Source organism: Arthrobacter sp. NPDC058097 (assembly GCF_042884885.1).
Classification (GTDB): domain Bacteria; phylum Actinomycetota; class Actinomycetes; order Actinomycetales; family Micrococcaceae; genus Arthrobacter.
In genome coordinates, this window is sequence record NZ_JBHVSZ010000008.1 from 228,810 (window position 1) to 284,483 (window position 55,674).

The 55,674-nt window shown below is 67.2% G+C and carries 53 protein-coding genes, 1 tRNA gene and 2 riboswitches (1 of these 56 cut by a window edge); of the genes, 20 read left to right on the top strand and 34 right to left on the bottom strand.

The window, feature by feature from the left end:
• Window positions 1–14: 14 nt before the first annotated feature.
• Window positions 15–251, bottom strand: a complete 237-nt coding sequence (locus tag ACFVTE_RS15520; RefSeq protein ID WP_387101790.1) for a hypothetical protein — start codon at window positions 249–251, stop codon at window positions 15–17.
• 246 nt (window positions 252–497) lie between these two features.
• Here ACFVTE_RS15520 and ACFVTE_RS15525 point away from each other — a divergent pair, with 246 nt between their 5' ends.
• Window positions 498–1,694, top strand: coding sequence for a VIT1/CCC1 transporter family protein (locus tag ACFVTE_RS15525; RefSeq protein WP_387101792.1), 1,197 nt, complete (start codon window positions 498–500; stop codon window positions 1,692–1,694).
• Between the two features lie 141 nt (window positions 1,695–1,835).
• Window positions 1,836–2,840: a matrixin family metalloprotease gene (locus ACFVTE_RS15530; RefSeq protein WP_387101794.1), complete on the top strand. Its 1,005-nt coding sequence runs from the start codon at window positions 1,836–1,838 to the stop codon at window positions 2,838–2,840.
• 1 nt (window position 2,841) lies between these two features.
• On the opposite strand, the gene ACFVTE_RS15535 is transcribed toward ACFVTE_RS15530, so the two are convergent.
• The 5 genes from ACFVTE_RS15535 to ACFVTE_RS15555 form a co-directional block, all read right to left on the bottom strand.
• The gene (locus ACFVTE_RS15535) at window positions 2,842–3,975 is read right to left on the bottom strand and encodes an LOG family protein (RefSeq protein WP_387101796.1); all 1,134 of its coding nucleotides are present in this window, start codon (window positions 3,973–3,975) and stop codon (window positions 2,842–2,844) included.
• Window positions 3,976–4,129: 154 nt separating this feature from the next.
• A complete protein-coding gene (locus ACFVTE_RS15540) occupies window positions 4,130–4,906 on the bottom strand; it encodes an SDR family NAD(P)-dependent oxidoreductase (protein WP_387101797.1) in 777 nt (258 codons plus the stop codon).
• A 36-nt stretch (window positions 4,907–4,942) separates the two neighbouring features.
• Window positions 4,943–6,310, bottom strand: coding sequence for an MFS transporter (locus ACFVTE_RS15545; protein ID WP_387101799.1), 1,368 nt, complete (start codon window positions 6,308–6,310; stop codon window positions 4,943–4,945).
• Window positions 6,311–6,623: 313 nt separating this feature from the next.
• The gene (locus ACFVTE_RS15550; protein WP_387101912.1) at window positions 6,624–7,331 is read right to left on the bottom strand and encodes a FadR/GntR family transcriptional regulator; all 708 of its coding nucleotides are present in this window, start codon (window positions 7,329–7,331) and stop codon (window positions 6,624–6,626) included.
• 82 nt (window positions 7,332–7,413) lie between these two features.
• Window positions 7,414–7,881, bottom strand: a complete 468-nt coding sequence (locus ACFVTE_RS15555) for an SRPBCC family protein (RefSeq protein WP_387101801.1) — start codon at window positions 7,879–7,881, stop codon at window positions 7,414–7,416.
• Between the two features lie 71 nt (window positions 7,882–7,952).
• On the opposite strand from ACFVTE_RS15555, the gene ACFVTE_RS15560 reads away from it, so the two are divergent.
• The 3 genes from ACFVTE_RS15560 (at window position 7,953) to iolB (ending at window position 10,905) form a co-directional block, all read left to right on the top strand.
• Window positions 7,953–8,945, top strand: a complete 993-nt coding sequence (locus ACFVTE_RS15560; RefSeq protein WP_387101803.1) for a gamma-glutamyl-gamma-aminobutyrate hydrolase family protein — start codon at window positions 7,953–7,955, stop codon at window positions 8,943–8,945.
• Between the two features lie 187 nt (window positions 8,946–9,132).
• A complete protein-coding gene (locus tag ACFVTE_RS15565; protein WP_387101805.1) occupies window positions 9,133–9,873 on the top strand; it encodes a GntR family transcriptional regulator in 741 nt (246 codons plus the stop codon).
• A gap of 129 nt (window positions 9,874–10,002) precedes the next feature.
• Entirely contained in the window at window positions 10,003–10,905 is a 903-nt protein-coding gene (gene iolB / locus ACFVTE_RS15570; protein WP_387101807.1) for a 5-deoxy-glucuronate isomerase, read from the top strand.
• Window positions 10,906–10,966: 61 nt separating this feature from the next.
• Here iolB and ACFVTE_RS15575 read toward each other — a convergent pair whose 3' ends face one another.
• The gene (locus tag ACFVTE_RS15575) at window positions 10,967–12,241 is read right to left on the bottom strand and encodes an MFS transporter (RefSeq protein ID WP_387101808.1); all 1,275 of its coding nucleotides are present in this window, start codon (window positions 12,239–12,241) and stop codon (window positions 10,967–10,969) included.
• Between the two features lie 169 nt (window positions 12,242–12,410).
• Here ACFVTE_RS15575 and ACFVTE_RS15580 point away from each other — a divergent pair, with 169 nt between their 5' ends.
• Window positions 12,411–12,860, top strand: coding sequence for a MarR family winged helix-turn-helix transcriptional regulator (locus ACFVTE_RS15580; RefSeq protein WP_236807221.1), 450 nt, complete (start codon window positions 12,411–12,413; stop codon window positions 12,858–12,860).
• Between the two features lie 118 nt (window positions 12,861–12,978).
• On the opposite strand, the gene ACFVTE_RS15585 is transcribed toward ACFVTE_RS15580, so the two are convergent.
• The 15 genes from ACFVTE_RS15585 to ACFVTE_RS15655 all read right to left on the bottom strand — a co-directional run bounded on the left by ACFVTE_RS15585 (window position 12,979) and on the right by ACFVTE_RS15655 (window position 31,027).
• Window positions 12,979–14,439, bottom strand: coding sequence for a sugar porter family MFS transporter (locus ACFVTE_RS15585; RefSeq protein ID WP_387101810.1), 1,461 nt, complete (start codon window positions 14,437–14,439; stop codon window positions 12,979–12,981).
• Entirely contained in the window at window positions 14,436–15,311 is an 876-nt protein-coding gene (locus tag ACFVTE_RS15590) for a sugar phosphate isomerase/epimerase family protein (RefSeq protein WP_387101811.1), read from the bottom strand. Before ACFVTE_RS15590 ends, ACFVTE_RS15585 begins: the two co-directional genes overlap by 4 nt.
• Before the next feature lie 114 nt (window positions 15,312–15,425).
• Window positions 15,426–16,439, bottom strand: coding sequence for a Gfo/Idh/MocA family protein (locus tag ACFVTE_RS15595; protein ID WP_387101812.1), 1,014 nt, complete (start codon window positions 16,437–16,439; stop codon window positions 15,426–15,428).
• A gap of 37 nt (window positions 16,440–16,476) precedes the next feature.
• Window positions 16,477–17,388 (bottom strand): sugar phosphate isomerase/epimerase family protein, encoded by a 912-nt coding sequence (locus ACFVTE_RS15600; protein ID WP_387101813.1) that lies wholly within the window; start codon window positions 17,386–17,388, stop codon window positions 16,477–16,479.
• 133 nt (window positions 17,389–17,521) lie between these two features.
• Entirely contained in the window at window positions 17,522–19,033 is a 1,512-nt protein-coding gene (locus ACFVTE_RS15605) for a CoA-acylating methylmalonate-semialdehyde dehydrogenase (protein ID WP_387101814.1), read from the bottom strand.
• A 46-nt stretch (window positions 19,034–19,079) separates the two neighbouring features.
• Complete coding sequence (gene iolD, locus ACFVTE_RS15610; RefSeq protein ID WP_387101815.1) at window positions 19,080–21,029, bottom strand: 3D-(3,5/4)-trihydroxycyclohexane-1,2-dione acylhydrolase (decyclizing); 1,950 nt, start codon at window positions 21,027–21,029, stop codon at window positions 19,080–19,082.
• Between the two features lie 4 nt (window positions 21,030–21,033).
• Window positions 21,034–21,984, bottom strand: a complete 951-nt coding sequence (locus ACFVTE_RS15615) for a deoxyribose-phosphate aldolase (protein WP_387101816.1) — start codon at window positions 21,982–21,984, stop codon at window positions 21,034–21,036.
• Window positions 21,981–22,997: a 5-dehydro-2-deoxygluconokinase gene (iolC, locus tag ACFVTE_RS15620; protein WP_387101817.1), complete on the bottom strand. Its 1,017-nt coding sequence runs from the start codon at window positions 22,995–22,997 to the stop codon at window positions 21,981–21,983. The genes ACFVTE_RS15615 and iolC overlap by 4 nt, the downstream gene beginning before the upstream one ends.
• A gap of 224 nt (window positions 22,998–23,221) precedes the next feature.
• The gene (locus ACFVTE_RS15625) at window positions 23,222–23,626 is read right to left on the bottom strand and encodes a tautomerase family protein (RefSeq protein WP_387101818.1); all 405 of its coding nucleotides are present in this window, start codon (window positions 23,624–23,626) and stop codon (window positions 23,222–23,224) included.
• A 221-nt stretch (window positions 23,627–23,847) separates the two neighbouring features.
• Entirely contained in the window at window positions 23,848–24,321 is a 474-nt protein-coding gene (locus tag ACFVTE_RS15630; RefSeq protein WP_387101819.1) for an SRPBCC family protein, read from the bottom strand.
• 142 nt (window positions 24,322–24,463) lie between these two features.
• A complete protein-coding gene (gene sucD, locus ACFVTE_RS15635) occupies window positions 24,464–25,366 on the bottom strand; it encodes a succinate--CoA ligase subunit alpha (protein ID WP_003804619.1) in 903 nt (300 codons plus the stop codon).
• Window positions 25,367–25,396: 30 nt separating this feature from the next.
• Entirely contained in the window at window positions 25,397–26,563 is a 1,167-nt protein-coding gene (gene sucC / locus ACFVTE_RS15640) for an ADP-forming succinate--CoA ligase subunit beta (RefSeq protein WP_387101821.1), read from the bottom strand.
• A gap of 222 nt (window positions 26,564–26,785) precedes the next feature.
• The gene (locus ACFVTE_RS15645) at window positions 26,786–27,508 is read right to left on the bottom strand and encodes a hypothetical protein (RefSeq protein WP_387101822.1); all 723 of its coding nucleotides are present in this window, start codon (window positions 27,506–27,508) and stop codon (window positions 26,786–26,788) included.
• 2 nt (window positions 27,509–27,510) lie between these two features.
• The gene (pcrA, locus tag ACFVTE_RS15650; RefSeq protein ID WP_387101823.1) at window positions 27,511–30,066 is read right to left on the bottom strand and encodes a DNA helicase PcrA; all 2,556 of its coding nucleotides are present in this window, start codon (window positions 30,064–30,066) and stop codon (window positions 27,511–27,513) included.
• A gap of 112 nt (window positions 30,067–30,178) precedes the next feature.
• Window positions 30,179–31,027, bottom strand: a complete 849-nt coding sequence (locus ACFVTE_RS15655) for an inositol monophosphatase family protein (protein WP_387101825.1) — start codon at window positions 31,025–31,027, stop codon at window positions 30,179–30,181.
• Between the two features lie 72 nt (window positions 31,028–31,099).
• Here ACFVTE_RS15655 and ACFVTE_RS15660 point away from each other — a divergent pair, with 72 nt between their 5' ends.
• The 6 genes from ACFVTE_RS15660 to ACFVTE_RS15685 all read left to right on the top strand — a co-directional run bounded on the left by ACFVTE_RS15660 (window position 31,100) and on the right by ACFVTE_RS15685 (window position 33,671).
• Window positions 31,100–31,759: a hypothetical protein gene (locus ACFVTE_RS15660; protein WP_387101827.1), complete on the top strand. Its 660-nt coding sequence runs from the start codon at window positions 31,100–31,102 to the stop codon at window positions 31,757–31,759.
• 184 nt (window positions 31,760–31,943) lie between these two features.
• Entirely contained in the window at window positions 31,944–32,078 is a 135-nt protein-coding gene (locus ACFVTE_RS15665) for a hypothetical protein (RefSeq protein ID WP_387101828.1), read from the top strand.
• A 39-nt stretch (window positions 32,079–32,117) separates the two neighbouring features.
• Entirely contained in the window at window positions 32,118–32,345 is a 228-nt protein-coding gene (locus tag ACFVTE_RS15670; protein ID WP_387101829.1) for a hypothetical protein, read from the top strand.
• Window positions 32,346–32,641: 296 nt separating this feature from the next.
• Window positions 32,642–32,714 (top strand) — tRNA-Arg (locus tag ACFVTE_RS15675).
• 1 nt (window position 32,715) lies between these two features.
• Entirely contained in the window at window positions 32,716–33,270 is a 555-nt protein-coding gene (locus tag ACFVTE_RS15680) for a DUF6314 family protein (RefSeq protein ID WP_387101830.1), read from the top strand.
• Window positions 33,267–33,671, top strand: coding sequence for an NUDIX domain-containing protein (locus ACFVTE_RS15685; RefSeq protein WP_387101831.1), 405 nt, complete (start codon window positions 33,267–33,269; stop codon window positions 33,669–33,671). Before ACFVTE_RS15680 ends, ACFVTE_RS15685 begins: the two co-directional genes overlap by 4 nt.
• Window positions 33,672–33,681: 10 nt before the next feature.
• Here the strand turns inward: ACFVTE_RS15685 and ACFVTE_RS15690 are convergent, their stop codons facing one another.
• Together ACFVTE_RS15690 and ACFVTE_RS15695 are read right to left on the bottom strand one after the other, a co-directional pair.
• Window positions 33,682–35,595 carry an ABC transporter ATP-binding protein gene (locus tag ACFVTE_RS15690; RefSeq protein WP_387101832.1) on the bottom strand — a complete coding sequence of 638 codons (1,914 nt, stop codon included), beginning with the start codon at window positions 35,593–35,595 and terminating at the stop codon, window positions 33,682–33,684.
• Window positions 35,592–37,256: an ABC-F family ATP-binding cassette domain-containing protein gene (locus ACFVTE_RS15695; RefSeq protein WP_387101834.1), complete on the bottom strand. Its 1,665-nt coding sequence runs from the start codon at window positions 37,254–37,256 to the stop codon at window positions 35,592–35,594. The genes ACFVTE_RS15690 and ACFVTE_RS15695 overlap by 4 nt, the downstream gene beginning before the upstream one ends.
• Window positions 37,257–37,451: 195 nt before the next feature.
• On the opposite strand from ACFVTE_RS15695, the gene ACFVTE_RS15700 reads away from it, so the two are divergent.
• The 7 genes from ACFVTE_RS15700 to ACFVTE_RS15730 all read left to right on the top strand — a co-directional run bounded on the left by ACFVTE_RS15700 (window position 37,452) and on the right by ACFVTE_RS15730 (window position 43,061).
• Window positions 37,452–38,198, top strand: coding sequence for a hypothetical protein (locus ACFVTE_RS15700; protein ID WP_387101835.1), 747 nt, complete (start codon window positions 37,452–37,454; stop codon window positions 38,196–38,198).
• The gene (locus tag ACFVTE_RS15705; RefSeq protein WP_387101837.1) at window positions 38,195–38,929 is read left to right on the top strand and encodes a hypothetical protein; all 735 of its coding nucleotides are present in this window, start codon (window positions 38,195–38,197) and stop codon (window positions 38,927–38,929) included. The genes ACFVTE_RS15700 and ACFVTE_RS15705 overlap by 4 nt, the downstream gene beginning before the upstream one ends.
• 51 nt (window positions 38,930–38,980) lie before the next feature.
• The gene (locus tag ACFVTE_RS15710) at window positions 38,981–39,715 is read left to right on the top strand and encodes a hypothetical protein (RefSeq protein ID WP_387101839.1); all 735 of its coding nucleotides are present in this window, start codon (window positions 38,981–38,983) and stop codon (window positions 39,713–39,715) included.
• Window positions 39,712–40,449, top strand: a complete 738-nt coding sequence (locus ACFVTE_RS15715) for a hypothetical protein (RefSeq protein WP_387101841.1) — start codon at window positions 39,712–39,714, stop codon at window positions 40,447–40,449. The genes ACFVTE_RS15710 and ACFVTE_RS15715 overlap by 4 nt, the downstream gene beginning before the upstream one ends.
• A gap of 289 nt (window positions 40,450–40,738) precedes the next feature.
• Entirely contained in the window at window positions 40,739–41,572 is an 834-nt protein-coding gene (locus ACFVTE_RS15720) for an amino acid ABC transporter substrate-binding protein (protein WP_387101842.1), read from the top strand.
• Window positions 41,573–42,238, top strand: coding sequence for an amino acid ABC transporter permease (locus ACFVTE_RS15725; RefSeq protein WP_387101844.1), 666 nt, complete (start codon window positions 41,573–41,575; stop codon window positions 42,236–42,238).
• A complete protein-coding gene (locus ACFVTE_RS15730) occupies window positions 42,225–43,061 on the top strand; it encodes an amino acid ABC transporter ATP-binding protein (RefSeq protein WP_387101846.1) in 837 nt (278 codons plus the stop codon). The genes ACFVTE_RS15725 and ACFVTE_RS15730 overlap by 14 nt, the downstream gene beginning before the upstream one ends.
• A 93-nt stretch (window positions 43,062–43,154) precedes the next feature.
• Here the strand turns inward: ACFVTE_RS15730 and ACFVTE_RS15735 are convergent, their stop codons facing one another.
• The 10 genes from ACFVTE_RS15735 to ACFVTE_RS15780 form a co-directional block, all read right to left on the bottom strand.
• On the bottom strand, window positions 43,155–46,217 hold the full coding sequence (locus tag ACFVTE_RS15735) for an alpha-mannosidase (protein WP_387101847.1): 3,063 nt from the start codon (window positions 46,215–46,217) through the stop codon (window positions 43,155–43,157).
• Between the two features lie 174 nt (window positions 46,218–46,391).
• Window positions 46,392–47,264, bottom strand: a complete 873-nt coding sequence (gene fdhD, locus ACFVTE_RS15740; protein WP_387101849.1) for a formate dehydrogenase accessory sulfurtransferase FdhD — start codon at window positions 47,262–47,264, stop codon at window positions 46,392–46,394.
• A 63-nt stretch (window positions 47,265–47,327) separates the two neighbouring features.
• Window positions 47,328–48,866, bottom strand: a complete 1,539-nt coding sequence (locus ACFVTE_RS15745) for a molybdopterin molybdotransferase MoeA (RefSeq protein WP_387101851.1) — start codon at window positions 48,864–48,866, stop codon at window positions 47,328–47,330.
• Window positions 48,863–49,225 carry a DUF6457 domain-containing protein gene (locus tag ACFVTE_RS15750; RefSeq protein ID WP_387101853.1) on the bottom strand — a complete coding sequence of 121 codons (363 nt, stop codon included), beginning with the start codon at window positions 49,223–49,225 and terminating at the stop codon, window positions 48,863–48,865. The genes ACFVTE_RS15745 and ACFVTE_RS15750 overlap by 4 nt, the downstream gene beginning before the upstream one ends.
• A gap of 34 nt (window positions 49,226–49,259) precedes the next feature.
• On the bottom strand, window positions 49,260–49,853 hold the full coding sequence (locus ACFVTE_RS15755) for a molybdenum cofactor guanylyltransferase (protein WP_387101854.1): 594 nt from the start codon (window positions 49,851–49,853) through the stop codon (window positions 49,260–49,262).
• Between the two features lie 35 nt (window positions 49,854–49,888).
• A complete protein-coding gene (locus ACFVTE_RS15760; protein WP_003804664.1) occupies window positions 49,889–50,389 on the bottom strand; it encodes an HNH endonuclease in 501 nt (166 codons plus the stop codon).
• A 221-nt stretch (window positions 50,390–50,610) separates the two neighbouring features.
• A complete protein-coding gene (locus ACFVTE_RS15765) occupies window positions 50,611–51,402 on the bottom strand; it encodes an NlpC/P60 family protein (protein ID WP_387101855.1) in 792 nt (263 codons plus the stop codon).
• A 102-nt stretch (window positions 51,403–51,504) separates the two neighbouring features.
• A complete protein-coding gene (locus ACFVTE_RS15770; protein ID WP_387101856.1) occupies window positions 51,505–52,215 on the bottom strand; it encodes a C40 family peptidase in 711 nt (236 codons plus the stop codon).
• Window positions 52,216–52,267: 52 nt separating this feature from the next.
• Window positions 52,268–52,461, bottom strand: a riboswitch (cyclic di-AMP (ydaO/yuaA leader).
• A 112-nt stretch (window positions 52,462–52,573) separates the two neighbouring features.
• Window positions 52,574–53,398 carry a M23 family metallopeptidase gene (locus tag ACFVTE_RS15775; RefSeq protein ID WP_387101913.1) on the bottom strand — a complete coding sequence of 275 codons (825 nt, stop codon included), beginning with the start codon at window positions 53,396–53,398 and terminating at the stop codon, window positions 52,574–52,576.
• Window positions 53,399–53,409: 11 nt separating this feature from the next.
• Window positions 53,410–53,652, bottom strand: a riboswitch (cyclic di-AMP (ydaO/yuaA leader).
• A 210-nt stretch (window positions 53,653–53,862) separates the two neighbouring features.
• Complete coding sequence (locus ACFVTE_RS15780) at window positions 53,863–54,558, bottom strand: metal-dependent transcriptional regulator (protein ID WP_387101858.1); 696 nt, start codon at window positions 54,556–54,558, stop codon at window positions 53,863–53,865.
• Between the two features lie 344 nt (window positions 54,559–54,902).
• Between ACFVTE_RS15780 and serC the strand changes: the two genes are divergently transcribed.
• Window positions 54,903–55,674 carry the 5' portion of a phosphoserine transaminase gene (serC, locus tag ACFVTE_RS15785; protein ID WP_387101859.1) on the top strand. The gene runs 359 nt beyond the window's last position, so 772 of the gene's 1,131 nt are visible here — the first part of the coding sequence; the start codon lies at window positions 54,903–54,905; its stop codon lies beyond the right edge, outside the window.

A 55,674-nucleotide genomic window follows, 5' to 3' on the forward strand; every position in this document is an offset into this window, starting at 1 on the left:
GAACGGTTCACGCCTTACGTTTCGTAGCTTTCGTCCGCACGGAACTCGTCGTCCGCGTCCAGCGGAACTGTCCGTTCGTCGTCGTCCACCACCTCGGGGTTGGCGGGAACAACCCGCTCTTCGGAGTCAAGGAATTCGTCTTCCGTGTCCCAGTCCTCGTCCACGGGCGCGTCCTCGGCAAAGTCGTAGGCGGGATCGGACTCGATGGTGTTGCGGGTGTCCGGCTCGGGGCGCGATCCGTTGGTGTTCATCAGGCAGACCTCCGTGTGGTTGGACTTCCGTACCCGCCGTCGGCGAGGCACATTTTCATCAGATCACCGCGGGTGCGGGTGGTCAAGGGCGTTCGGACGGGCCGGCGGCATTGGCTCCGGCGGGCGGTCTTATTGAGGTTTCCCTAAACTTTGGGCTAAGGGTTACCGGCCGAAAATCCGCGGAATTACGGGGTAAAGTGGGCGGTGCAATGGGGCCGCATCAGTCCCATCTACCCAGGAGTTCCCGTGTCTCAGCACGCAAAATCTGACCCCCACACCAGCGGCAACGCGTCCGCCTCTTCCGCCGCAACCAATGGCCCCACTGACGGCGCCGCGGTTTCCACCCCACCGGCCTCCCGGCCGGAACCCAGCGCCGCCGACATCAAGCGCTGGCGCCAGTACCTGGCCGACGAAAGGGCCGAGGCCGCCGTCTACCGCGTGCTCGCGCAGAACCGTACCGGCGAAGAGCGCGCTATCCTCCTGGCCCTCGCCGAAGCCGAAGGCCGCCACGAGGCGCACTGGCTGAAGCTGCTGGGTGAGCACGCCGGCAAGCCCCGGCACGCTTCCCTGCGCAGCCGTTTTCTGGGCTTCCTCGCCCGCCACTTCGGGTCCGTGTTCGTGCTCGCGCTGGCGCAGCGGGCCGAGGGCCGCTCCCCCTACACCAGGGAACCGTCGGCCACCCCGGCCATGGCGGCCGACGAGCAGATCCACGAGGAGGTGGTCCGCGGCCTGGCAACCCGGGGCCGCAACCGGCTGGCCGGTACGTTCCGGGCCGCCGTCTTCGGCGCCAATGACGGCCTGGTCAGCAACCTCTCGCTGGTCATGGGCATGGCCGCCACGGGCGTTGGCAGCGGCGTTGTCCTGCTCAGCGGCATCTCCGGACTCCTGGCGGGCGCGTTCTCCATGGGCGCCGGCGAATTCGTTTCGGTCCGTTCCCAGCGCGAGCTGCTGGACGCCACCCGGCCCACCCAGGTGACTCTGGTGGCGGCACCGCAGCTGGACATCGAGCACAACGAGCTCCTGCTGGTCTACCTGGCCCGCGGCATGTCCCGCGAGGCGGCCGAACACCGCGTGGCCGAGCGCATGGGCCTCTTCACATGCGACTGCGATCCAAGCCTTTCGCTCCATCCCGAGCTCCCCGAGAGCGAGGACGAGCACGAAGCCGTGGGCACCGCCTGGGGCGCCGCGCTCTCCAGCTTCTGCTTCTTCGCCTCCGGGGCGATCGTGCCCATCATTCCCTTCCTTTTCGGCATGACCGGAATCGGCGCCCTCATCGTGGCCGCCGTCCTGGTGGGCGTCGCCCTGCTGGCCACCGGCGGCACCGTCGGCCTGCTGTCCGGCACCTCGCCGCTGACCCGCGGCCTGCGGCAGCTCGCCATCGGCCTTGGTGCGGCCGGAGTGACCTACCTTCTGGGCATGGCGTTTGGCTCTGTGATCGCCTGATCGGGCTGACTGGCTGGCTGGCTGGTTGGCTAAGCCGGTTTCATGCGCTCGTTAGCGGAACTGTAAAGTGTGTCTGTTTGCCTGATGCCTGTTTTCCCTTGTGGGGGTGCCGCGGCAGAGGAATGCCGTGAAAGGGGAGCAGTGGAGGGTCAGGAGCCCGGGTCGAGTCAACGCCGGCACCGGCACGGGCCGCGCCACTCGGGTCCGGCCACCGCGGCGGCGAAGTTCATCCGCCGCCTGATCGTGCTTGTTGCCCTTGGTTGTGCGGCGTTCCTCGCGGCCGGAATGGCCTACGGGGACCCCCGCTTTGCCGGTGTGCTGAACTTCCGCATCGGTTCGGGGGACCAGTCCTCGTCCCGGCAGGATGGTGCCGGTCAGGATGGTGCCGGGGAGGATCCGGCCGGGCAGGCGGGGCAGCCCGGACACGGCCGGCAGCCTGGCGGGGCCAGTGCCGGGTCCGGAGGCACCGGTACCGCGGGTGCACCGCCGCCGGGCCTCGAGGAGGCAGCCACTCCCCTGGGCACACCGGCACCGCCTCCCCCGCCCAGCGACTCCTACAAGTTCCTCGCAGTGAACAGCGACGGCTCCCCCGTGGGCTACTCGCCATGCCGTCCGCTGCACTATGTGGTGAATGCCGGCCTTGCGCCGGAGGGTGCGGCGGGCCTGGTTCCCTTGGCGATCCGGGAAATTTCCCGGGTCACCGGCATCCAGTTTGTGGACGACGGCGCCACCGACGAACAACCCTCGGACCAGCGTGCACCCTACCAGCCCGAAGCTTACGGCGACCGCTGGGCGCCCCTGCTGATCAGCTGGACCACGCCGGACGCGGCTCCCAAGCTGGGCGGCAAGGTCATCGGCACCGGCGGCAGTACCCACTACAGTTACGGGAACGGTCCCAAGAGCTACGTCACCGGCAGCCTGGAACTGGATGCCCCGCAGATGGCCATCGAGCTGGAACGCCCCGACGGCAGCGCCTACGCCACCGCAGTCATCCTCCATGAACTGAGCCACGTGATGGGACTGGAGCACGTTAGCGACCCCGTGCAGCTCATGTATCCGGAGATCGGCGCGCCCGACGGCCTCGCGGCCGGCGACCTGAACGGCCTCTACCGGCTGGGCAAGACACCCTGCCGCAAGGATCTGTAGCTCACCGGCCGAGGACCGCGAGCGCCTCGTCCACGCTGTCCACCAGGAAGATCCGCTGCTCCATGGCCCGTCCCGCCGCGAGACTTTGCAGCATGGGCCAGGCCGGAAAGCGATGCTCCCAGTGCTCCCTGCCCACCAGCACCATCGGGGTCATGGTCTCCGGGGCGCCGTAGTAGTTCTCGCAGGCATCCTGGAAGATCTCCTGCACCGTGCCCGCGGCGCCGGGCAGGAAGACGATCCCGCCGTTGCAGACCTCGAGGAGAATGGCCTCGCGGACGGCGTTGGCAAAGTACTTGGCGATGTGGGTGGCGAAGTAGTTGGGCGGTTCGTGTCCGTAAAACCAGGTGGGAATGCCGAGGGACGCGGTCCCGTCCGGAAAGCGTCCGACGGCGGCTGCCGCAGCGCGTGCCCAGGCGGACACCGAGGGGCGGAAGCCGGGGACGGCAGCAAGCTCCCGCAGCACACCGTGGAAATCGTCGTCGTCGGCCATGCTGAGATAGGCACCCAGGTTGGCGGCCTCCATGGCTCCGGGGCCGCCGCCGGTGGCCACCAGGTGGCCGCGCCGGGCCAGGAGCCGGCCGAGTGTGGCGGCCGCGGCGAATCCGTTGGTCCCCCGCTGCAGGGCGTGGCCGCCCATGACCCCGACGATGGAACGGCCGCCGCTGTTGAGGGTGCGGACGAATTCCTCCAGCGCGTCGCCGACGGCGTGGTCGTGCAGGGCTGCCGCGAGGGTGGAGTCGAGGCGGTTCCGCTGACCCGGGCGCATGCTCCACTGGTAGACCAAAGCGTCGGGGGTTTTCTCGTAGGGCCCATCGACGATGCCCGCATACAGCTCCTGCGGGGTGTAGAGCCCGGCACGATAAGGATTGAAGGGGACGCCGGTAAGCCGCGGGAAGATCAGTGCGCCCCTGCTGCGGAGCGAAGCCTCCACACCCGGGTCGAAGGTGCAGCCCAGGAAAACCGCGCCCTCGGCGTCCAGGCTTGCCAGGGCGGTGCCGCGTCCGCGCAGGTCCAGCGACTGGGCGTGCCAGCCGTGCATCGCCCTGGCTCCCGCGCTCACCAGCCGGTCGAACCTGGCAATGCTGTCCACCTCAAGGGTCCGCGGGCTGGGGTTCAGGCTGCCGGAGGGGTTCATGCTGCCCAGCCTAGTGCCGTGTTCAGCACTGCCACCGAAGCCCGTGCCCGGAACTCGACGACCTGAAAACCCAACTAGGTAGCAGCTGTGGGCGTTCCCAGCGCTGAGAACGCCCTGTGCTGCTACCTAGTTGGGTGGAAATATCAGGAACGGGTTAGGAAACCTGGAGGCCGCCGTTGATGTCGTAGGTGGCGGCGGTGATGTAGCCCGAGTCCGCGCCCAGCAGGAAGGAGATCAGCGCAGCCACTTCCTCGCGCGTACCCACGCGGCCCATCATGATGCCCTCGGACATCTGCGCCTTGCGGTCCTCGCTCAGCGCGCCGCCCATGATGTCGGTGTCGATCGGACCCGGGGCAATGGCGTTCACCGTCACGCCGAACTCGCCCACTTCGCGGGCCAGGGCCCGGGTGAACCCGATGATGCCTGCCTTGGAGGCACTGTACGCCACCTTGGAATAGGTGCCGCCGCCGCGCTGGGCGGAGATCGAGGAGATGCTCACGATGCGGCCGAGCTTGCGCTCGATCATTCCCTTGAGCACCCGCTGGGACACCACAAACGTGCCGCGCATGTTGATGGCGAAGACCTTGTCCCACTCGGCAACCGTGGTTTCCATGAAGGGCGTCGGCGAGCTGATGCCGGCCAGGTTGGCCAGAGCCACGATCGGCGGCAGGGATGCTTCGATCTCGGTGATCGCCCGGTCCACCGATGCCTCGTCGGAGACGTCTGCGCCCACGCCGATCGCCTTCACTGCACGGTTGGACCCGATCTCCGCGGCAGCGGCCTTCGCATCCTCGGCGTTGATGTCCAGGATCGCGATGGACCAGCCTTCGCTGGCCATGCGGTCAGCGGCTGCGCGGCCAATGCCGCGGGCAGACGCTGCGCCGGTCAGCACAACGGTGCGCTCTGCGGGGAATGGGGTGATTGAGCTCATTGCGGGTATTCCTTCGGGTGGTTCTCGGATGGGTCTTTAGTGGCTGGCCGGAGCGTCTGCGGAGGCCTTGACTGCCGGATCCAGCGCCGCATCGCCTTCGGGGCGCCTGCGGGCATAGAGGTAGGTGGCCACGGCCGTGACGCAGAGGCAGAAGGAGAGGAAGAGCAGGCCGCTCTGGTTGTTCCCGGTCGCGTCCTTCAGCAGGCCCACTGCGTAGGGGGCGACGAATCCGCCCAGGTTGCCCAGCGAGTTGACCATGGCCAGGCCGGAGGCTGCGGCTGCGCCGGTGAGCGCTGCGGACGGCATGGACAGGAACGGGGCAATGGCTCCGTAGATGCCCATCGCCGAGGCGGTCAGGGCGATGAGCGCCAGGACCGGGTTGACCGGGAGGAGGTAGCCGGCGGCGAGCAGGCCCAGGCCTGCCAGGACCATGCTGACGGCGCTGTGCCACGCACGTTTGCCGGTCTTGTCAGCACGCTTGCTCCAGAAGTAGACGAAGGCTGCTGCCACTGCGTACGGGATGAGGACGATGAATCCGACCTCGGCCGTGGAGAACTTGCCCAGGGCTGCCACGATGGTGGGCATCCAGAGTCCGAGGCCGTAGATTCCGCAGACCAGGCCGAAGTAGAGGGCCGAGTAGACGATGGTGCGCTTGTCCTTGAGGCCGGCCAGGAAGTTGTGGCTGCTGCCCTTGGACTTGGCTGCCAGTTCGGCGTCCATGGTGGTGGCGAGCCATTCGCGTTCGTCGGCGTTGAGCCACTTGGCGTCGCGGGGACGGTCCGTCATCAGGAACGGGGTCAGCACACCCAGGAGGATGGCGGGGATGCCCTCAATGATGTAGAGCCACTGCCAGCCGTGCAGGCCCATGATGCCGTCCATCTGGAGGAGCAGGCCGGAAACAGGTGCACCCAGGGCGTTGGAGATGGGCTGCGCGAGGATGAAGATGCCCAGCACGGTGACGCGCTGTGCGGCAGGGAACCACAGGGTCAGGTAGAAGAGGATGGCGGGGAAGAAGCCGGCCTCGGCCGCGCCGAGCAGGAAGCGGATGATGTAGTAGGTGGATTCGCCGTTCACCAGCGCCATCGCGGCTGCGAAGATACCCCAGGTGATGAGGATGCGGGCCAGCCATTTGCGGGCGCCGAATTTGTACATGCCGGCGTTGCTGGGGATTTCGAGTACGGCGTAGCCGAGGAAGAAGATGCCGGCGCCCAGTCCGTAGGCTGCGGCGCTCAGGCCGATGTCCTCGCTCATGGTCAGTTTGGCGAAGCCGACGTTGTTCCGGTCCAGGTACGCGATGAAGTAGAGCAGGACGATCAGTGGCATTACGCGGCGACGGACCTTGCGGAGCGTGCGGTCTCCAAGCTCGCCGAGTCCGGAGGACTTTGTGGTTAATGAAGTCATCATCGACCTTCTGTCTGGCGGTTCCCGGCCCGGCGGCTTTGCGGTGGGAAACCGCTGCTTGTCTTTGTGGGGGTTCTGTCCGGTTCAGCAATTATGTCTGATTTATCTGATGTCAGACATCTGATGGAAGAACATGACCAAAAGCATAGGAGGGTGACGAGCGTTACGTCAAGGCGAAACGGCTGGAGCCTGGAAAAGGCAGGCCGGGGAAGCTGGCGGATTTGAAGAAAGGCGGCCGGAGAAGACCGGCGGACGACAGAAAAATGCGCGCTACCGGACGAAACCTCGAACTACGGCGGGAACCGAAAACCCAGGCCTAGGGGCGCTGGCCGTGAACGTAGCGCTCGTAGTCCTCGAAGGTCTGGTCCATGTGCTCGTCCATGGCCTTGCGAGCCAGCTCGGCGTCGCCGGTGAGGATGCCCTCCAGCACGCGCTGGTGGAAGGCGATGGCGTGGCGCTGGATCTCCTCGATGGCCGACGTCTCGCGGCGGGCGCGGTAGAGGGACTGGCCCAGCTGCGCCAGGAGGGCACGGACAAACGGGTTGCCGGAGGCCTTCAGAACGGTGTCGTGGAAGGCGATGTCGGCCGCCACGAAACCGTCAAGGTCGCCGGCCTCGTGATACCGCTTCATGTCCGCGATGGACGCCCGCATCTCCTCGGCATGCTCGGGGGTGTGGCGCCTGGCGGCGAGCGCGGCGGCACCGGTTTCCACCATGCGCCGGACCTCGATCAGGCCGCGCGACACCTGGTCGTCCGCATTGCCGTGCGAGGCGGCCTTGATGATGGCGTCAAGGCCGGTCCAGTTGTCTGCGGGATTTACGAACGTTCCGCGGCCCGCCTTGACGTACAGGATGTTCTGGGCCCGGAGTGCTTTCAGGGCTTCCCGGGCGGTCAGCCGGCTGACGTCGTAGGCCTTGGCGATGTCAGCTTCCGGCGGCAATGCGTCATGCGGCTTCAGCCTGCCGTCGAGGATGTCGTCCAACAGACCGTCAACGAGGTCGTCAACAAGTGTCCTGCGCCCCACCGACTGCCCTACTTTCGCCTTGCCTGATGCCCCCAACACTACCGAAACTGGCGCAGACGCAGTAAAAAAGGCGCGAAGTGCATCAGCTTGCGGCCTGGGCACCCGTAACGTACGCCTCCAGCCTGGCGAGCGTCCTGTCGATATTCTCCGGATGGCGGCCCAGGTAGCCGGCCAGCCGAAGAAGGAATTTGCCGCGGACATGGCGCGCATCCCACTGTTCGGTGACAAGGGTTCCGGGAACGCCGCTGCAGTCTGTGCCCGGCTCCAGCAGGTAACGCCACACGTGCCCGTAGAAATGGCGCCACGCGATCCGGCGGCCCTCCTCGAACTCAGTGACGGTGTTGAGGATCCGGTAATTGACCCGGATTTTCATGTCCATGCCGAACTTGGCCCCAGGCCCAAGGCGCTCCGGGCCCCTGGGCTGGACTCCCTGCACCGTGCCCGAACCGTCGATTTCACTGTGCATTGCGGGCGTGGCCAGGATCGCGAAGATCCGGTCCGGCGCCGCGGCGATGAAGCGTTCCCGGGACACCAGATATCGGTTGCTCATCGGCCCAGCCTAACCGCCCGGTTATGGGGCAGAATTTGAGGATGCAGAATTCAACGCGGAATTCAGGAACAATGCAGGCCCCAAACGCAGCCCAGAACACGGCCACGGCGCAGGCCCGAGACACAGTCCCGGATGCAGACGCTGCGCCGAGTGCGGAGCCGGGCGATGTGCGCCGGCCGCGGATCGGCATCCCCGTCCGTCTGAGCAGCTCGGCGGATCCGGACCCGCGGGTGGCCAAGGCCAACAGCCTCTTCGGCTGCATCGTCAGCCTCATCCGCGATGTCGGCGGGGAACCGGTGCTGCTCACCCCCGAATCCCTGGAAGGGCTACCGGCGGGCGGCCTGAACGGCGCGCCGTCCGGCGGAACTTCCGACGGCGGATCCTCCGGCGGCGTTAAGGTCCCGGACGCGCCCGAGGCGCTTGACGGCGTCGTACTTCCAGGCGGCGGCGACGTCGATCCGCGCCTCTACGGCGAGGAGCCGGGGCCCTCCCTCTACGACGTCAACGCAGAGCAGGACCGGCTGGACATCGCGGTGGCGCGGCGCGCGCTCGATGCCGGCACGCCGGTGCTGGGGATCTGCCGCGGGCACCAGCTGCTGAATGTCCTGTACGGCGGAACGCTGGTCCAGGATATGACGCCGGGCACCGTGCCGCACCGCCAGATCCCGGCAGCGGCCAACAGGCCCTGGGTCTGGCACGAGGTGACCATCACCCGGGGGTCCAAGGTGGCGAAGATGTACGCCGACGTCGAAAATCCGGAAGCCGGCGGGACGGCGTCCGCCGGCACCGCTGATGCGGCCCCGGGCAAGCCAGCTGATGCCGCCGGGGCGGGTGGCACGGCCGCCGTCGAGGTCAAGATCGCTTCCGGCCACCACCAGGCTGTGGACCGGGTGGCGCCGGGGCTGCTGGTAACCGCCGTCGCGGACGACGGAACCGTGGAGGCGCTGGAGGACCCCGAGCGGTGGGTCGCATCGGTGCAGTGGCACCCGGAGGCTCTCGAGCTGACCGAGGAGCAACGGCTGGCACCGTTCCGGGTGTTCGTGGACGCCTGCCGCACGCGCTGAGTGCCCGGGGCGCTCGCCCGGGCGCCCTGACAAGCCATCCTGACCGGCCGCCTTCTCAAACCGGCGCATTCCTTGACTGGCGGCACCTCCCTGCTATGATCAAAATCAGGGTATGTCCTAACAAACGGACATGCACTGACATACAGGCCTCCGGACGCAGGAACCTGCAGCATAAAGGGAGCACTCAATGGCGAACCAACTACACCTCAGCATCGACCGCTCGTCGCCGGTGCCGCTGTACCATCAGGTCGTCCAGGGCATTGAAGCTGCAATCCACACCGGCCTGCTGGAACCCGGGAGCCGGCTGGAGAACGAGATCGACCTCGCCGCCCAGCTGAACCTCTCGCGCCCCACCATGCGCAAGGCAATGGACGAACTGGTCCGCTCCGGGCTGCTGGTCCGGAAGCGGGGCGTCGGCACGCAGGTGGTGTCGAGCCAGGTCCGCCGCCCCCTAGAGCTGTCCAGCCTGTACGACGACCTGACCAACAACGGCAGCAAGCCCACCACCGAGGTGCTCACCTTTGCTCACATCGAGGCCGACGCCGCCACGCGGGAGGCCCTGCACCTCGCCGCCGGGGCCAAGGTCTACCACTTCACCAGGCTCCGGAAGGTGGGCGGCAAGCCACTGGCCCTGATGGAGAACTGGGTGCGGGACGACATCACGCACATCGACGAGGACCTGCTCAAGACGCAGGGCCTGTATAGCATCCTGCGCGCCGGCGGCGTCAACTTCCGGCTGGCCACGCAGCGCATCGGCGCGATGGTGGCCAACGACTACCAGGCTCCGCTGCTGGAGACCGAGGCCGGCTCAGCCCTGGTGACCATGGAACGCACCGCGGTCGATGACACGGGGCGGAACGTTGAAACCGGACACCACGTTTACCGCGGCGACTCCTACAGCTTCGAGATGACACTGGTTCAGCGCTAGACCAGTCCAGCGCCAATGCAGCGGTAGCCCACAGAGGCAGCTTCAGCGCACGGGCGGCGACCTGCCTGCCGTTGCGCCGGACCGTCGTGCGCCGGACAGACCACCACACCTCCGAAAGGACACCACCTCATGGCCGAATGGGTCTACCCTCTGGGCAGTGCAGCCGAAGGCTGCTGGGACGTTTCGCTGGGAACGTCCGACTCAAAACTTGCAGTGGAAGGCTGGGAACACACGGGACTGAAGGTGGCCACGCTTGGGCCGGGCGCCGTCGTCGAACTTCCCCCTGCCGCCGAGGAAAGAATTGTCATCCCGCTGAGCGGCGCGTTCACGGCCACAGTGGACGGGCTGGACTACCCCCTGGCCGGGCGGGCCAGCGTGTTCAGCGGCCCCACCGACGTGCTGTACTCCGGGACGGACAAGGCGGTGACGGTCACCTCGTCCGACGGCGGCCGGGTTGCCATTGCGGCGGCGCCCGCCAAGGTCCAGTACCCCACCCGCCTGATCACCGCGGCGGAGACGCCGGTGGAGCTGCGCGGCGCCGGGAACTGCTCGCGCCAGGTCCACAACTTCGGCACCCCCGCCGCGCTTGAAGCCGACCGCTTCATCGTGTGCGAGGTCCTCACTCCCGCCGGCAACTGGTCCTCCTACCCTCCCCACAAGCACGACGAGGAGAAGGAAGGCGAGACCCAGCTCGAGGAGATCTACTACTTCGAGACGCGGGTGGCCGCCGCCCCGGGCTCCACGGGCCCGGGCGGGAAGGCGGACGCGATCGGCTACCAGCGGGTCTATGCCTCCGACCACCGGCCCATCGACGTATCGGCCGAGGTCCGCACGGGCGACGTGGTGCTGGTGCCCTACGGCTGGCACGGCCCGGCGATGGCCGCACCCGGCTACGACATGTACTACCTCAACGTCATGGCCGGGCCCGGCCGCGTCCGCGACTGGCTCATCAGCGACGACCCGCACCACGGCTGGGTGCGCCAGACCTGGGACAGCCAGAACCTGGACCCCCGGCTGCCGTTCGGGGCGTAGGTACTGCCCGCGGCCTTCGCCCGCTTTGGGCGCGGCGGTTCGGGACCGGCGGGGTGCGGGCCTAACGGACGGCAACGGGTCCGACGTCGGCCGGTTCGGCCTTGACTGAACCGGCCGCTTCCGTCTCCTCCCCCGTTGGGGACGCAACAGTTGCGGCGGTTGCCTCTGGAACCGAATTCCGGCGGGCAACTGCCTTGGCACGGGCCGCGGCGCCGGCCATCACCGCCAGGCCCAGGAAGGTGATGGCGGCCCCCGCCCAAATGGGCGAGGTGTAGCCCAGGCCGGCGGTGATGGTCACGCCGCCGAGCCAAGCGCCCAGGGCGTTGCCCACATTGAACGCGCCGATGTTGGCTCCGGACGCCAGTGTGGGCGCCTTGGCCGCGTACTTCATGACGCGCATCTGCAGGCCGGGCACCGTGGCGAACCCGAAACCGCCCAGGAGCAGCAGCGACGCAAAGGTGAGCACCTGGTTACCCGCGCTCAGGGCAAAAGTCACCAGCACCACCACGAGGACCGAGAGCACAGCGAGCAGGGTGCGGTCGACGTCGCGGTCGGCCGCCCTGCCACCGAAAGTGTTGCCGATAAAGAGGCCCACGCCAAAGACAATCAGCAGCCACGGCACTGTGGAGGCGGCGAATCCGGAAACTTCGGTGAGGGTGAAGGCGATGTAGGTGAAGGCGCCGAACATGCCGCCGTAGCCGAGGATGGTCACGAGGATGGACAGCCACACCTGGCCGGAGCGGAAGGCGCGCAGCTCGCTGCGCAGGCCGCCGCTTGCGTTGTCGCCGGGCCCCGCCTTGGGCACGAGGGCCAGGATGCCGGCGAGCGCCAGCACTCCGATGCCGGTGATGGCCCAGAAGGTGGAACGCCAGCCCGCAGCCTGCCCCAGGAGAGTGCCGAGCGGAACCCCGAGGACGTTGGCGGCCGTGAGCCCGGTGAACATGATGGCGATGGCGGCGGCCTTCTTGGTCGGAGCGACCATGCCGGCCGCCACAACCGCCCCGATGCCGAAGAAGGCACCGTGCGCGAGGGCGGCAACCACCCGGCCAGCCATCATCGCCCAGTAGTCAGGAGCAATGGCGGACAGCAGGTTGCCGGCAATGAAGAGCACCAGCAACATGGCCAGCACGGGCTTGCGCTGGAAGCGGGACACCGCGGCGGTGAGTCCCAGCGCTCCCACCACAACCGCGAGGGCATAGCCGGAGATGAACCAGCCGGCGGAGGCTTCGCTCACGCGGAAGTCGGTGGCCACTTCGGGGAGCAGCCCCATGATGACGAATTCGGTGAGTCCGATGCCGAACCCGCCGAGGGCTAGGGCTATCAGGCCAATAGGCATGGATGTGCTCCTTCGGAACTGTACTGAATGGGGAGGGCGGCGTAAGGTATTAGTTGCAGGCGCGCTATATTTCGTTGCACAAGCAAATATTGCATAAAAAGATATAGCGCGCAAGCAACTATCTGCCGTGCTCTGTTCCGAGTGAGCCGGAGAACTGGAGGAGGAGCCCATGGGCATCAAGGACGACGCCGTGGAGGTGCGCGCCCAGGGATGGCGCACGCTGGCGGCCCTGCACGGGCTGATCGAAGCGGAGCTGGAACGGTCGCTGCAGGGCCAGGCGCAGCTTTCCGTCGTCGAGTACACGGTGCTGGACGCGCTCAGCCGGCAGGACGGGTGGCACATGCGCATGCAGCAGCTGGCGCGTGCCACCGCCCTCAGTGCCAGCGCGACGACGCGCCTCGTGAACCGGCTGGAGGACCGCGGCCTGCTGACACGCATCCTGTGCGCGGACGACCGCCGCGGCATCTACACCGAACTGACCGACAGCGGGAGCAAGCTGCTCGCCGAAGCGCGGCCGGTCCACGACGCAACGCTGGAACGGACCCTCGCCGAAGCGCAGCAGGTGCCGGAGCTGGCACCCCTGGTGGACGCACTCCCCCGCCTCCACGCCGGCGTCTAACTCGCCCGGCCAGCCACCCGCCGTCGAGCGCCTTTTATGACGAGTTTTTGAGCAGATAATGCCCCCTCGAGGTCCTCGAGGGGGCATCATCTGGACAAAACTCCGGAGTGGGTGCGGCTTAGTGGACCGGGGTTCCCGCTTCGGAGCCGGTCTTTTGTTCGACGGCGGTCGCGGCTTCGGGGATGACGCCTGCCTGGTGCTTGAAGTAGTGCTCCACGTCCTCGAGGCTCTTGTCCTTGGTCTCGGGAACGTACTTCGCGGCGAACAGGATCGCGCCCACACCGAGGACGGCGAACACGAAGAACGTGTTGGAGATGCCGATGGCCGCGAGCAGCTGCGGGAAGCCGAAGCCGATCAGGAAGTTCACGATCCAGAGCACGAAGGCCGATGCGCCCATGCCCAGGCCGCGGAGCTTCAGCGGGAAGATCTCCGAGAGCATGAGCCACGTGACCGGCGAAATGGCGCCCTGCTGGAAGGCGAGGAACGTGACGGTCAGCGCCAGGATCACGTAGCCGCGGCCGGTGCCCTCAGGCAGGACCAGCGAGAACAGGCCGATCAGCAACAGCGCCGAGGTGGTGCCGAGCTGTCCGGTGATGAGCATGCGGCGGCGCCCCACCTTGCCGAGGAGCCAGATGCCCGCGAACGTGGCCAGCACGGAGATGACGCCGTTGGCGATATTGGCGCTCAGCGCGGCTTCCCGACCGAAGCCGGCATCAGCCAGGATCTGCGTGCCGTAGTACATGATCGAGTTCACGCCGGTGATCTGCTGGATCACCGCAAGGCCGACACCCACGAAGAAAATCCGCCGCAGCCAGGGAACCTGAAGGTCCTTCCAGGAACCCATCTTGGACTTGTAGTCCTCCACGGCCATGGACTTGACTTCATCGAACTCCGCCGTGGCCTCGGCCTTGGAGCGTATGCGCTGGAGCACGCCGAGCGCCTCGCCGAAGCTGCCCATCGAGGCGAGCCAGCGCGGGCTTTCGGGCATGAAGGCCATGCCGATCCACAGGGCGACAGCCGGCAGCGTGGCGATGACCAGCATCCACCGCCAGATGCCTCCGGCCTCGCCGAACGTGTTGCCGAGGTAGGCGTTGAAGATGAAGGCGAGCAGCTGGCCGGTGACGATCATGAGCTCGTTCTGCGTCACGATCCGTCCGCGGCGGGCCGACGGCGACACCTCGGCGAGGTACACCGGCACCGTCACGGATGCCCCGCCCACGGCCAGGCCCAGGATGAAGCGGGCAGCCACCATGAACTCGGTGCTGGGTGCCAGCGTGCAGCACAGCGTGCCGATCAGGAAGATGACGGCCAGGACCATGATCATCTTGCGGCGGCCGTTGCGGTCGGCCAGGCGCCCGCCGAAGAGGGCACCGAAGGCGGCGCCGAAGAGCAGCGACGACGTCACCATGCCCTCAGCCAGCGGGGTCAGGCCCAGGTCTTCCTGCATGTAGGGCAGGGCACCATTGATGACGCCCGTGTCGTAGCCGAACAGCAGGCCGCCGAAGGTGGAAATGATGGTGACGGTGCGAAGCGCCCGCTGGTGTTTTAAGTCGGCCTTCCCAGAAGGCGCGGCCGTCATACGCTGACTTTCTGCACGTACTGCTTCATGGTGTCCAGCTGGAAGCGGGACACCTCCTCGGCGTTCTCGTTTTCGGCGAAGACGCTGGAAACCATGACAGTGTCATCCCGGCCCAGGAACCCGATTTCCTTCAGGCCGCCGAAGAACTCGTCCCAGTTCACGTCGCCGTCGCCGATCTTCAGGTGCTGGTGCACCCGGACGGCGTTGCCGGGCGGGTTGGTGATGTAGCGCAGTCCGTGCGAGGCGTGGTGGTCCATGGTATCGGCCACGTGGACCAGACGAAGCCTGTCCCCCGCGGCGCGCATGATGTCCAGCGGCGAGTTCTTCATGTGGAAGCTGTGGGAAGCCACATAGACCATGCCGACGTTCTTCGAGTTCAGCCCCCGGATGACGCGGATCGCGGCGAGGCCTTCCTCCACGAAGTCGTCCGGGTGCGGGTCGATGAGCAGGTCGATGCCTTCGCGCTCAATGATGGGGAGCAGTTCCTCCATGGAGCGGTAGAACGCCCGCTCGGATTCCTCGGCGAGCTCCGGCCGGCCACTGAATTCGGTGTTCATGGTGCTCACGCCCAAGTCCACGGCGATCTGGATGGCGCGCTTCCAGTAGCGCACCGCTGCCTCACGGGCGTCCTCGTCCGGGCCGGACCAGCGCAGCACAGGCAGGATGGACGCGATTTCGATTCCCGCGTCGGTGCACGCCTTCTTCAGCTGGCCCACCAGTTCGTCGTCGGCCTTGGGGTGGTTGTAGAAGGGGATGAAATCCGGGTGCGGCGTCATCTGCATGTACTTGTAGCCGAGCTCGGCCACCACCTTGGGGAATTCCAGCAGGCTGTGGCTGTGGTGGAAGGGGGTGGGATCAAGGGCGATTTTCACGAGGAACACTCCATTGTGGAAAGAGACGGGTAACGAACGGAGTTTTTGTCCAGATATCGCAACCTCGAGGGCCTCTAAGTCGCGTCATCTGGACAAAAACTCCAAGGGGTGGGCCTAGCTGTAGAGGGCAGGCTTGGCGTTCAGTTTCACGGCGACCTTTTCGCCGTTCTTCTGGGCCTCCACGCCGGCTTCACAGCAGGCGGCCGTGGCGTAGCCGTCCCAAGCGGTGGGTCCGCCGATTTCGCCGCGGAGCGCGGCATCCACCCACGCCTGGATTTCGACGTCGTACGCGGCGCCGAAGCGCTCCTCGAAGCCGGGCGTGACCTTGCCGCCCCAGCGGCCGTTGCTGCGTACGTACGGGCCGCCGTCGCCGCCGATGCTGACGATGCCTTCCTCGAAGGAGGCCTGGGTGGCCACTTCGTAGCCGAACTTGGCGTTCACGTAGATTTCGACGTCGGCCAGGACACCGGACTCGGTTTCGATCAGGACATGCTGGGGATCGTGCTGTCCGGCCGGGGCGTTCTTCGTGGCCTTGCCGAGGCGGACCTGGACGGAGGTGATCTCTTCGCCGGTGAAGAAGCGGATGGCGTCGAACTCGTGGACCACGGAGTCGTTGATGAGCATCTCGTTGGTGAAGCCAGCGGGGGTGCTCGGGTTGCGGTGCTGGTGGTGCAGCATCAGCAGTTCGCCGAGCTCACCGTTGCGGATGACCGAACCGAGGGCGGCGTATTCGGCGTCGAAGCGGCGCATGAAGCCCACCTGGATGCGCTTGCGGCCCAGCTTCTCCTCGGCCTGGACGATCTTCCAGGACGATTCTGCGTCCGGCGTCAGCGGCTTCTCGCACAGGATGGGAATGTCCTTCGCAAGGGCCTTGAGCAGGATCTCCTCGTGCAGGAAGCCCGGGGTGGCGATGAGGACGGCGTTGACGTCACCGTTGTTGAGCGCCTCTTCGGCGTCGGCCAGGGCAACAGCCCCGGGAATGCCTTCGATGGCAGCCTGGGCGCGGGCCAGGTCAACATCGACGACGGCGGCAACTTCAGCGCCGTGGATGCGCTTGCTGAGGCGCTGGATGTGGTCCGCGCCCATGCGGCCGGCGCCGATAACGGCGACGCGAAGGGTTTCAGTCATTGTTCTTTCCTTACGTTTTGGTATGCCGGGGCGGAGGTCAGTTGACGGCAGTGCGGGAGCCGCAGGACAGCAGGTAGTTCCTGGTGCGCTTGGCGATGGGCATCGGAACGTCGAAGGCCACCGGGTACATGTCCTGCTCGACGATGCCGAAGATCGGCCGGTCCAGGGCCTCGACGGCTTCGATGACCGCGCGCAGGTCCGGCAGGCCGTTGGGCGGTTCCGTCATGACGCCGGCCAGGTTCGCCGCAGCCCAGGTCATGTTTTCCTCGTTGACCTTCTTCAGGACGTCCGGGTTGATCTGCTTCAGGTGCAGGTAGCCGATCCGGTCCGGGTAGTTCTTGATGAGCTCCAGGCTCGAGGCGCCGCAGTATTCCGCGTGGCCGGTGTCCAGGCACAGGTTGAGGTACTGCGGGTCGGTCGCACCCAGCAGCGTTTCGATGTCCTCCTGGGCTCCGACGTGCGAGTCGGCGTGGGAGTGGAACTGCTGATTGAGGCCGAAGTCCTCGAGCAGCGTCTTGCCGAGCCGGTTGTGACCGGCGAACAGGTCGGCCCAGGCCTCGTCGCTGAGCGTGCCGCTCTCGACGGCCTCACCGGTGACGTCATCACGCCACATGGCCGGGATGACCACGATGTGCTCGCCGCCCATGGCTGCTGTGAGTTCGGCGACCTTGCGTGCCGGTTCCCAGGCCGTCTCCCACTGGTCCAGGCCGCGGTGGAAGGCGGTGAAGACCGTGCCGGCGCAGACCTTCAGGTCGCGCTGCTTCAGTTCCTCGGCTAGCCGGGTGGGGTCCTTGGGCAGGTAGCCGTAGGGGCCCAGCTCGATCCACTTGTAGCCGGATTCTGCCACCTCGTCGAGGAAGCGCTCCCACGGGGTCTGCTTGGGGTCATCCGCAAACCACACGCCCCAGGAGTCGGGCGCGGTGCCGATGATCAGCTTGTTCTCTGTCATTGTGCGTTCCTTGTATTTGGGCCCACGCCGCCAGGGTTCCCTGGCCGTGGAGCCCTATCGGCGAGGGGCCCTGCCTGAGCTTGCGAAGGCTGGGAGCCGATGGGGACTTGCGAGGCTAGGGCGGCGGTGGGGATTAGTTGGAGGGGAAGTTGTAGGAGGCGCCGGAGGCGTGGGTGGGTTCGGGCCAGCGGGAGGTGACGACTTTGCCGCGGGTGTAGAAGGAGACGCCTTCGGGGCCGTAGATGTGCTTGTCGCCGAAGAGGGAGGCTTTCCAGCCGCCGAAGGAGTGGTAGGCCACCGGGACGGGCAGGGGCACGTTGATGCCGATCATGCCGACGGTGACGGAGCGCTGGAACTTGCGGGCCGCGGCTCCGGAGGAGGTGAAGATGGCGGTGCCGTTGCCGTAGGGGTTGGCGTTGATGAGCTTGATGCCGTCCTCGAGGGTGTCGACGCGGACGACGACGAGGACGGGTCCGAAGATTTCCTCCTGGTAGGCGGTCATCTCGGTCTTGACGTGGTCCAGGACGGTGGGGCCGACCCAGAAGCCGTCTTCGTGGCCGGGGACCACGAGGTCGCGGCCGTCCACCACCATCGCAGCACCGGCTGCTTCGGCTTCGGTGACGATCTTCACGATGCGTTCCTTGGAGGCGGGGGTGATGACCGGGCCCATTTCGGCGCCGGGCACAGTGCCGTTGTTGACCTTGACCGCGACGGCGCGTTCTTCGACCTTCTTGACCAGCAGGTCCGCGGCGTCCCCGACGGCGACGGCGACGGAGATCGCCATGCAGCGTTCCCCGGCGGAACCGAACGCGGCGGCGGCGAGGTGGTCGGCGGCGTTGTCCAGGTCGGCGTCGGGCAGGATGATCGCGTGGTTCTTCGCCCCGCCGAGGGCCTGGACGCGCTTGCCGTGCTTGGTGGCGGTTTCGTGGACGTACTTCGCGATCGGGGTGGAGCCGACAAAGGAGATGCCGTCCACGTCCGGGTGGGTCAGGAGCCCGTCGACGGTTTCCTTGTCGCCGTGCACGACCTGGAACACGCCGTCGGGCAGGCCAGCGTCCTTCCAGAGCTTGGCGAGCAGCAGGGAGGCGGAGGGGTCGCGTTCGGAGGGCTTGAGGATGAAGGCGTTGCCGGTGGCGATCGCCATCGGGGCCATCCACAGCGGCACCATGACGGGGAAGTTGAACGGGGTGATGCCGGCGACGACGCCAAGGGGTTCGCGGAAGGAGAAGACGTCGATTCCGGTGGAGACCTGATCGGAGTAGTCGCCCTTGAGCAGGGACGGGATGCCGCAGGCGAACTCAATCACCTCGAGGCCGCGGCCGATCTCGCCCTTGGCGTCGGAGAGGACCTTGCCGTGCTCGGCGGTGATCAGCTCGGCCAGCAGGTCCACGTGCTCGGCGACGAGCTCGCGGAACTTGAACAGCACCGCGGTGCGCTTGGCCAGGGAGATATCGCCCCAGGAATCGGCGGCCTTGCGGGCAGCGGCGACCGTGTTGTCCAGGTCCGCCCGGTTGGCAAGGCGCAGCTCCGCGCTGACCTGGCCGGTGGCCGGGTTGTACACCGGGGTGGTGCGGTCGCCTTCGCCGGCGGTCTCGGCGCCGTTGATGAAGTGGTTGATGGTGGTGGTGACGGTCGTCGTTGACATAGAGATGACTTCCTTGGTCTGGCGTTGGAAAGACTGTGGCTTTGGGTTAGCCGAGCAGTTTGCGCTGGCGGTTCTTGTGGTCGGTGTAGGTCTGGTAGGCCTGCTTGGTGGAGTCGAGGTCGGAGACCTGGGAGACGGGCACGTCCCACCAGGATTCGGAGCTCGGGGCGTCCAGCAGCGGGTCGGATTCGACGTGGATCACGATCGGGCCACCGCGTTCCGGGGCTGCCTTGGCGTCGCGGATGGCCTGTTCGAGTTCGGCGATGGCCTTCTCGCCTGGTTCGATCCGGATCACCTTCACGCCCAGGGACTCGGCGTTCAGGGCCAGGTCCACCGGGAGGGTCTCGCCCTCGTCGAAGGAGTGCTTCTCTTCGTCCAGGGCCCGGTACTGGGTGCCGAAGCGCTGCGAGCCGAGGGATTCGGAGAGGGAGCCGATGGAGGCGTAGCCGTGGTTCTGGATCAGGACTACGATCAGTTTGATCCGTTCGGCGACGGCGGTGACCAGTTCGGTGTGCATCATCAGGTAGGAGCCGTCCCCCACCATCACGACGACGTCGCGCTGGGCGCCGCCCTTGGCGGCTTCGGCAAGCGCTGCGCGCTTGACGCCGAGCCCGCCCGGGATTTCGTAGCCCATGCAGGAGTAGGCGTATTCGACGTGGTAGCCGAACGGGTCCCGGACGCGCCACATCTTGTGCAGGTCACCGGGGAGGGACCCGGCGGCGCAGATGACCACATCCTGGGCGTCCATGGCCCGGTTGGTGGCGCCGATGATCTCGTTCTGCGCCGGCAACGGCGTGTACCGGGTGTCGAAGGCAGTATCCACCGTGGTGTTCCAGCGCTGCTTCTCCGCTGCGATCTTCTGCTCGAGGTCGGCGCCCACGCGGTAGCCGCCCAGCGCCTGGTTCAGCTTGATCAGGGCCTTGCGGGCATCGGCCACGATCGGCAGTGAGGTGCCGTGCTTGTACGCGTCGATCGGGGCGACGTTGATGTTGATGAACTGCAGGTCCGGGTTCTGGAACGCGGTCCGGGAGGCGGTGGTGAAGTCCTCGTAGCGGGTGCCTATGCCAATGATCAGGTCCGCTTCCGCTGCCAGGGCGTTGGCCGCCGTCGTGCCAGTGGAGCCGATCGCGCCGAGGGAGTACTTGTGGTCCCAGGGCAGGACGCCGACGCCGGCCTGCGTGTTGCCCACCGGGATGCCGGTCAGTTCGGCGAACTTCGCGAGTTCCTCGTTCGCGTAGGCGTAGAGGACGCCGCCGCCGGCGATGATGAGCGGCCGCTTCGCGGCCCGGATGGCTTCGGCGGCGCGGCGGATGTCGTCGTCGTCCGCTTCGGGGCGGCGGATCCGCCACTCCCGCTCAGCGAGGAACTCCTCGGGAACGTCGAAGGCCTCGGCCTGGACGTCCTGGGGCAGCGAGATGGTGACCGCGCCCGTCTCGGCCGGGTCGGTCAGGACGCGCAGGCCGTGGTGGAACGCGGAGAACAGCTGCTCCGGCCGGGTAACCCGGTCAAAGAACTTCGACAGCGGCCGGAACGCGTCATTGACCGTCAGGTCGTACGCGTAGGGCTGTTCGAGCTGCTGCAGCACCGGGTCCGCGGCACGGGTGGCGAATGTGTCCGAGGGCAGCAGCAGGACCGGCAAACGGTTCGTGGTGGCCAAAGCGGCACCGGTGAGCAGGTTCGAGGAGCCCGGGCCGATGGAGGTGCTGATCGCGAAGGTCTGCCGGCGGCGGGTGTGCCTGGCATAGCCGACGGCCTGGTGGGACTGGGCCTGCTCGTTGCGGCCCTGGTAGTACGGCATGATCCGCGGATCGAGCTGCTGGTACTGCTTCAGGGCCTGGCCCACACCGGCCACGTTGCCGTGCCCGAAAATACCGAACGTGCCCGGAATCAGGCGCTCACGGAAATCGACCCCACCCACGGAATCAACGGTGTACTGCTTGGAAAGATACTCGACCACGGCCTGCGCCACGGTCATCCGGCGGGTTCCAGTTCCCATCGTTTTACTCCGATACTTCTGCGGTGAGGGCTGATGTGGTGTGGTGGAGGAGTGAGGCGGCCGCGGCGACAGCTCCGGCAACGTCGCCGTCGGCCGGGTAGAGCAGGGTGCGGCCGACGGTGAGTCCCTGCACGCCGGGCAGGGCCAGGGCGGCTCCCCAAGTGGCGAACACCTCGTCCTGAGTGCCTGCCGGGTCACCGCCGAGCAGCACCGTGGGCATGGTGGTGGCGGCCATGACGCGTTCCATCTCGGCCACCACCGGCAGCTTCATCCAGGTGTAGGCGCTCGTGGAGCCCAGGCCCTCGGCGATGGCGATGGACTTGATCACGGCGTCCGGGCTCAGGTCGTTGCGGACCCGGCCATTCTCCCGGACGGACAGGAAGGGCTCCACCATGGCGATCAGCTTGCGCTCAGCGAGGGAATCGATCGCCTTCGCGGTGGCCTCGAGCAGCGAGACGGTGTCCGGGTCGCCGAGGCAGATCCGCGTCAGCATCTTGCCGCCGTCCGCGCCCAGCTCCTCCAGCGCCGCGGCCGTGTGGCCGGTGAAACGGTCGTCGAACTCGTTGACCAGCCCAGCGAGGCCGCCGCGGTTCATCGACCCGAAAACGAGCTTGCCCTCCAGCGCCCCGAGGAGCAGCAGGTCATCCATGATGTCCGGGGAAGCCAGGATGCCGTCCACAGCAGGGTTGGCCAGCGCAATCTGCAGCCGGTCCAGGAGCTGGCGGCGGTCCGCCATGGCCACCGGGTCGTTGCCGACCGACAGGGCGCCGCGGGCCGGGTGGTCGGCTGCGACAATGAAGTTCTGCCGGCCGTGCTTCAGGCCGGGGTGGCGGCGGCGGGCCTTGGCGGCCCGGGAGATGGCCGCCGGGTCTTCGAGTCGGATGGTGCTCAGGTGCTCGTAACGGCGGGGGTTGTCATCCACCGCGAGGGTTGCGGTGCCGGGGTTGAGGCTCACAGGGCCGCTCCTTCGGGAACAGAAATGGTGGGGACAGCATCGCCGGGAACAAGGCGTCCGCGCTCGGCGAGCAGCGAGGTGACCTCGGCCGGCGTCGGCATCGCATCCGCGCAGGACAACCGGGAAGCAACAATGGCGCCCGCCGCATTCGCGTAGTCCAGGACCTGGGCCAGCGGCCAGCCGGAGAGCAGCCCGTGCACGAAGGCGCCGCCGAAGGAGTCCCCGGCGCCGAGGCCGTTGACGGTCTCGACCGGGACGGGAGCGGAAACCACGCGCTCCGTGCGGGTCTTGGCCATCACGCCCTCCGGGCCGAGCTTGACGACGGCGATCTCGACGCCGGCGTCCAGCAGGCGGTCCGCCTGCTCATCCGGGGTGCCCGGGCCCACGGCCACGGAGCATTCCTGGTCGTTGCCGATGGCGACGGTGACGTGCGGCAGGATCCGGGCCACCTGCTCCCGGGCTTCCTCTTCGGAGGCCCAGAACATGGGGCGGTAGTCGAGGTCGAGGACGGTGTACTGGCCATCCTTCAGGCCGGTGCGCGGCCGTGCTTCGTGGGCCGTGATGTGTGCCCCGCGGCTCGGCTCCTGGCAGAGACCGGTGACCGTGGACCAGAAGATCTGCGCGTCCCGGATGGCGTCCGTATCCAGCTCCTCGGCCTTGATCTGCAGGTCAGGTGCGGTGGGGAAACGGCCGTAGAAGTACAGCGGGAAATCATGCGGCGGCTGGATCGCGCAGAACGTGGCCGGCGTCTGCAGGCCCTGGACCGGGCTGACGAAGGAATCGTCAACGCCGAACTTCACCAGTTCACGGTGAAGGTACTTGCCGAACGGGTCATCGCCGGTGCGGGTGATCACACCGGTCCGGCGGCCATGGCGGGCGGCGGCGACAGCAACGTTGGATGGCGAGCCGCCGAGGTACTTGCCGAAGGACGAGACATCCTCCAGCCCTACCCCAATGTCGTTCGGGTAGATATCAACGCTGATGCGCCCGATCGTGAGCAGTTCGTGGGTCACGGTAATCGTGGACCTTTCTTTTGGATCTCAACCTTCAAGCAGCCGAACGGCCAAGGCTCCGGCGTTCCGCGGCCCCGTGAGCGGGACCACATGAACTACTGTGCCCTAGAATTTATGTCCTGTCAAAGGTTTGTACTGACATACTTACAACAAGCAGAACTCCCCTGAAAAGGCAGTATTGCGCCGGTGCTCACGGGGACGCGGGAGAGTGGGTATTTGTGCCTTTATTTCTTCGGTACGGCGAGCTCGCCGGTGACATACTGGGCGCGGCCAAATCCGAAGGACCAGTCCCCCGCAGTGTTCTCGACATAGCCGATGAAGACGTCCTCGCCGGCGACTCCCAGCGCCGCCAATTTCTCCGCCACCGCGGCAAAGAGGCTCTGCTTCGCCTCCTGGCTGCGCCCGCCCTGGGTGAAGATCTGGATCATGATGACGTCGCGCGTGCGCTCGAAGCCGAGGCCTGCGTCCTGCGCCACAATCCGGCCCGGCGCATGCTCGGTGACGATGTGGAAGTAATCGCGCTCCGGGATGCCATATTCAGCCAGGATGGCGTCATGGATGCCCCGGCTGAGGCGGTTGAGTTCATCCTGGCTGCGGCCGGAGTGGACGTCGATTCGCACGAGAGGCATGCTGTCTCCTTTGATAGTTTGTCCTGACATAATATCAAATGGCGTGACGAGGGCAAGGCTTTCTCCGCTCCCCGCCCAAGTGGCTCGCAGTAGATGTCGTTTTGGGGGCTCAAAACGACATCTACTGCGAGTCAGTTGGGTGTTAACGGACGACGGCGGCCGGTGACCTTCACGGGGAAGATCACCGGCCGCCGTCGTACGGGTTATTAGACGTGCGGGCGCTACCTGGCCAGCGCCTCCTCGAGCCGCTCGTAGCCGTCGCGGAGTCCGGTCTCCATGCCTGATTGGGCCATGCCGTCGCGGGCTTCCAGGCTGGGATAGACAGAGTGGGCCCGCAGCCGGCACCTGCCCCCGCCCAGGTCCTCGAAGCTCATGAATTCGATGCTGACGATGTCCGGGTAGCCGCTGAACTCGAAGGTCTGGATGGCGAAGTCGTTTTCACGGACGGTATGGAAGACGCCGCTGAAGGCGTACGTCACCCCGTCCGGGCCAGTGTGGTTGTACAAATACGTGCCTCCGGAACGGAAGTCGTAGTGGTCGATATCGATCTTCGTGCCGTGCGGGCCCAGCCATTGCGCGATCAGCCCGGGGTCCTTGTGCGCGCGGAACACGTCCGAAACCGGGAAATCGAACTCCCGCTCAAAGTCGATGAACGGGACGCCGTCCGGGACGGTGAGTTTAAGTGCGTTGCTCATGATCGGTCCTTCCTGGCTGGTGCCAAACGGTAGACCTCAAACCGTCGGAGGGCAATGGTTAAAAAGAAACGCGGGGTCACTCTGCGCCCAATCCGGGGGGTGGATCGGGCTGGGAGTGACCCCGCGTTGCCTGAAGTGAGGCTTAGAGCGCTGCGTAGACTTCGCGCAGCAGCTTGGCGGTCTCGGACGGCGTCTTGCCGACCTTCACACCTGCAGCCTCAAGGGCTTCCTTCTTCGCCTGGGCGGTGCCGGCGGAACCGGAGACGATGGCGCCTGCGTGGCCCATGGTCTTGCCTTCCGGCGCGGTGAAGCCTGCCACGTAGCCGACGACCGGCTTGGTGACGTTGGCCTTGATGAAGTCGGCTGCACGCTCTTCGGCGTCGCCGCCGATTTCGCCGATCATCACGATGGCCTTGGTCTCCGGGTCAGCCTCGAACGCAGCCAGGGCGTCGATGTGGGTGGTGCCGATGATGGGGTCACCGCCGATGCCGATGGCCGTGGAGAAGCCGAGGTCGCGCAGTTCGTACATCATCTGGTAGGTCAGCGTGCCGGACTTGGACACGAGGCCGATGGGGCCCTTGCCCGTGATGTTCGCCGGGGTGATGCCCACGAGGGCCTCGCCCGGGGTGATGATGCCGGGGCAGTTCGGTCCGATGATGCGGGTGACCTGGTTGCCGTCGGCGTCGACCTTGGACTGTGCCAGTGCCCAGAACTCGGCGGAGTCCTGGACCGGCACGCCTTCGGTGATGACCACGACCAGGCCGATGCCGGCCTCGATGGCTTCAACAACGGCGTTCTTGGTGAATGCCGGCGGGACGAAGACGATGGAGACGTCGGCGCCGGTCTCTGCCATGGCTTCCTTGACGGTGCCGAAAACGGTGATCTCGTTTTCGCCGTGCAGGACGGTGGTGCCGGCCTTGCGGGCGTTGACGCCGCCCACGATGTTGGTGCCGGCCTTGAGCATGAGGGCGGTGTGCTTGGTGCCCTCGCCGCCCGTGATGCCCTGGACGATGACCTTGGAGTCCTTGTTCAGATAAATAGACATGTTTTCTTTCCTAGATCTCGACAGGCTCGATCAGCGGGCGTTGGCGAGCTCGGCGGCCTTGTCGGCGCCCTCGTCCATGGTGGCGGCCAGGGTAACCAGCGGGTGGTTGGCCTCGGCGAGGATGCGGCGGCCTTCTTCGACGTTGTTGCCGTCGAGGCGGACAACCAGCGGCTTGTTGGCGGAGTGGCCCAGCTCGGCCAGTGCGCCCACGATGCCCTTGGCGACAGCGTCACAGGCGGTGATGCCGCCGAAGACGTTGACGAACACGGACTTGACCTGCTCGTCGCCCAGGATGACGTCCAGACCTGCGGCCATGACTTCGGCGGAGGCTCCGCCGCCGATGTCCAGGAAGTTGGCGGGCTTGACGTTGCCGTGGTTCTCGCCGGCGTAGGCGACGACGTCCAGGGTGGACATGACGAGGCCTGCACCGTTACCGATGATGCCGACTTCGCCGTCCAGCTTGACGTAGTTCAGGTCCTGCGCCTTGGCCTTGGCCTCGAGCGGGTCTGCGGATTCCTTGTCCTCAAGCTGGGCGTGCTTGGGGTGGCGGAATTCGGCGTTCTCGTCCAGCGTGACCTTGCCGTCCAGGGCAACGATCTCGCCCGCGCCGGTCTTGACCAGCGGGTTGACTTCAACGAGGGTGGCGTCTTCCTTCTTGAAGACGTCCCAGAGCTTCAGAATGACGCCGGCGACCTTGCCGCGCAGTTCTTCAGCAAACCCGGCGGCAGCGACGATTTCGTCAGCCTTGGCCTGGTCGATGCCCACGGCGGGGTCGATGGCTACCTTGGCCAGGGCTTCGGGCCGCTCAACGGCGAGCTGCTCGATCTCCATGCCGCCTTCAACCGAGCACATGGCCAGGTAGTTGCGGTTGGCCCGGTCCAGAAGGACGGAGAAGTAGTATTCCTCGGCGATGTCCGCACCCTGGGCGATCATCACCTTGTTGACGGTGTGGCCCTTGATGTCCATGCCCAGGATGCTGGTGGCGTGCTCAAGTGCCTCATCGGCGGACTTGGCAACCTTGACGCCGCCGGCCTTGCCGCGGCCACCGACCTTAACCTGTGCCTTGACGACAGTTACGCCGCCGATCTTCTCGGCAGCTGCCTTTGCTTCTTCAGGGGTGTGCGCCACGATGCCGGCGAGCACGGGTACACCGTGCGCTTCGAACATATCGCGCGCCTGATATTCAAACAGGTCCACGGTTTGTGTCCTTCTACGTCGAAGTAGTTTCTGTACAGCCGGACAACACCAAAGGTGCGGACCGGGCTGCGGAATTAACGCGCCCTGCGGCAGGTCCGGAAACGAGCCACGCGGCGCAATGCTCCTGTGGGAACTCTAGTCCTTTGGAGGGACCGGCCCGTTCCAGACTACCTGTTCTGTGAGTAACGACACTATTCTATGGACCGTAGAAAAACCCCGGGATTACGGGGTTTTTGCGGCCTTGGCGGGCCCCGATTGGACGTTTTTACCCTTCGCGGAGATGAGTTCGTAATGATCCCGGCTGATGAAGAAACCGACGCCGCCCGAGACGTTTCCGCAGGCCACCCCCGAGCGGTAGGCGGAGCACCGCAGGCCGTTCCGTTCGAGGTTGCCGCCGTCGGCCAGGACGGGAAGCTTGGAGACGGGCCCGTTGGGTGTGCCCTTTGGCCCGTACTCGGATTCCATCTGCGTGACGCCGGACCGGCACTCCCCGTACCGGGCCTGGCCGGGTGCCACGAGTGCCGCACCGCCCAGATAGCCGAGTCCGGTCCCGGCGCAGTCGTCGCCGATGTCCGCGGCCGCCGGTGCCGGATACACCGCGAGCTCGCAGTGCGCCACGGGCACGGTGGCCAGTTTCGCATTGCCGGGATCGCTGAAGTTGTTGGTTTCATAGGGCAGGTTCACGTGCGGCCCGCGGGCAGACGTCAGCGCGCACACGATGTTCCGGTCCGCGGTGACGAATGCCAGCACGTCCTCACCGGCGGCAAACCCAGCCGGGTCAGTGAGCGGCGCCTGTTTCAGCTGTTCGAGCGCGGGCAGGGGCGCCGGCGGGGTGTAGCCCGGATCCGCGACGGTTACCGAACAGCCGGCCAGGCTCATCGCAAGCAGGGCGGCCAGGAACGCGGCCAAGCCGGCGGCAACGTGTTCCAGGCGCCGCACCGGCACGCTCAGGCGTCGATCTTGGTCAGCGGCGCGTACCGGAGCAGCAGCCGCTTCTCGCCGACGTCGAACTTCACCTTCGCTACGGTCTTGTCCCCGGCGCCCTCGACGGCGAGCACTGTGCCGTTGCCGAAGCTGGTGTGGTTGACCTTGTCCCCCACGCTGACCGAAATGACTTCCTTCTGCGGCTGCACGCGGTTTTTCGCGACGGCGGCGGGGACGTCGGCGTTGAAGCCGGCGGAGGAATCGGCGCGGTTGCCGCGGGCCGTTCCGGCACCCCAGAAGGATCCGCTGTACCGGTTGGATCCGATGGAAGCCCCGCTCCCCCAGCCGCCGACCTGCCGGCTGGTGCCCTCGCGCTTCCATTCGACGAGCTCGGAAGGAATCTCCTCGAGGAACTGGCTGGCCGGGTTGTACTGGCTCTGGCCCCACATGTTGCGGACCTCGGAACGGGTGACGTAAAGGCGCTTCCGGGCGCGCGTCAGGCCCACGTAGGCGAGCCGACGCTCCTCCGCCAGTTCCTTGGGGTCCGTGGCCGAACGCTGGTGCGGGAAGAGCCCGTGCTCCATGCCGGTCAGGAACACCACCGGGAACTCGAGGCCCTTGGCGGTGTGCAGCGTCATGAGCGTGACCACGCCCAGCCGCTTGGCCTCCGCCACCGCGGCGTCGATGTCCGCGCCGGGTGCGTCCGGGATCTGGTCGGCGTCGGCCACGAGGGACACCTGCTCCAGGAAGGCCTCCAGGGACCCTTCGGGGTTCTCCTGCTCGTATTCACGCACGACGGCGACAAGCTCGGCGAGGTTCTCCACGCGGGACTCGTCCTGGGGATCGTTGCTGGAGCGCAGCGTGGCGAGGTACCCGGTCTGCTCCAGCACGGCCTCTAGCGCGGCCGCCGCACCGGACCCTGCGGCGACCTCGGCGAGGTCGTCCAGGAGCTTCACGAAGCCGAGCACCGCGTTGACGGAGCGGGTGGCCATGCCGGGCGCCTGGTCGGCGCGGCGGGCGGCGGCGATGAAGGAGGTGCGCTCCCGCTCGGCGAGGGCGGCCACGGCACCCTCGGCCCGGTCTCCGATCCCGCGCTTGGGTTCATTAAGGACGCGGCGGAGGTTGACGTCGTCGTCCGGGTTGACCAGCACGCGGAGGTACGCCAGGGCGTCCTTGATTTCCTTGCGCTCGTAGAACCTGGTGCCGCCCACCACCTTGTACGGCAGGCCCACGCGCACCAGGACATCTTCGATGGAGCGCGACTGGGCGTTGGTGCGGTAGAAGATGGCGACGTCGCCGGGGCGGAGGTTGTCCTCGTCCTGGAGCCGGTCGATCTCCTTGGCGATGAACTGGGCTTCGTCGTGCTCATTCTCGCCGACGTAGCCGATGATCTTGTGGCCTTCGCCCTCCGCGGTCCACAGCCTCTTCTCGGGGCGGTTGGGGTTGCGGGAGATGACGGAGTTGGCTGCGCTCAGGATGTTCTGGGTGGAGCGGTAGTTCTGCTCCAGCTTGATGGTGTGGGCGTTGGGGTAGTCCTTCTCGAACTCCACGATGTTGCGGATGTCCGCACCGCGGAACGCGTAGATGGACTGGTCGGAGTCGCCGACGACGGTCAGTTCAGCCGCGCCCGGCCCCTCGCCGACGATTTCGCGCACCAGGGCGTACTGCGCGTGGTTGGTGTCCTGGTATTCGTCCACCAGGACGTGCCGGAACCGGCGCCGGTAGGAGTCGGCGAGCGCCGGGAAGGCCCGGAACATGTAAACGGTCTGCGCGATCAGGTCGTCGAAGTCCATGGCGTTGGCCTGGCGCAGCCGCTGGGTGTAGCCCTTGAAGACGTCCGCCACGGCGCTCTCAAAGGGGTCACTGTGGTTGGCTGCGGAAGCGAAGGAGTCGTCGTCGATCAGTTCGTTCTTGAGCGCGGAGATCTTGTGCTGGATGGCCTTGGGCGCGAACTTCTTGGGGTCCAGGTCCAGGTTCTTGGCCACGAGCGTGATCAGCCGCAGGGAGTCCGCGGAGTCGTAGATGGAGAAGTTGGATTTCAGGCCGACGTTGGCCGCCTCGCGGCGCAGGATCCGGACGCAGGACGAGTGGAACGTGGAGATCCACATGGCTTTGGCCCTGGCGCCAACGAGGGCCTCGATGCGCTCACGCATTTCGGCGGCGGCCTTGTTGGTGAACGTGATGGCCAGGATCTCGCCGTGGTGGGCCCGCTTGGTGGCGATCAGGTAGGCGATCCGGTTGCTGAGGACGCGGGTTTTGCCGGAGCCTGCTCCGGCCACGATCAGCAGAGCGCTGCCGGAGTGCTTGACCGCCTCTTCCTGCTGCGGGTTCAGGCCCGCCAGCAGCGCCCCGGCGTCAGGGAGGTGGTGCCGGGCGGGCTCCCCGCCCGGGCCCGGATCGACGGGGCCGGATGCGGCGCCGTCGGCCGGGCCAACCGCCGGGTGGACTGCGGATTCACCCGGGCCGCTACCGAACGCGGGCGTCATCAGCCCTGTTTCAGGGCGCGACTTGGTGATGGCACCGGCGTGGGAACCAGCCTTGAACGGACCGTCAGCGTAGGGGTCAAACAACATATCCATGGTGACTACAAGTCTAGGCGGTGGGGCTGACACTGGAATCCGCCCTGTGGATAACCCCGCCGCCGGGCGGGGTCGTGGCACGCAAATACCCAGGCCGGAGGCCGGCGCAAACCTAGTCGACCGAGCCTGACTCAAGCGCGGCGCGCAGCTGGTGCACCGCCGTCGTTCCTCCCGCCATGAACCATTCCAGGCCGTTGACGTGGACGCTGCCGGCGAGGCCTCCGGCCGCCGTCACGACGGCTTTCCCGGGGAGCCAGTCCCATTCGGGGCAGCTGTGCTGGAACCAGCAGCCAAGCTGCCCGTCGGCGACGCGCCCCAGGTCGCACGAGCCGGACCCGAGCATCCGCAGCGTCGCGGCCGACGTCGCGGCGGCGTGCCACGGCATGGCGCACATCGGGTCGGAGAGCCAGCGGGGGTGGATATAGGTGGCGGCGCCGAGGTGGGAAACGTCGGCGGCGTTGCGGTTGGCCCCGTCCTCCCGGAAGGTGGTGACGGGATCGCCGTTGAGGGTGGTGGCGCGCTGCTTGCCGCCGATCCAGAGCTTGTCCTCCTCGGGCTGGAAAATGGCGCCGAGCAGCACATCGGATTCGTCCTTGAGGGCGATGGCCGAGCACCAGTAGGTGGAGCCCTGGAGGAAGTTGTACGTACCGTCCACCGGATCGATGACCCAGGTCCGCCCGCTGCTGCCATGCACCGCGGCGCCTTCCTCGCCCAGGACGCCGTCGTCCGGGCGGCAGCGCTGCAGCTGCTCCAGCACATACGCTTCCGCCGCGTGGTCCGCGGCTGTGACGACGTCGGAGATCGAGGTCTTGTGCTGGGCGTCGAGGCCGCCCTGCCGCATCAGCAGGGCCAGCTGCCCGGCCTCGCGGACCAGCTCAGCCGCCAGCTCGTAGTCGTCGAGCTCGGGGCTCAGGTTGGTGGCGCTGTGTCTACCCAGTTTGTGTCTGCCCAGTTCCGTCACGGTTCCCACCCTATCGGCGCCGGGCACCCGCTGCACAGCAGGCTTTGGTTTGCGGCGGGCGATAATGGACGCATGGCCAAAACACCTGCACAGCGGATCAAGAAGCACGGCGCGAAGGCCGCAGTACCCCAGCACCACCTGCCGCCGGTGATCAATCCCGGCACGGACCGCACGCCCGCGAAGGCACAGAACAACGCCAACCTCATCGTCATCGCCGGCGTGGTGGCCAGCCTGTTCCTGTTCTGGTACGTCCACCTGCTCACGCTGAACCAGCTCACCCAGCTGTCCGGCGGCCTGGCCATGCCCGATTCCCTGGTGGGCGGCTTCGACACCGGTTACGCCGAGCAGATCCGCCGTGCCCTGGACGGGGACGCCCGCGGCCAGCTCAACTACGTCCACAAGACGGCGGGCACCCTGTTTCCGCTGATCTTCGCCTTCACCTGGCTGCTGCTGATCGGCACCAACGTGGCCAACAAGGCGCTGCGCTGGGCGCTCTGGGCCCTGCCGCTGCTGTTCGTGGTGGTCCGGCTGTGGGGCAACGTCACCATCGATTCCATGATCGCGGCGGTAAACCTCGACGGCGGCCAGGTCGCCCTGGCGTCCGGCCTTACCGTGGCCGGCTGGGTACTGTTCGTGGCCAGCCTGCTCGCCGGCGGCGCCGCCGTGCTCCTGGGGCGCCGGTCTCCGAAGAGAGCCGCCGGCCAACCGGCCGGCCCGCAGCAGGAAGCCTAAGCGGCAAGCCAGCCTAAGCGCCCCGCGCCGCCTGGGCCCGGGCGTAGGCCTGCGCACCTGCCGTTCCTGCCGGACGCGCTGGGCGATGACCAGGCCGGCGGCGGCCAGGCCGATCGTGATGGGGTAGCCCATCAGCCGCTCAAGAGTTCCGGGCTCGGGGACGTCCAGGCCGGTGAAGGCAGCCGTGACGAGCGCGGCCGCGGACACCCCGCCGCTGGCCAGCACGAACCAGCCCAGCGGTGACTGCCGGAGCCACAGCGCGCCGAGCAGCAGCAATGCCAGGGATCCTGCGATGAAGTACATCACGGCCCCGGCGTAGTGCCAGCCCGATTCCAGGTCCTCCGGGACAAGCCCCACAATGATCGTTCCCGCGCCCGCCGTCCCGGTGAGGATCCGCGCCCCCACCGCCGAATACCAGGGCACCTCCCCTGAGTGGCTTGCCGCCACCCGCACCCCGGCCCGGGCGGCCACGCGCAGCAGCGCCGAGCTCAGCAGCAGGGCGCCCAGCAGCATTCCCAGGCCCTGCACCACGAAGGAGGAATTCATGAGCACGTGCAGCGGCGAACAGATGCTGCGGCCGTCATAGAGCCCGCAGGTGACCGCGCCCAGGTCGCTGATGAGGCCGGTCCGCCGGCTGTAGGGAGCGGGTCCGGCCCAGGCGCCGATGACGGCTGCCTCCGCCACGAAATACTGGACCACGCTGAGCACTGCCCATGCCCCGATGTACTGGCGCCTGGAGGCGGTGTCTGGCAGGAACGTTGTCCGGGCGGTGGGGACTTGAGCTGCGGCGGCCATGCCAAGAGCGTAGTACGCGCCGTCACCTTGTATGCTTGGAAGCGTGCCCGAACGGGCCGGTCCAAAACCCGGCCGCGGCGGGCGCCCGCCCTCGTAGCTCAGTGGATAGAGCACGGCTCTCCTAAAGCCGGTGTCGTTGGTTCGATTCCAATCGAGGGCACTTGAATCTGCAGCTCCCGTCCGGGCTCCGCGACTATCTGCTGGGCACAACGCCGGCGGACCCCTCTTCCCCGCACCTCCCCCGGCCAGGCCGCTGGTCCGTGGAGCGGACCATGCTGGACCGGGCCACCGGCACCCGCGGCACCTTTACCGGCGTCGTCATCTTTTCCCCCGACGACGACGGCGGGCTCCGCTTCCACGAGGAAGGGACCGTGGTCTGGCCTTCGGTTAACCGGCCGGCCAGCGAGGGCGAAACCTTCACCGGCCCGGCCAGCCGCGATTACCTGCTCAGGCCCGCGGACGCACCGGACGCCATGGACATGCTGTTTCCGGACGGCCGGCCGTTCCACCGGATGAGCTTCTCGCCCGAGGCCAGCCAGGACCGGCACTGGTGTGATCCGGACACCTACCGGGTCACGTACATCCGCCACGGCGAGGACGAGTTCAGCTACGCCTGGGATGTGACCGGCCCGCGCAAGGACCTGCTGCTGGAGTCGGTGCTGCGGAGGCTGCCCGTGTCGGCGCCCGCCGCAGAGGGGCTAGGCTCGAAACCGTGAATCCCCGCATCATCGTTTCCGCTGTGTGTGTCTACGACGCAGCCGGCCGGCTCCTGACCGTCCGCAAGCGCGGCACGGACAAGTTCATGCATCCCGGCGGCAAGCCCGAGCCCGGCGAAACCGCTGTGCAGGCCGCCGCGCGGGAGCTCCAGGAGGAGGTCGGCATCATTGTCGATCCCCGCGAACTGACCCTCATGGGCGTCTGGCTGGCGGACGCCGCCAACGAGGCAGCCACGGAAATCGAGGCCACGGTCTTCACGGCACCCGGCACGTGGGTGGCGCACCCCTCCGCGGAGATCGCCGAGATCCGGTGGCTGGACCTCGCGGCGAACTGGCCCGGGGACCTCGCGCCGCTGCTCACGGACCATATCCTTCCGGCGCTGGCGGCACCGGGGCGGTGACGTCCGGAACTCAGTACTCCGGGACCGCTTCCTCCGCCACGGCCGTGGCCTCGGCGAACTGGGTCCGGTACAGCTCGGCGTAGCGGCCGTCGGCGGCGAGCAGCTCGGTGTGGGTTCCGCGCTCCACAATCTGGCCGTCCTCCACCACCAGGATGGCGTCAGCCGCACGGATCGTTGAGAGCCGGTGGGCAATCACGACGGCGGTGCGGCCTTCCAGCGCAGCGCCCAGTGCCGCCTGCACGGCGGCTTCGTTCGTGGAGTCCAGCGCGGCGGTGGCTTCGTCGAGGATGACCACGCGGGGCTGGGCGATCAGCAGCCGGGCGATGGTGAGCCGCTGCCGTTCGCCGCCGGAGAGCCGGTAGCCGCGCTCCCCCACCACGGTTTCCAGGCCATCGGGAAGGGACCGGATCATGGCTTCGAGCCGGGCCTGGCGCAGCACCGACCACATATCCTCGTCGGTGGCCTCGGGGCGGGCGAGCCTCAGGTTGGAGGCGATGGTCTCGTGGAACAGGTGCCCGTCCTGGGTCACCATGCCCAGAGTGGCGCGGATGGAGTCGAAGGTCAGGTCGCGCACGTCCAGGCCGGAGGCCGGGGCGGTGCCGCCGAGGCGAACGGCGCCGGAATCGACGTCGTACAGCCGGGACAGCAGCTGGGCCACCGTGGACTTGCCGGCGCCGGAGGAGCCCACGAGGGCGACGGTCTGTCCCGGTTCCACCCGGAAGCTGATGCCGTGCAGCACTTCCTCGCCGCCACGGGTGTCCAGCGTGGAGACCTCCTCCAGCGACGCCAGCGAGACCTTGTCCGCCGAGGGGTAGGAGAAGCGCACGTCGTCGAACTCCACGGCCACGGGACCCGGCGGGACCGCCAAAGCCCCGGGCTTTTCCTGGATCAGGGGCTTCAGGTCCAGGATTTCGAAGACCCGCTCAAAGCTGACCAGGGCGCTCATGATCTCCACACGGGCGTTGGACAGCGCGGTGAGCGGCGCGTAGAGGCGGGTGAGCAGCAGCGCCAGCACCACGACGTCGCCCGGGGCGAGCTGCCCGGCGATGGCCAGCCAGCCGCCCAGGCCGTAGACCAGGGCGAGGGCCAGGGCGGAGACGAGCGTCAGGGCCGTCACGAACGTGAACTGCAGCATGGCCGTGCGCACGCCGATGTCGCGGACCCGGCCGGCCCGCAGCGCGAACTCGCGGGATTCCTCGTCTGGCCGCCCGAAGAGCTTGACCAGGGTGGCGCCGGGCGCGGAGAAGCGCTCGGTCATCTGGGTGCCCATCGCGGCGTTGTGCTCGGCCGCCTCGCGCCGCAGATCCGCCAGCCGGGAGCCCATTCGCCGGGCGGGGATGAGGAAGATCGGCAGCAGGATCATGGCCAGCACGGTGACCAGCCAGGAGGTGTTCAGCATCACCACGAGCGTGAGGATGAGCGCCACCACGTTGCTGACCACGCCGGACAGGGTTCCGGCGAACGCGGACTGGGCGCCGATGACGTCATTGTTCAGGCGGCTGACCAGGGCGCCGGTGCGGGTGCGGGTGAAGAATGCGATCGGCATTCTCTGCACGTGGTCGAACACCTTGGTGCGCAGGTCCACGATGACGCCCTCGCCGATGGTTGAGGACAGCCACCGGCTCACCATGCCGAGGGCTGCCTCGGCCACGGCCACGCCTGCGATCAGGGCCGCGAGCCGGATCACCTCGCCGGCATCGGCGCGGGCCACGATCGTGTTGACCACCTGGCCGGCCAGCACCGGCGTCGCAACCGCCAGGAAGGCCATGGCCACGGAGACGGCCACGAACCCGATCAGCTTTCCCCGGTGCGGACGGGCGAAGCCCATGACGCGCTTCAGGGTCTCCTTGGAGAAGGGCCGGGAACCGCTCTTGGCCCGGGTGATGTTGTAAAGGGAGCGCCAGGCGACGCCGTCCATGCTCATTTGTTCTGCTCCATCTTGCTTGCCGCCAGTTCGGTGACGACGCCGTTGTCCACGTTCCAGCGCACGTCCAGGCGGACGTTTTCCAGCAGCCGCCGGTCGTGGGTGACCAGCAGCAGGGCGCCGTCGTAGCTTTCCAGCGCTTCCTCCAGCTGCTCGATCGCCGGGAGGTCCAAGTGGTTGGTGGGCTCGTCCAGGACCAGCAGGTTCACGCCACGCGCCTGGAGCAGGGCGAGGGCGGCGCGGGTCCGCTCCCCCGGCGAGAGCGAGTCCACGGTGCGCGGGGTGTGGTCCGCCTTGAGTCCGAACTTCGCCAGCAGCGTGCGTACCTCGGCGGACGTGTAGTCGGTCAGCACGGCTTCGACGGCGTCACCCAGTTTGAGGTGACCGGCCAGCATCCCGCGGGCCTGGTCGATCTCACCGACGGCCACGGACACCCCGCGGGAGGCGTCGCCGGAGTCCGGTTCCTGGGTTCCCAGCAGGAGCCGGAGCAGCGTCGACTTGCCGGCCCCGTTGGGTCCGGTGATGCCGATCCGTTCACCGGCGTTCAGCTGCAGGTTCACCGGCCCCAGGGTGAAGCTGCCCTGCCGGACGACGGCGTCACGCAGCGTTGCCACCACGGAACTGGAGCGGGGCGCCTGGCCAATGCTGAACTGCAGCTGCCATTCCTTGCGCGGCTCCTCCACCACGTCCAGCCGGGCGATGCGCGATTCCATCTGCCGGACCTTCTGCGCCTGCTTCTCGGAGGACTCGGTGCTGGCGGCGCGGCGGATCTTGTCGTTGTCAGGGCTCTTCCGCATCGCGTTGCGGACACCCTGGGAGCTCCATTCCCGCTGGGTTCGGGCGCGGGACACGAGGTCCGCCTTGGTCGCGGCGAATTCCTCGTACCGTTCGCGGGCGTGCCGGCGGGCCACGGCGCGTTCCTCCAGGAAGGCCTCGTAGCCGCCGTCGTACACGGCCACCGAGTTCTGGGCCAGGTCCAGCTCCACAATGGAGGTCACACAGCGGGCGAGGAACTCGCGGTCGTGGGAGACCAGCACCACGCCGCCGCGCAGGCCCTGCACGAAGGCTTCCAGCTTGGCCAGCCCATCCAGGTCAAGGTCGTTGGTGGGCTCGTCCAAAAGCACGACGTCGAAGCGGCTCAGCAGCAGGGCGGCGAGCGCCACGCGCGCAGCCTGGCCGCCGGAGAGCCCGGTCATCTCGGCCTCGGGGCCGACGTCCAGGCCAAGGTCCGCGAGGACGGGGGCTATCCGCTCGTCCAGGTCCGCGGCGCCGGAGGCCATCCACCGGTCAAAGGCCAGCGAGTAGGCGTCGTCCGCTCCCGGCGCACCCGAACCGAGGGCTTCGGCCGTGGATTCCATCTCAGCGGTGGCATTCGCGCAGCCGGTGCGGCGGGCGATGTAGGCGGCAACCGTCTCGCCGGAGACGCGTTCATGTTCCTGCGGCAGCCAGCCCACGAAGGCGTCGGCCGGCGCGAGGCTGACGGTGCCGTCCTGCGCCTGGTCCACGCCGGCAAGGAGCCGCAGCAGCGTGGATTTGCCCGCACCGTTGGCGCCGACCACGCCAACAACGTCCCCGGGGGCCACCGTGAGCGACAGCCCGGAGAAGAGGGTGCGGTGATCATGACCGCCCGAAAGGTCCTTCGCAACAAGGGTTGCAGTCATCAATCCATCCTCTCACCGCTGCCCGTTTCCACCCGAAAATTCAGGCGGGCATGAAAGAACCCGCTGGTCCGGACTTGGGGGGTGTACGGACCAGCGGGTTCGACCATTTAGCATAGTGGAAGCGGTGCGCTACGTAAAATCGAGGCCGGCGGGCCGCCACTTTGCAGCACCCTGCCCGCCACCAGAGAGCGTTCCATGCCCCTACCCGCCAAGGCCTTCCAGCGCTGGCTGCACAGCGTCGCGCCGGATGCCAGCGTTGCTGATGTGGCCAGGGCTTCAGGGGTCAAGCGCACCACCCTCGCGCAGCAGCTGGTCCGCGGGAAGGTGGCCGAGGCAACCGTGGTGGGGATCAGTCGGGCGTTCAACATCAACCCGGTGGCGGCGCTGGGCGCCTTCGAGCCGTACCGGGACCTGGGAAGGCCGCCAATCCCGCCCACACTGCAGGAACTTGTCAGCCAGATCGCCACCGCGGACCTGCTGCACGCCATCATTGCCCGTTCCGAGGTCGACGCCGGAACCGGAGCCAAGGGTAAAGGCACAGGACCGCCCGAGCTCAGCCCGCCGCCGCATGCCACGTCCGTGAAGAACTGGGTGGACGCCATCGACGACGGCGAACTCCGCCACCGCGTCTCCGCCGCCACCGGCGTCGCACCCCAAAACTACTCGGCGCAACTGACCGCCAACCGGCTCGCCCCGGAACTCGCCCTCGCCACTTCCCGCGCTGCCGGCGTCGGACTGGCAGGCGGACTGGTGGCCACGGGGCTGGTGACCGAAGCCGAAGCCGGCTGGCCACCCGGTGCCCGGCAGGCGGCCCTGGACGGCCTGACCGACGGCCAGCTGACCGTTCTGGCCGGCGAACGCCTCCAGGTACTCGGCAAGACACTGCGGCGCCAGGAACACGACCAACAACAAACCGAACAGATCTGGAAGAACCTCGGATGATTGAGATCCTGCAGTGGACCACCCTGATCGCGTCCGGCGCCGCGGCGCTGAGTCGGATCCCGAACCTTGTCCGCCGGAAGAACAGGTCCATCTTCTATGCCCTGGCATTACTGACGCTGGCTATCCTCCTCAGCATCAAAGCTCCGTACCTGGCGGTCGATGCCTTGCTGGGCGGCACAAACCTTGCCAACCTGCTGCTGCGCTTCATCATCTTCGGGGCCATCTTCTTCCTCGGCATACGGATCGCGACAGGCTTCGGCGATAAAAGGGGGGTGCAATTGATCCGGGGCCATGCCGGCATATCCGCCCTCGCGCTGATCTCCGCCGTGCTGGTGGTGCTGTTCGTGCTGATGGACACCGCCGGTTCGACCGTGGGGATGACCGGCCTCGAATCCAGAAGCGGGCAGAACGCGGCGCTGCTCGAGTACTACGCCGCCGCGGGCCGCGCGTATCCGGCGTATGTGTGCCTCGCGATCCTGCCGGGGACGGTGCGGGCGGTCAGGAGCTCGCTGCCCGCCCTGCTCCGGGCCAGCGCGGCGCTGCTGGCCCTCGGCAGCATCGCGGTTCCGCTTACCTTGCTGTTCCCGGTCATCCCGCCGGCGCTGGGATTCCTTCGCTTCGTCATCAACTACACGGCCATCCTTTGCTTTGTCGCCGGACTGGCCCTGATCTGGCTGGACAGCGGCCGGGCCGGCCGGAAGCACCGGCTGCTGTCGGCCGAACGCCGCTGATATCCGACGCCGCTAATATGAGTCAAACATTCGTTCAGCAGAGAGCGTTTCATGCCCCTCCCCGCCAAAGCATTCCAGCGCTGGCTTAGTGGCGTCGCACCGGATACCAGCACGGCCGATGTCTGCAGGCTCTCCGGGGTCAAGCGCACCACCCTCGCCCAGCAGATGGTGCGGGGAAAGGTTGCCGAGACTACAGTCGTGAGCATCAGCCGGGCCTACAACATCAATCCGGTTGCCGCGCTGGCCACTTTCGAAACCTACAAGGACCTTGCCAGTTCCGCCATCCCTCCGACCGATAAGGAACTGGTAAGCCAAATCGCCACCGTCGACCTGCTGCGGGCCGTCATTGTCCGCATGGCACCCAAAGGCTCCGGCGGCCCTGTTGGCCCGGCGGAACTGGGCCCGCCGCCGCATGCCACCTCGGTGAAGAACTGGGTGGACGCCATCGACGACGGCGAACTCCGCCACCGTGTCTCCGCCGCCACCGGAGTTGCCCCGCAGAACTACTCGGCACAGCTGACCGCCAACCGGCTCGCCCCGGAACTCGCCCTCGCCACTTCCCGGGCCGCCGGCGTCGGACTGGCAGGCGGACTGGTGGCCACGGGGCTGGTGACGGAAGCGGAAGCCGGCTGGCCACCCGGCGCCCGGCAGGCGGCGCTGGACAGGCTCAGCGACGGCGACCTTACCGCCCTGGCCGGCGAGCGCCTCCAGGCATTGGGCAAGACCCTGCGCCGCCAGGAACAGGACCAGGAGCAGACCGAAAGAATCTGGGAGAACCTGGTGTGAGCGAGATTCTCCCGTGGATAACGCTGGTGGTCTGCGCGGGGGCCGCCCTGGCCCGGATTCCGAGCGCCGTGCGCGGCGTGAACCCCACCCTGTTCTTCATCTTCCTGCTGGCGACGGCCGCGGCGGTCCTCAGCATCGGGCAGTTCTATGTGGCCATCGACGGCGCGCTTGGCGGCATCAACATCGCCCATGTCGTGCTGCGCCTGATTGTCTTCGCAACCATCTACCTCATCGCGGTCCGCGTCACGAAGGGTTTTGGTGCTCCAGACGCCCACCGCATGATCGCCGGGCGCCCGGGGCTGGCTGTGCTCGCGATTTTCTCCGCCGCGCTCGTGGCCATCTTCCTGCTGATGGATGCCTCCGCCACCTCAGCGGACTTCCGGGACACCGCCGGGGCCAGCCCCCGAAATGAGGCCCTGATGCCGTATTACTGGGCCACGGCCCGTGGCTATCTGGCATACGTTTCTCTCGCGCTGCTGCCGGCCTTGCTCCGCAGCGTCCGGGAACACCTGCCGCCGCTCGTCAGGACAGGGGCGGTGCTGATGGCGGCCGGAGCGGTGGCCACCGTTGCCGGATTCTGCCTTGAATTCGCGCCTGCCCAGCTCCTCCCCGCGGCGCCGGCGGTGAACAACGGCGCCGTGGTTTTCTACACTTCCGGCCTGGTCATGGTGTGGCTGGCACGCCTGAACGCCGCCAACCGCAGGAGTCACGGAACGTCATCTACCGAGAGGTAGCAAACCTGGATTCACAAAATCATTAGAGCGTGAGAGAATCATGAATGTGTGAAAGCAGCTGCTGCCTGGCTCACAAGCTGTGGCGCCTGCCGGATCGCACATTGGGGGGATGAGTGGTGGCGGCCGTTGGGGACCGCCCCCACTCAGCCTTTTTAAGGGCGCGTTTCAGCCCCCCGTATGATGGCGAAATAAAAGGTCTTTGCCCATGCGTTGCACGCAGTGGCATCGCCGGAAGCCGGACCGGCGGCCGCGATGCCGCCGCCGCAGCCGAAAGAAGAAGGTATCCGCCATGAACCGTGTCCATTCCCGCCGCTCCGCCCTTGCAGCCACCCTTGCCGGACTGGCGCTGGCTCTGACGGCCTGTGGCGGCGGAGGCGGTGCAGGAAGTTCCTCGGCCCCCGCCTCCGGCGGCTCGGACACATCCCTCAGCGATGTGAAGTCCAAGGGAGAGATCGTCATCGCCACCGAGGGCACCTACAAGCCCTTCAGCTTCCACGCGGAAGGTGCAGGTGACCTCACGGGCTACGACGTCGAGATCGCCCGCGCCGTCGCCGAGAAGCTCGGGGTGAAGGCGACCTTCCAGGAGACCCAGTTCGACGGGATCTTCGCGGGCCTCGACGCCAAGCGCTTCGACACCATCGCCAACCAGATCTCCATCAACGCCGAGCGCAAGGCCAAGTACGACTTCTCCAAGCCGTACACCGTTTCCACGGGCGTGATCGTGACGAAGGCGGACAACAACAGCATTAACAGCTTTGAGAGCCTCAAGGGCAAGACCACGGCGCAGTCGCTCACCAGCAACTTCTACAAGCTGGCCGTCGACGCCGGGGCCAACGTCCAGTCCGTGGAGGGCTGGGCCCAGGGTGTGGCGCTGGTCCGGCAGGGGCGCGTGGACGCCATCGTCAACGACAAGCTCACGTACCTCGACTACGCCAAGACCAATCCCGACGCCGGACTGAAGATCGCCGCCGAAACCAAAGAGAAGTCGGAAAGCGCCTTCGTATTCCGCAAGGGTTCCGCGGAGCTCACGGCCGCAGTGAACAAGGCGCTGGACGAACTCCGCGCTGATGGAACGCTGGTCAAGATCTCGAAGAAGTACTTCGGCACGGACGTCACCAAGTAGATGCCGTTGAACTGGGATCTCGTCTGGAGCTCCTTCGGCCCCCTCGTCACCGGGGCAGTCACCGGCACCATCCCGCTGACGCTGGCGTCGTTCGTGATCGGCCTGGCGCTGGCCCTGCTGGTGGCGCTCATGCGGCTGAGCCGGAACGTGGTGGTGTCCGGCGTGGCGCGGTTCTACGTTTCGGTGATCCGCGGCACGCCGCTGCTGGTACAGCTGTTTGTGATCTTCTACGGCCTGCCGAGCCTGGGCGTGAAGCTGGATCCGTGGCCCAGCGCCATCATCGCCTTCTCGCTGAACGTGGGCGGTTATGCCGCCGAGGTCATCCGGGCCGCGATCCTGTCCGTGCCCAAGGGCCAGTGGGAAGCCGGCCACACCATCGGCATGTCCCGGGGCCAGTCGCTGCGCCGCATCATCCTGCCGCAGGCCGCCAGGGTGTCCGTGCCGCCGCTGTCCAACACCTTCATTTCGCTGGTCAAGGACACGTCCCTGGCCTCCCTGATCCTGGTCACGGAGCTCTTCCGCAACGCCCAGCAGATCGCGGCCTTCAGCCAGGAGTTCATGGTGCTGTACCTCGAGGCGGCCCTGGTCTACTGGGTGATCTGCCTGGCGCTCTCCTCCGGGCAGTCCGTCCTTGAAAGGAGACTGGACCGCTATGTCGCCCACTGACGAAGGCCGGGGACCCGCTCCCCACGGCGCAGCATCACAGGCCGGGCCGGTGCTGAAGGTCCGCAATCTCGCGAAGGCATTCGGCAGCAACGTGGTGCTTCGGGACATCGACCTCGACGTGCGCCGGGGCAACGTGGTGGCCCTGATCGGGCCGTCCGGTTCCGGCAAGACCACCGTGCTGCGCTCACTGAACGGACTGGAAACGCCCGACGCCGGGACGGTCACCTTTGCAGGGCCGGGCACGTCCGGACGTGCGGGGACAGACCTGGCGCTGGATTTCTCCGCCAAGGTCTCCAAGAAGGAGATCTCGGACCTGCGGGACCGCAGCGCCATGGTGTTCCAGCACTACAACCTGTTCCCGCACATGACCGTCCTGCAGAACGTCATTGAGGGACCGGTCCAGGTCCAGAAACGCAAGCGGGCCGAGGCCGCGGCCGACGCCGAAAAGCTCCTTGCCAGGGTAGGGCTGGCGGACAAGCGCGACGCCTATCCGTTCGAGCTCTCCGGCGGCCAGCAGCAGCGCGTGGGCATTGTGCGTGCCCTGGCCCTGAAACCCCAGCTGCTGCTGTTCGACGAGCCCACCTCGGCGCTGGACCCGGAGCTCGTGGGTGACGTCCTGGGCGTCATCCAGGAACTGGCCGACGAGGGGTGGACGATGGTCATCGTCACCCACGAGCTGGCCTTCGCCCGGCAGGTGGCGGACGAGGTCATCTTCATGGACGGCGGCCTGGTGGTGGAGCGCGGACCGGCCGCCGAGGTCCTTCGCGCGCCGCGGCAGGAGCGGACCCGGCAGTTCGTCCGGCGCCTGCTGCACGAGTTCTGACCGCCTTCTACCTTCGCCGTTTCGCCAAAAAGGGCCGCCCAGCAGCAAGCTGAGGGGCCCTCTTTGGTAAATCGCCGGCGCCGGGTCCAGCTGTCAGCGGGCGAGCCTCAGGGTCACGAGCTGGAACGGCCGCAGCGTGAGCTCGGCGGAATCCGTCCCGGCCACCACGCCCGTCGCCTCGACCGGCCGCTCGAGCAGGTCCACGGTCTGAATTCCGGCGGCCGGGAAGTTGGCGGCGAGCCGTCCGGCGGAGCGCTGGCCGAGCGATTCGTACAGCCGGACGATGACGTCGCCGGAGCCGTCTTCGGCCAGTTTCACCGCTTCGACCACCAGGGCCGGGTTGTCCACGGAAACCAGCGCCTCGGCCGGGTGTGCGCCCCGGACCGTCCTCGGCGCGAGGTTGGAGCGGTAGCCCTCCTCCACGGCTTCGGCGATTCCTGCTGCCGGCCTGACCCAGACGTCCAGCACGTGAAGGCCGCGGTCGGCCTCTGGGTCGGGGAACTTGGCGGCGCGCAGCAGCGAGAGCCGGACGGTGGTGGTGGTCCCGCCGTCGTTCCGGACGGACCGGGCGACGTCGTGCCCGTACGTCGAGGCGTTGGCGATGGCCACGCCGTACCCTGGCTCGGCCACATGGATCCAGCGGTGCGCGCAGATCTCGAACTTCGCCGCTTCCCACGACGTGTTCACGTGGGTGGGCCGGAAGACGTGGCCGAATTGGGTCTCGGCCGCGGAGCGGTCGGCCCTCAGGTCCAGCGGGAAGCCCAGCTTGAGCAGCTTCTCACGCTCCTGCCAGTTGACCTCGGTGGAAATCCCCAGCGACGGGCTCCCCGCCGCCAGCGTGATGCGCTGGGTAATGCGGGAGGAGCCGGTGAGCCGTTCAACCACGACGACGGCGTCCCCGCCGTTCCGCTCCAGCCGCACTTCCGCGGCGTCGGTCAGGCTGGTGACGTTCCGCCGGTAGAACTCATCGATGTCCCAGGCGTCCCATTCGTTGGGGGTGTCGCGGTGCAGTTCCAGGTGGTTGCCGAACTGGCCCGGGGCGATCGCCTCGCGACCTGTGCCGTAATCCCGCAGCGAGGTCAGAAGCCCGTTGTCATCCAGCACGGCACTGATAACGCCGTTGTCCAGGACAAAGCCGCCATCCAGCGGCGTTGCCGAAACCTCATTCCGGATTGCTGCTGCGCCCTCGGGTGCAGCAGCGTCCTTGGATACAGCAGGCGCGGCGGCTGCGAGCGCCGGGACTCCATGGCGCGCATGTGGGCTGGCGTTGAGCAGGAACTCCTGGGTCCCCTCGCCAAGGAGGGCGGTGGACGCCTCGCTGATGAGCGCCTCCAGCCCCTTGGCGACGGCGGCGTAGTTGCGTTCGGCGTCCTGGTGCACCCAAGCGATGGCGCTGCCGGGCAGGATGTCGTGGAACTGCTGCAGCAGGACCAGCTGCCATAGCCGCTTCAGTTCGGCCGCGGGGTAGGTGTACTCCCCGCTGGAGCGGACGGCGGCGGTGGCGCACCACAGCTCCGCCTCGCGCAGGAGGTGCTCGGACCGGCGGTTGCCCTGTTTGGTCCTTGCCTGGCTCGTGTAGGTTCCGCGGTGCAGCTCCAGGTACATCTCCCCCACCCACACCGGCAGCGCTTTGTACTCAGCCTCGGCCTGTTCAAAGAAACTGCGGGGCGCTCCGATCCGGACTTTCGGCGAGCCTTCCAGATCGGCCGCGCGGTGCGCGGCGGCGAGCATCTCCCGCGTGGGTCCGCCGCCGCCGTCGCCGTAGCCGAAGGGGACAAGCGAGGTGGTGCCGTATCCGTGGTCCCGGTAGTTGCGCTCGGCGTGCGCCAGATCCCGGGCGCTGAGTTCGGAGTTGTAGGTGTCCACCGGCGGGAAGTGCGTGAACAGGCGGGTGCCGTCGATGCCTTCCCAGTTGAAGGTGTGGTGCGGCATCCGGTTGATCTGGTTCCAGGAGATTTTCTGGGTCAGAAACCAGCGGCTGCCGGCCGCCTTGACGATCTGCGGCAGGGCCGCGGAGTACCCGAAGGAGTCCGGGAGCCAGGCTTCCCTGCACTCGACGTCGAATTCCCTGAGGAAGAAGCTCTTGCCTTCCACGAACTGCCGGGCCATCGCCTCACCGCCGGGCATGTTGGTGTCGGATTCCACCCACATGCCGCCCACGGGAATGAACTGGCCGGACTTCACCTTCTCGCGGATGCGTTCGAAGAGCTCCGGGTAGTATTCCTTGATCCAGGCGAGCTGCTGGGCCGAGGAGCAGGAAAACACGAAGTCCGGGTCCTCGTCCATGAGCGCCACCACGTTGGAAAAGGTCCGGGCGCACTTGCGCATGGTCTCCCGCACAGGCCACAGCCAGGCCGAGTCGATGTGTGCATGACCGGTGGCGACCAGCTGGTGGGCAGAGGCGTAGGCAGGCCTGGCCAGCACTTCGGACAGCGCTGCCCGCCCGGCAGACGCCGTACCCGCGACGTCGTCCGGGTCCATGGTGTCCATCATGCGCTCGAGCGCACGGAGGATCTCATGCCGGCGGGGCAGTTCGGTGGGGAGCTCGTGCATGAGCCCGCTGAGCGTCAGCACATCCTGCTGGAGCTCCCACACGGCGCGGTTCAGCTCCGCGATGGCGATGCTGCCGAGGCGGTACTGCGGTTCGTTGCCCGCCGTGGCTTTGTCCCCGTATGGAGTGGCTGCGAAGCTCCAGCCCTGGGCCACATCGGGGTTGGCTGCCGCCTCCACATAGAAGTCGACGGCGAGGCCGCTGCCCAGCAGCTTCAGCGGGATGTGCTGGTTACGGGGCGAGATGGCCTTGATGATGGTGCCGTCCGGCCGCCACGCGATCCCCTCGCATTGGAAGCCGGGGATCTCCGTGGTGAACCCCAGGTCCACCACGATCTCCACTTCGGTATCCGGCGCGCTTCCCCAGGCATCCGGCACCTCTCCCTGGAGCCGCAGCCACTTTGTGCTCCACGGGCGGCCCCACGCGGCGCCGTGTTCCTGCGGGACGAACTGCTGGCGCAGGGCCTCCAGCACCGGGACGGGTTCATCGGGAACGTCCCAGCTGCTGAGCTCCAGCGGCACGCTGCGCCCGTAGATGGCGGGGGTGATCCGTTCGCGGAGAAAGCGGTCCAGGCGGACTTCCGTGATCCGGCGGTCGTCGTGCAATGTGTACCTCTTTAGTACGTGAAAGCAGAAGCGGCCTGTGCTGGCTTTCGTGCGGGCATGGGCGTTGCGGTCAGCTTGGCTCCAGGCAGTTCAGTTGCCGTCTGAGCGGATTAACGCTTCCATTCGATGGATAAAATCTACTGCCTTGGGGCCCGCCCGCCAAGGGCCCACGCCCTACCGCGGCGCCGATGCAGGCGTGGAGATGCGGCCGGAGCCCGCGTAAACGTTCAGGCTGGTTCCCCGGCTGAAACCGGCAAGCGTGACGCCGGTGGACTCGGCAAGCTCCACCGCAAGGCTCGAGGGTGCGCTGACGGCAGCCAGCACCGGGATGCCGGCCAACGCGGCCTTCTGGACGAGCTCAAAGGACGCCCGCCCGGAAACCTGGAGCACAGTGTTGGTCAGCGGCAGCCGGCGTTCACGCAGGGCCCAGCCAACCACCTTGTCCACCGCATTGTGCCGCCCCACGTCCTCCCGCAGGCACAGCAGCTCCGCACCGCCGTCGTCGTCAATCCTGAACAGTCCGGCAGCATGTACTCCCCCGGTCACCTCAAAGACGGCCTGCGCCTCCCGCAGCTTGTCCGGCAGGGAGGCAAGCGTTTCGACCGGAACGGTGAGCCGGTCGGCGGCGGGGTTGAAGTGCGAGGACTTCGTCACCGATTCAATGGAGTCCGTGCCGCAGATCCCGCATGAGCTGGAGGTGTAAACGTGCCGGCCCGTGTCCGGCAGGGGCACATCGGGCCGCAGCTGGGCTTCGACCACGTTGAACGTCTGGACCCCGTTTTCGTCCTCGCCGGCACAGAACCTGAGCGAGATCAGCTGTTCGGCGTCCCAGATGACGCCCTCGGAGACGAGGAAACCGGCCACGAGGTCGAAGTCGTCCCCGGGCGTGCGCATGGTGACCGAGAAGGACAGGTTGCCCAGCCGGATCTCAAGAGGCTCCTCCACCGCCAGCACGTCCTCTCGGTGCCGGACCGGGAACTCCAGCGCCGCGGCCGAGCCGTCCAGGACGTAGCGGTGCACCTTGCGTCGTTGCGTTACACGGCCCATGAGAGACTCCCCGGTGAGTGGCTGTTCATGCCTCCATCATTGCATCTCAATCAAGCAGGCACTTCAATCGAGCAGGGCACTCCAGTCCACCGGCCCGCTTTGGGCTGCCTGCTTGGCGGAGGTCCGGGACGCGGACTTCCGCGCCGGGCCCTTGGCTTTGGATTCGGCGGTCTTGGGCTCGGGGATGTCCGGACCCCAGGGCAGCGCGAACGCCGGTACCATCTCGCCCAGCTGCACGCCGTGCGGCGGCACCACCAGGACGCCGTCGGCCGATGCCAGTCCTCGCATCATGCCCGGGCCCGTGTGCTGCGCCGGCGAGGCCATGCCATAGAGGAGCCGGAAGGGCATCAGCCGGGTGCGGCCGGGATCCGGTTCGATCATGGTGCCACACGGAACTTCCCGGACCGGTGGCAGCTGGCCGTGTCCCAGGGCGGCCAGGAGCGGCGCGCCCACCGTGGAGAGGGCCATCATTGCGGCCAGCGGGTTGCCCGGCAGCCCCAGCACGAAGCGCCCGTCCGGCAGTTCGGCGAGGACGGCCGGGTGTCCCGGCCGCATAGCGACGCCGTCGATGATCAGCCGTCCGCCTAGTTCAGCGATGGCACGCCGAAAGTGATCGGTGCCGGATAGGCCGGTGCCGCCGGTGGTGACGACGACGTCGGCAGGCAGGTTCAGTGCCTCGGGGATGCCCGAGTCTTCGAGGCCCTCCAGCCATTCCGTGTAGCTGTCGCCGATGCGGGCCTGTTCACGGCACAGGCCGCCCAGCATCTCAACGACCGTTGCCAGCTGCGGCCCGAACGTGTCACGCACCCGCCCGGGCTCGGGCAGACCGTGCTCGACCACCTCGGAGCCCGTCAGCAGCAGCTTCACCACAGGCTTGCCGAGGACCTCCACCTCGTCATATCCAGCGAGGGCGGCCAAGGCCACGTGGGCGGGGTTAAGCACGACGCCGGCCCTGACCAGAACGTCTCCGGCCTCCGCCTCCTCTGCGGCTTTCCTGATGTGCTGGCCGTTCCCCGGCTCGCCGGGGCGCGCGGCGCCGCCCAGCGTCAGGACGGGGAGCCCGTCGTCGTCCGTGGAGATCGCACCGCTCTCGGTGCGCAGCACCGACTTGGCGCCCGGGGGAATGAGTCCGCCCGTCACGATCACGCTCGCCTGGTGCGGGGCCAGCCGCTGCCCGGGCTCGGCCAGAATCCATGGACCGCTGCCGTTAACGGCCCAGCCGTCCATCGCGGACGATGCGTAGTGCGGCATGTCCTGATGGGCGGTGATGTCCGCGGCCAGGGTCCTGCCCACGGCCTCGCGCAAGGGAACGGGGGCCGCCGGGATCGGGGCAGCACAGTCGAAGGCGGCCTGCCGGGCCTCCTCCCAGGTGTGCGCCAGGTGCTTGGCATGCGGCTCCGGCTCCCCCGCTGCTTCCTGCTCGCGCTGCCCGTCCGGCTCGTCCGCCGCGGCGGGATCAGCGACCAGGTCGGGTCCGGTGTCGGACGCTGGTTCGACGGTGGCCGAAGCAGTTCCGTGATCGGCAGCGGTTGCGTCCCCGGCGGGGGTTGCCTCCGCGGAGGCGTGTGGGTCGTCGGAGCGGTGCTCGGGTGCGGCGGTCATTCCCCCGGAGTCCCGCTGGGCACCGAAGTTTCGGCGGGCTCCGTCCCGGCGGAGCCCGCGGCCGGGGAACCTGCTGTTGCCCGCGCCTCGTCGGCCGCGTACGACTTGGCAACCGCGCGGGCCACGTCCATGGCGCTTTTCATGGCGTCTGCGTCCGGGGCCTGGCCCGCAGCGCACGTCAGGCCGGTTGCGAGCCCTGCTATGAAGGTGGTGAGGGGTGCAGCCGGACGCACCACGGAGTGCGCAGCCACTCCCGCGACGGACAACACCTCGTTGATGTCGACGTCCACATCCTCGAGCTCAAAGGCCCGCAGCAGCAGACGGCACCATTCCTCAAGCGTCTCGTCCTGGCTTTTCATGCCTGCCTCCAAAGTCACGGCGGTCCGGAATCAGTCATTGCTCCCGGACAGCTACTCCCAACGCGGCCGCATCGTCCCAGGTGTCCACGTCATCCGTGGAGCCGGCGGGGACAACCACAGCCTGCACGTCAAGACTAGCAAGGAGGGCGAAGACTGACCCGTGCACCAGGGCGTTGCGTGCCGCGGCTTCCCGCACTGCGCGTTCCAGCGCAGCTGTGCTATAAAAACCCGCCAGCGGCTGCTGCCGTCCGTCGGCTGATGACGCCATCACGCCGTCAGCAGCTGCGCCGGGAAGGGCGTCCAGCAGGGCCTGCACAGCATCGCCCACGCGCGGCATGTCGCACGCAAGGACCAGGACCAAGTCCGCAGGGTCTGCTTCCCGGAGTGCGGCAAGCCCGGCGGCGATTGCCGCCGCCGGTCCCGCAAAGGGCGGATCCTCACGGGTGGTGAGGACACCACCGGGAAGGCCTGCCGTCTCAGGTCCCACCACAACAGTGTGCCGGGCCCCGGCGACTGCCGTGAGGGAGCGCTCAAGGAGGGTGGCGCCGTCGAACATCAGGGCAGACTTGGGTGAGCCACCCAGTCGCGAGGAGCGGCCGCCGGCCAGGATTATTGCGTCAAAGTCCACACACCCAGCGTAATGCCGGGATGAGCAGGCGAGGGTCAGGCTGCCCTCTCCGGAAGCAGGAACGGGTCCCACGCCGGCGTGGGTTTCTCCAGCTCCTTGATCTGCCACATGGTGCCCACGGGCGGAGCCGGATCGAACCGGAGCTTCCAGCCCATTTCACTGGGCGTGTGGTCACCCTTGACGTTGTTGCAGCGGAGGCAGGCTGCAACGAGGTTCTCCCAGGAATCGGCACCACCCCGGGATTTCGGCTGGACATGGTCTATGGTGTGGGCTGCCTTGCCGCAGTAGGCGCACCGGTGGCCGTCGCGGCGAAGCACGCCGCGCCTGCTCACCGCGGTGATCATGTTGTACCGGGGGCGGATGTAGCGGTTGAGGAGAATCACGGACGGACGGCCCATGATGTCCTGCGGCCCGACGACAGGATCGTCGCCTTCGGCCACCACGCTTGCCTTTCCGGTGAGCACAAGGACCAGCGCCCGGCGGAAAGTAACTACCGCCAGCGGTTCATATCCAGCATTCAGAACGAGTGTGCGCATGCACATACCTCTTCACGGCCGCACCCGGCAGAGGCGCGAGGGCCGACTGCCCTCTGCATGTCCGGGCTATGGATCGACACCATAAGAGTAAACACTCACTAGGCAGATGAGCGAATCGAACACAAGCATCGTCATGGCGTGTCACCAGAAATTCATGCGGGCGCAAGCAAAAAAGGACCCCCGCCAGCTGGCGGGGGTCCTTCCGTAACGCTTGGGGTGTCTTAGCCGCCGACGCGGATGAAGACGGGGCCGGAGCCGACGTTCACGCTGAACAGCGCGGTGGTTCCGCCGTTCCAGCCGCCGTGGACGGCCTGGCCGTTACCGACGTACACAGCGATGTGGGCCAGGCCCATGCCGCCGTTCTGGTAGTAGGCGAGGTCGCCCGGCTGAGCTTCAGCAGCGCTCACGGTGCGGCCGAGGGACAGGTAGCCTGCCGGCCAGCCGTGGTAGTGGATGCCCACGGCGGCGAGTGCGTTGGTGGCCAGCGCGGTGCAGTCCTGGGAGACGCCCAGCTGCGCGTAGGCAGCAGCGGCGATGGCAGCACCCTTGCCGCTGGCGGCAGTGGTCTTCGGCGCTGCCGGGGCAGCGGTCTGGACGGCGGCGGTAGCCTGGACAGCCGGCGCGGCTTCAGCAACCGGAGCAGCCTCTTCGGCGGGAGCGGCTTCCTGGACCTTGACAACAGGCTTCGGGGCCTCGACGACGGGAGCCGGGGTGGTGGAGACAGCAGGCTTCTCATAGGAGATGGCGATGCTGGAAGCGGCCGAGATGGTGGCCGGCGCCGCAGCGGACTGGACTTCCAGCGTGGAAGCCGGAGCGGATTCGCGCTGAACGTTGGTCTCAGCAGCGTTGGCGGCGATGCCGCTGGTCAGGACAAGACCGGAAGCAGCAGCGATAACTGCGGCCTGGCGGCCCATGCCACCGGCGTTGTCGCCGACGGCCTTGGCAATGACAGCCAGCGAGCTGGTCTTGGTGACCTCGGCGCGGTGCCGTGCAATGGTCGCACGTGTAGTCATTAAAATTTCTCTCTTTCGTGTTCCACGGACCGCGGTAGCAGGACGTGGGTTATCGACGCGCCGGCATCTTGGGGGTAAGCCGGCCCGCCTCGAATCGGATTCTTAGCGAAGGGTGTAAAAAGCGGACGTGCCCGTAGCGGACACCGCGTGCAGGAGAGTGCCCTGCGAAGGGTTCAGCGCGCTGATCATCATGCCGTTGCCGACGTAGATGCCCACGTGGGCGCCGCCGTTCTGCATGACCAGGTCACCGGGAGCAGGCGTGGAGGTGGGCTTCATGGCGTTCCACGCGTTGACGCGGGGAATGCTGATGCCTGCCTGTGCGTAAACCCACTGGGTGAAGCCGGAGCAGTCCCAGCCACTGGGGGTGGTGCCGCCCCAGACGTAGGGGCTGCCGATGCCGGTGTACGCGATTGCTGCCAGTCCGGAAGCTGCGGCGGAGGCCGCACCATCGGTGGACTTGGCGGTGACGGCCTGGGCCGCACCGGCGCTCTCGTCGCTGGCCTGGCCTGCGGTGGCCGTCTGGCTCTCATCGTTCGACTGCGGAGCGATGGTTTCGGCGACCGGGGCTGCCACTGTTGTGACGGCAGGACGCTCGAAGGAGACAGTGGCGGTGGGTGCGGCGGTCACAGCAAGCTGCGCGGCCTGTGATCCGGTCTCCGAGGAGGCGGAAACACCAATGTTGGCGTCGGCCGCGTTGGCAGGCATGCCAACGCTCAGGATGAGTCCTGAAGCAGCTGCGATAACAGCTGCCTGGCGACCTACTGTGCCGGCATTGGCGCTAACCGCCTTGGACACGGAGTCCAACGGGTTCATACGAACCGTTTGCGCGCGGTGGCGCGCGGCATTGTGGCGTGAAGACACGAAGGTAGCCTCTCCCAATGCCTGCGAGGTGAGCTGTCGGATTCGGATGGGAGTCACCCGGCCGCTCCGCTTCCTGGGAAGCTTTGCGACTTAACCCCAAGGTCTTCTTGCGAAGACCAAAATTGGTTCCCCCGCCCCTGCCAGACGATGTAATGCGAACGGACCTTGAGCGGTGGCAGAGTTAGGCAATCCACTCAAGAGCGTCAACTTCGGAAAAGTTGACGCGGTTTAGACGGTACAGCAGTTCGGAGCCAATGTCACATTCAGGTCACGGCGTGTCACAGGAATGAGAGTGCTCACTCGACTTGGCTCAGAGCCAGCCGGTGGGATCAACGACGTCCCCGTTGACCATCACCTCGAAGTGGAGGTGGCAGCCGGTGGAGGCGCCTGTGGTCCCGCTGAGGGCGATAACTTCGCCCCGGGTGACCTTCTGGCCAACCTGGACGCTGGAGGACGACAGGTGGTTGTACGTGGTCTCCAGGCCATTGCCGTGATCGATCACCACGCGGTTGCCTCCGCCGTACGGGTGCCAGCCCGAGAAGGTGACCTTGCCGCTGGCCGCGGCAAGCACCTCGGTGCCGCACTGTGCAGCGAAGTCCTGGCCGCGGTGGAACTCGCCGGCGCCGCCGGTGATCGGGCTGACCCGGTAACCGAACGGCGAGGACTTGACCAGCGTGGTCAGCGGCCCGCCCAGGGTGCCCGCCGAGGCCGCACGGCTGATGCTGCCGGCCGACTGGGCACTCAGGAGCTGCTTTAGCTTTCCGTCCGGGTCACCGGTGGTGGAGACGGACGTGCGGCTGAAGTCGATCTTTGCTGCCGCCTCCGCCGAAACCTTCGGCTGGGCCGGTGAGGCAGCGGAAGCAGACGCCGCTCCCTGCTGCTCGCCGGCAGCGAGGACAGGACTGGTGGCGGGGACAGTAACAGTCAGCAGGAGGCCGGTAGCCGCAAGGGCAACGCCGGCTTTCTGCCCGACGCCACTGGCCGAGGCGAAATCCGTAACCTGCCGGAACGGACCCCTCCGGCGGCGGCGCGCTTCGCGCTGGGCGTCCCGGGGACGGTCCGCGGCGGCGGCCTCCGCAAGGCGCGGCTCCGGAGCGGGACCAGTCGCGCGGCGGCGGCCCCGGGCATTCTGCATGGACAAGTACTGTTTCCTCTCTGGATAGCCTGCGAAGTTAGCTGTCGGATTCGGGTCAGAGAGTTCAGACCCGGTCCGCCATAACAAGCCGTTCCGGCACAGGGGTATCCCGGGAGGATTCCTTAGGCGGAAAAGACTTGCTGCTGCGGACTTCACCCCAAGGCTGTTCGAAACAGCCGGTTGTGGTTCCCCCGCCCCTGCCAGTGGGTGACTCGTGCTGCTGATCTGCTGGCAGGGTTCGGCTCCAGATCAGGTAACGCTTTTGTATCGGCGTTGCCGTTTAACTATAGGCGATTAAAGAGCACGGTAATAATTCCGTTATATTCATTGTGCAAAAGTGGTAGGTCATCCTGCCTGCAGATGTCAGACAGGCTGTGGCTTCCGCCCCGCTTCGCCACTCAGTCGCCTACCGCCCGCGTCAAGGGACCCCCGGCAAGGGACAGCAGGGAGGCGCCCCAGGGGAACTAGTCCAGGCTCACGAAGACGTGCGCAGCAACTTCCGGCGGCAGCTCAAGGGCGCCCTCGAACCCGGGTACGCGGACAGAGATGTACTCCCCCACGCGTTCGAGCGAGACGGCGGCGCCGGGCCGGATCCCGCCTTCATCCAGCTGGAGCAGCAGCTCCGGCTCCACCTGGATGGGTTCTGCCAGGCGGCTGACGGTGACCTTGGATTCGGGGCCGTAGCCGGTCATGGCGTCGAGCAGGTTCACCACGCCGTCGGAGAACGGACGGGCAGGCTGCCCGCCGAGTGCTGCCAGGCCGGGAATCGGGTTGCCATAGGGAGATTCGGTGGGGTGGCCGAGCATTTCGTAGATCCTGCGCTCCACGCGCTCACTCATGACGTGTTCCCACCGGCAGGCCTCGTCGTGGACGTAGGCCCAGTCAAGGCCGATGACGTCGGCGAGGAGGCGCTCGGCGAGCCGGTGCTTGCGCATCACCTCGGTGGCGCGCTTCCGGCCCACTTCGGTCAGTTCCAGGTGGCGGTCACCGGAGACGACGACGAGGCCGTCGCGTTCCATCCGGCCGATGGTCTGCGAGACAGTGGGGCCCGAGTGGCGGAGGCGTTCGGCGATGCGTGCCCGAAGCGCCACGATGTTCTCTTCCTCCAGCTCCAGAATGGTGCGAAGGTACATCTCCGTGGTGTCGATCAGATCCGTCATTCAGCTCAGCTCCTCGAGCACAGTATTTGTGTCCGTCCCACCGTACCGCGGGCCCGTCGCACCGGGATCCGGCAAGCTGCAGCGGCGGTCCTGTATGACGGCGGCGCAGCACCGGCTGTCTGCCCGTACGTCCAGTGCCAGCTTAGCCTATTTTGAATTAGTCCGGATAATTCGCCGGCCTGTGACGGGCACCATCTCAATGACTGGACTATGACGGGGGCGTGTTCCCGCGGTATCCGCGCTTCGGGCAGAATAAGGAGGGTTTCGTGGCGGTCATGGTTGCCTGCTGGCCATCGCCCCGACCCAGCCGAACCGCACTTTCCATGCCGAAAATTGGAGCCATTGTGAGCGACACCAGCATCACTATTCCCGCAAACCTCCTGCCCAAGGACGGACGGTTCGGCGCCGGTCCCTCCAAGGTCAGGCCCGAGCAGATCGAGGCACTCTCCGCAGCAGCCACGACGCTCCTTGGCACCTCGCACCGCCAGGCCCCCGTGAAGAACCTCGTAGGTTCCGTCCGCGAAGGCCTCAGCACCTTCTTCCGTGCCCCCGAAGGCTACGAAGTGGTCCTCGGCGTCGGCGGTTCCACCGCATTCTGGGACGTTGCCAGCTTCGGTCTGGTGGAAGAGAAGGCACAGCACCTGTCCTTCGGCGAGTTCGGCTCCAAGTTTGCCGCGGCCACGAACAAGGCGCCGTTCCTTGCCGAATCCTCCATCATCAAGTCCGAGCCCGGCACCTGCCCGGCCCCCAGGGCCGAGGCCGGCGTTGACGTGTACGCCTGGCCGCAGAACGAGACCTCAACCGGTGTTGCCGCGCCCGTCCAGCGGGTCAACGGCGCCGATGAGGGCGCACTGGTGCTGGTCGACGCAACTTCGGCAGCCGGCGGCCTCGACGTCGATGTGTCCCAGACGGACGTCTACTACTTCGCCCCGCAGAAGAACTTCGCCTCCGACGGCGGGCTGTGGCTGGGCCTCTTCTCCCCGGCAGCGCTGGAGCGGGCCGAGCGCGTCAAGGCCAGCGGACGCTGGATCCCGGACTTCCTGGACCTGAAGACCGCCATCGACAACTCCAAGCTGAACCAGACGTACAACACCCCGTCACTGTCCACGCTGGTCA

Excerpts from the sequence above, each read along its gene's own strand:
- pcrA (WP_387101823.1), bottom strand. The coding sequence starts at position 30,066 with ATGGATATGTTGTTTGACCCCTACGCTGACGGTCCGTTCAAGGCTGGT.
- ACFVTE_RS15540 (WP_387101797.1), bottom strand. The coding sequence starts at position 4,906 with ATGAGCTCAATCACCCCATTCCCCGCAGAGCGCACCGTTGTGCTGACC.
- ACFVTE_RS15730 (WP_387101846.1), top strand. The coding sequence starts at position 42,225 with ATGTCGCCCACTGACGAAGGCCGGGGACCCGCTCCCCACGGCGCAGCA.
- ACFVTE_RS15595 (WP_387101812.1), bottom strand. The coding sequence starts at position 16,439 with ATGACTGAAACCCTTCGCGTCGCCGTTATCGGCGCCGGCCGCATGGGC.
- ACFVTE_RS15565 (WP_387101805.1), top strand. The coding sequence starts at position 9,133 with ATGGCGAACCAACTACACCTCAGCATCGACCGCTCGTCGCCGGTGCCG.
- iolD (WP_387101815.1), bottom strand. The coding sequence starts at position 21,029 with ATGGGAACTGGAACCCGCCGGATGACCGTGGCGCAGGCCGTGGTCGAG.
- ACFVTE_RS15710 (WP_387101839.1), top strand. The coding sequence starts at position 38,981 with ATGCCCCTCCCCGCCAAAGCATTCCAGCGCTGGCTTAGTGGCGTCGCA.
- ACFVTE_RS15695 (WP_387101834.1), bottom strand. The coding sequence starts at position 37,256 with ATGACTGCAACCCTTGTTGCGAAGGACCTTTCGGGCGGTCATGATCAC.
- ACFVTE_RS15705 (WP_387101837.1), top strand. The coding sequence starts at position 38,195 with ATGATTGAGATCCTGCAGTGGACCACCCTGATCGCGTCCGGCGCCGCG.
- ACFVTE_RS15545 (WP_387101799.1), bottom strand. The coding sequence starts at position 6,310 with ATGATGACTTCATTAACCACAAAGTCCTCCGGACTCGGCGAGCTTGGA.
- ACFVTE_RS15555 (WP_387101801.1), bottom strand. The coding sequence starts at position 7,881 with ATGAGCAACCGATATCTGGTGTCCCGGGAACGCTTCATCGCCGCGGCG.
- ACFVTE_RS15625 (WP_387101818.1), bottom strand. The coding sequence starts at position 23,626 with ATGCCTCTCGTGCGAATCGACGTCCACTCCGGCCGCAGCCAGGATGAA.
- ACFVTE_RS15580 (WP_236807221.1), top strand. The coding sequence starts at position 12,411 with ATGGGCATCAAGGACGACGCCGTGGAGGTGCGCGCCCAGGGATGGCGC.
- fdhD (WP_387101849.1), bottom strand. The coding sequence starts at position 47,264 with ATGGGCCGTGTAACGCAACGACGCAAGGTGCACCGCTACGTCCTGGAC.
- ACFVTE_RS15520 (WP_387101790.1), bottom strand. The coding sequence starts at position 251 with ATGAACACCAACGGATCGCGCCCCGAGCCGGACACCCGCAACACCATC.
- ACFVTE_RS15605 (WP_387101814.1), bottom strand. The coding sequence starts at position 19,033 with ATGTCAACGACGACCGTCACCACCACCATCAACCACTTCATCAACGGC.
- ACFVTE_RS15780 (WP_387101858.1), bottom strand. The coding sequence starts at position 54,558 with ATGACGGATCTGATCGACACCACGGAGATGTACCTTCGCACCATTCTG.
- ACFVTE_RS15700 (WP_387101835.1), top strand. The coding sequence starts at position 37,452 with ATGCCCCTACCCGCCAAGGCCTTCCAGCGCTGGCTGCACAGCGTCGCG.
- ACFVTE_RS15585 (WP_387101810.1), bottom strand. The coding sequence starts at position 14,439 with ATGACGGCCGCGCCTTCTGGGAAGGCCGACTTAAAACACCAGCGGGCG.
- ACFVTE_RS15690 (WP_387101832.1), bottom strand. The coding sequence starts at position 35,595 with ATGAGCATGGACGGCGTCGCCTGGCGCTCCCTTTACAACATCACCCGG.
- ACFVTE_RS15575 (WP_387101808.1), bottom strand. The coding sequence starts at position 12,241 with ATGCCTATTGGCCTGATAGCCCTAGCCCTCGGCGGGTTCGGCATCGGA.
- ACFVTE_RS15760 (WP_003804664.1), bottom strand. The coding sequence starts at position 50,389 with ATGCGCACACTCGTTCTGAATGCTGGATATGAACCGCTGGCGGTAGTT.
- ACFVTE_RS15660 (WP_387101827.1), top strand. The coding sequence starts at position 31,100 with ATGGCCAAAACACCTGCACAGCGGATCAAGAAGCACGGCGCGAAGGCC.
- sucD (WP_003804619.1), bottom strand. The coding sequence starts at position 25,366 with ATGTCTATTTATCTGAACAAGGACTCCAAGGTCATCGTCCAGGGCATC.
- ACFVTE_RS15770 (WP_387101856.1), bottom strand. The coding sequence starts at position 52,215 with ATGAACCCGTTGGACTCCGTGTCCAAGGCGGTTAGCGCCAATGCCGGC.
- ACFVTE_RS15535 (WP_387101796.1), bottom strand. The coding sequence starts at position 3,975 with ATGAACCCCTCCGGCAGCCTGAACCCCAGCCCGCGGACCCTTGAGGTG.
- ACFVTE_RS15560 (WP_387101803.1), top strand. The coding sequence starts at position 7,953 with ATGCAGGCCCCAAACGCAGCCCAGAACACGGCCACGGCGCAGGCCCGA.
- ACFVTE_RS15725 (WP_387101844.1), top strand. The coding sequence starts at position 41,573 with ATGCCGTTGAACTGGGATCTCGTCTGGAGCTCCTTCGGCCCCCTCGTC.
- ACFVTE_RS15775 (WP_387101913.1), bottom strand. The coding sequence starts at position 53,398 with ATGCAGAATGCCCGGGGCCGCCGCCGCGCGACTGGTCCCGCTCCGGAG.
- ACFVTE_RS15670 (WP_387101829.1), top strand. The coding sequence starts at position 32,118 with ATGATCGTTCCCGCGCCCGCCGTCCCGGTGAGGATCCGCGCCCCCACC.
- ACFVTE_RS15600 (WP_387101813.1), bottom strand. The coding sequence starts at position 17,388 with ATGACAGAGAACAAGCTGATCATCGGCACCGCGCCCGACTCCTGGGGC.
- ACFVTE_RS15750 (WP_387101853.1), bottom strand. The coding sequence starts at position 49,225 with ATGAAAAGCCAGGACGAGACGCTTGAGGAATGGTGCCGTCTGCTGCTG.
- ACFVTE_RS15720 (WP_387101842.1), top strand. The coding sequence starts at position 40,739 with ATGAACCGTGTCCATTCCCGCCGCTCCGCCCTTGCAGCCACCCTTGCC.
- iolB (WP_387101807.1), top strand. The coding sequence starts at position 10,003 with ATGGCCGAATGGGTCTACCCTCTGGGCAGTGCAGCCGAAGGCTGCTGG.
- ACFVTE_RS15745 (WP_387101851.1), bottom strand. The coding sequence starts at position 48,866 with ATGACCGCCGCACCCGAGCACCGCTCCGACGACCCACACGCCTCCGCG.
- ACFVTE_RS15630 (WP_387101819.1), bottom strand. The coding sequence starts at position 24,321 with ATGAGCAACGCACTTAAACTCACCGTCCCGGACGGCGTCCCGTTCATC.
- ACFVTE_RS15765 (WP_387101855.1), bottom strand. The coding sequence starts at position 51,402 with ATGACTACACGTGCGACCATTGCACGGCACCGCGCCGAGGTCACCAAG.